The organism is Streptomyces sp. NPDC058741, assembly GCF_042746715.1.
Lineage (GTDB): Bacteria > Actinomycetota > Actinomycetes > Streptomycetales > Streptomycetaceae > Streptomyces.
The window spans coordinates 1-48038 of the sequence record NZ_JBHYQH010000049.1 but is presented as its reverse complement, the minus strand read 5'-3'; the positions used below and the strand labels follow the sequence as shown (position 1 = coordinate 48038).

At 70.8% G+C, this 48038-nt stretch carries 36 protein-coding genes and 2 pseudogenes; 18 read left to right on the top strand and 20 right to left on the bottom strand.

The window, feature by feature from the left end; all coding sequences use genetic code 11:
- A partial coding sequence (locus ACFW6P_RS28230; protein WP_386425288.1) for a helicase associated domain-containing protein occupies positions 1 to 101 on the top strand: 101 nt, incomplete at its 5' end.
- Positions 102 to 277: 176 nt separating this feature from the next.
- Here the strand turns inward: ACFW6P_RS28230 and ACFW6P_RS28225 are convergent.
- From ACFW6P_RS28225 to ACFW6P_RS28195, 7 genes are all read right to left on the bottom strand, one after another.
- Positions 278 to 1567, bottom strand: a complete 1290-nt coding sequence (locus tag ACFW6P_RS28225) for an IS256 family transposase (RefSeq protein ID WP_386425286.1) — start codon at positions 1565 to 1567, stop codon at positions 278 to 280.
- Between the two features lie 626 nt (positions 1568 to 2193).
- Positions 2194 to 2742: a hypothetical protein gene (locus ACFW6P_RS28220; RefSeq protein ID WP_386359531.1), complete on the bottom strand. Its 549-nt coding sequence runs from the start codon at positions 2740 to 2742 to the stop codon at positions 2194 to 2196.
- A 439-nt stretch (positions 2743 to 3181) separates the two neighbouring features.
- Positions 3182 to 3505: a LuxR C-terminal-related transcriptional regulator gene (locus tag ACFW6P_RS28215; RefSeq protein WP_386359530.1), complete on the bottom strand. Its 324-nt coding sequence runs from the start codon at positions 3503 to 3505 to the stop codon at positions 3182 to 3184.
- Between the two features lie 22 nt (positions 3506 to 3527).
- Positions 3528 to 4511 (bottom strand): hydroxyacid dehydrogenase, encoded by a 984-nt coding sequence (locus ACFW6P_RS28210; protein WP_386425281.1) that lies wholly within the window; start codon positions 4509 to 4511, stop codon positions 3528 to 3530.
- Positions 4512 to 4650: 139 nt separating this feature from the next.
- Positions 4651 to 5490, bottom strand: coding sequence for a carbohydrate ABC transporter permease (locus ACFW6P_RS28205; RefSeq protein ID WP_386425279.1), 840 nt, complete (start codon positions 5488 to 5490; stop codon positions 4651 to 4653).
- A gap of 10 nt (positions 5491 to 5500) precedes the next feature.
- Positions 5501 to 6511 carry a carbohydrate ABC transporter permease gene (locus tag ACFW6P_RS28200; protein ID WP_386425276.1) on the bottom strand — a complete coding sequence of 337 codons (1011 nt, stop codon included), beginning with the start codon at positions 6509 to 6511 and terminating at the stop codon, positions 5501 to 5503.
- Entirely contained in the window at positions 6508 to 7995 is a 1488-nt protein-coding gene (locus ACFW6P_RS28195; RefSeq protein WP_386425273.1) for an ABC transporter substrate-binding protein, read from the bottom strand. The genes ACFW6P_RS28200 and ACFW6P_RS28195 overlap by 4 nt, the downstream gene beginning before the upstream one ends.
- Positions 7996 to 8407: 412 nt before the next feature.
- Here ACFW6P_RS28195 and ACFW6P_RS28190 point away from each other — a divergent pair, with 412 nt between their 5' ends.
- Together ACFW6P_RS28190 and ACFW6P_RS28185 are read left to right on the top strand one after the other, a co-directional pair.
- Positions 8408 to 9460 (top strand): LacI family DNA-binding transcriptional regulator, encoded by a 1053-nt coding sequence (locus ACFW6P_RS28190; protein WP_386359525.1) that lies wholly within the window; start codon positions 8408 to 8410, stop codon positions 9458 to 9460.
- Positions 9457 to 11412 carry a DUF2264 domain-containing protein gene (locus tag ACFW6P_RS28185; RefSeq protein ID WP_386359524.1) on the top strand — a complete coding sequence of 652 codons (1956 nt, stop codon included), beginning with the start codon at positions 9457 to 9459 and terminating at the stop codon, positions 11410 to 11412. Before ACFW6P_RS28190 ends, ACFW6P_RS28185 begins: the two co-directional genes overlap by 4 nt.
- Positions 11413 to 12319: 907 nt before the next feature.
- Here the strand turns inward: ACFW6P_RS28185 and ACFW6P_RS28180 are convergent.
- From ACFW6P_RS28180 to ACFW6P_RS28165, 4 genes are all read right to left on the bottom strand, one after another.
- A complete protein-coding gene (locus tag ACFW6P_RS28180) occupies positions 12320 to 13117 on the bottom strand; it encodes a DUF427 domain-containing protein (protein ID WP_386359523.1) in 798 nt (265 codons plus the stop codon).
- Positions 13118 to 13330: 213 nt separating this feature from the next.
- Positions 13331 to 13546, bottom strand: a complete 216-nt coding sequence (locus tag ACFW6P_RS28175; RefSeq protein WP_386359522.1) for an alpha-hydroxy-acid oxidizing protein — start codon at positions 13544 to 13546, stop codon at positions 13331 to 13333.
- A gap of 38 nt (positions 13547 to 13584) precedes the next feature.
- A complete protein-coding gene (locus ACFW6P_RS28170) occupies positions 13585 to 14550 on the bottom strand; it encodes an SDR family NAD(P)-dependent oxidoreductase (protein WP_386359521.1) in 966 nt (321 codons plus the stop codon).
- Positions 14551 to 14901: 351 nt separating this feature from the next.
- Positions 14902 to 16209, bottom strand: a complete 1308-nt coding sequence (locus ACFW6P_RS28165; protein ID WP_386425270.1) for a glycoside hydrolase family 32 protein — start codon at positions 16207 to 16209, stop codon at positions 14902 to 14904.
- 105 nt (positions 16210 to 16314) lie between these two features.
- Here ACFW6P_RS28165 and ACFW6P_RS28160 point away from each other — a divergent pair, with 105 nt between their 5' ends.
- The 5 genes from ACFW6P_RS28160 (at position 16315) to ACFW6P_RS28140 (ending at position 21247) form a co-directional block, all read left to right on the top strand.
- Positions 16315 to 17373 (top strand): LacI family DNA-binding transcriptional regulator, encoded by a 1059-nt coding sequence (locus tag ACFW6P_RS28160; protein WP_386359519.1) that lies wholly within the window; start codon positions 16315 to 16317, stop codon positions 17371 to 17373.
- Positions 17374 to 17587: 214 nt separating this feature from the next.
- Positions 17588 to 18883, top strand: a complete 1296-nt coding sequence (locus ACFW6P_RS28155) for an ABC transporter substrate-binding protein (RefSeq protein ID WP_386359518.1) — start codon at positions 17588 to 17590, stop codon at positions 18881 to 18883.
- Positions 18884 to 18980: 97 nt separating this feature from the next.
- Complete coding sequence (locus ACFW6P_RS28150) at positions 18981 to 19961, top strand: carbohydrate ABC transporter permease (protein WP_386359517.1); 981 nt, start codon at positions 18981 to 18983, stop codon at positions 19959 to 19961.
- Positions 19958 to 20890 carry a carbohydrate ABC transporter permease gene (locus ACFW6P_RS28145; protein ID WP_386359516.1) on the top strand — a complete coding sequence of 311 codons (933 nt, stop codon included), beginning with the start codon at positions 19958 to 19960 and terminating at the stop codon, positions 20888 to 20890. The genes ACFW6P_RS28150 and ACFW6P_RS28145 overlap by 4 nt, the downstream gene beginning before the upstream one ends.
- A gap of 93 nt (positions 20891 to 20983) precedes the next feature.
- Positions 20984 to 21247 (top strand): hypothetical protein, encoded by a 264-nt coding sequence (locus ACFW6P_RS28140; RefSeq protein WP_386425267.1) that lies wholly within the window; start codon positions 20984 to 20986, stop codon positions 21245 to 21247.
- Between the two features lie 581 nt (positions 21248 to 21828).
- Here ACFW6P_RS28140 and ACFW6P_RS28135 read toward each other — a convergent pair.
- Positions 21829 to 22449, bottom strand: a complete 621-nt coding sequence (locus ACFW6P_RS28135; protein WP_386425264.1) for a haloacid dehalogenase — start codon at positions 22447 to 22449, stop codon at positions 21829 to 21831.
- A gap of 139 nt (positions 22450 to 22588) precedes the next feature.
- On the opposite strand from ACFW6P_RS28135, the pseudogene ACFW6P_RS28130 reads away from it, so the two are divergent.
- A pseudogene (locus ACFW6P_RS28130) lies at positions 22589 to 23691 on the top strand (methionine adenosyltransferase); the annotation flags it as partial.
- Between the two features lie 75 nt (positions 23692 to 23766).
- Here ACFW6P_RS28130 and ACFW6P_RS28125 read toward each other — a convergent pair.
- Entirely contained in the window at positions 23767 to 25131 is a 1365-nt protein-coding gene (locus ACFW6P_RS28125; RefSeq protein WP_386425262.1) for an acyltransferase, read from the bottom strand.
- Positions 25132 to 25420: 289 nt separating this feature from the next.
- On the opposite strand from ACFW6P_RS28125, the gene rfbH reads away from it, so the two are divergent.
- The gene (gene rfbH / locus ACFW6P_RS28120) at positions 25421 to 26722 is read left to right on the top strand and encodes a lipopolysaccharide biosynthesis protein RfbH (protein WP_386425259.1); all 1302 of its coding nucleotides are present in this window, start codon (positions 25421 to 25423) and stop codon (positions 26720 to 26722) included.
- 79 nt (positions 26723 to 26801) lie between these two features.
- On the opposite strand, the gene ACFW6P_RS28115 is transcribed toward rfbH, so the two are convergent.
- Positions 26802 to 28025: a macrolide family glycosyltransferase gene (locus ACFW6P_RS28115; protein ID WP_386425256.1), complete on the bottom strand. Its 1224-nt coding sequence runs from the start codon at positions 28023 to 28025 to the stop codon at positions 26802 to 26804.
- A 49-nt stretch (positions 28026 to 28074) separates the two neighbouring features.
- Positions 28075 to 28683 carry a dTDP-4-dehydrorhamnose 3,5-epimerase family protein gene (locus tag ACFW6P_RS28110; protein ID WP_386359575.1) on the bottom strand — a complete coding sequence of 203 codons (609 nt, stop codon included), beginning with the start codon at positions 28681 to 28683 and terminating at the stop codon, positions 28075 to 28077.
- A 184-nt stretch (positions 28684 to 28867) separates the two neighbouring features.
- Here ACFW6P_RS28110 and ACFW6P_RS28105 point away from each other — a divergent pair, with 184 nt between their 5' ends.
- Positions 28868 to 29872, top strand: a complete 1005-nt coding sequence (locus ACFW6P_RS28105; protein WP_386359576.1) for an NAD-dependent epimerase/dehydratase family protein — start codon at positions 28868 to 28870, stop codon at positions 29870 to 29872.
- Between the two features lie 16 nt (positions 29873 to 29888).
- Here ACFW6P_RS28105 and ACFW6P_RS28100 read toward each other — a convergent pair whose 3' ends face one another.
- From ACFW6P_RS28100 to ACFW6P_RS28085, 4 genes are all read right to left on the bottom strand, one after another.
- The gene (locus ACFW6P_RS28100) at positions 29889 to 30680 is read right to left on the bottom strand and encodes a BTAD domain-containing putative transcriptional regulator (RefSeq protein WP_386359577.1); all 792 of its coding nucleotides are present in this window, start codon (positions 30678 to 30680) and stop codon (positions 29889 to 29891) included.
- Positions 30674 to 31678, bottom strand: a complete 1005-nt coding sequence (rfbB, locus tag ACFW6P_RS28095) for a dTDP-glucose 4,6-dehydratase (protein ID WP_386359578.1) — start codon at positions 31676 to 31678, stop codon at positions 30674 to 30676. Before rfbB ends, ACFW6P_RS28100 begins: the two co-directional genes overlap by 7 nt.
- A 93-nt stretch (positions 31679 to 31771) precedes the next feature.
- Positions 31772 to 33019, bottom strand: coding sequence for an activator-dependent family glycosyltransferase (locus tag ACFW6P_RS28090; RefSeq protein ID WP_386359579.1), 1248 nt, complete (start codon positions 33017 to 33019; stop codon positions 31772 to 31774).
- 45 nt (positions 33020 to 33064) lie between these two features.
- Positions 33065 to 33274 (bottom strand): ferredoxin, encoded by a 210-nt coding sequence (locus tag ACFW6P_RS28085; RefSeq protein ID WP_386359580.1) that lies wholly within the window; start codon positions 33272 to 33274, stop codon positions 33065 to 33067.
- Positions 33275 to 33592: 318 nt separating this feature from the next.
- On the opposite strand from ACFW6P_RS28085, the gene ACFW6P_RS28080 reads away from it, so the two are divergent.
- From ACFW6P_RS28080 to ACFW6P_RS28050, 7 genes and pseudogenes are all read left to right on the top strand, one after another.
- A complete protein-coding gene (locus tag ACFW6P_RS28080; RefSeq protein WP_386359581.1) occupies positions 33593 to 34816 on the top strand; it encodes a cytochrome P450 in 1224 nt (407 codons plus the stop codon).
- Between the two features lie 53 nt (positions 34817 to 34869).
- The gene (locus ACFW6P_RS28075; protein ID WP_386359582.1) at positions 34870 to 36090 is read left to right on the top strand and encodes a cytochrome P450; all 1221 of its coding nucleotides are present in this window, start codon (positions 34870 to 34872) and stop codon (positions 36088 to 36090) included.
- Positions 36091 to 36097: 7 nt separating this feature from the next.
- A pseudogene (locus ACFW6P_RS28070) lies at positions 36098 to 37060 on the top strand (acyltransferase); the annotation flags it as partial.
- A 64-nt stretch (positions 37061 to 37124) separates the two neighbouring features.
- Positions 37125 to 37445: a hypothetical protein gene (locus tag ACFW6P_RS28065; protein ID WP_386425284.1), complete on the top strand. Its 321-nt coding sequence runs from the start codon at positions 37125 to 37127 to the stop codon at positions 37443 to 37445.
- 273 nt (positions 37446 to 37718) lie between these two features.
- On the top strand, positions 37719 to 40622 hold the full coding sequence (locus ACFW6P_RS28060; protein ID WP_386359583.1) for an ATP-binding protein: 2904 nt from the start codon (positions 37719 to 37721) through the stop codon (positions 40620 to 40622).
- A 503-nt stretch (positions 40623 to 41125) separates the two neighbouring features.
- Positions 41126 to 44026 (top strand): AAA family ATPase, encoded by a 2901-nt coding sequence (locus ACFW6P_RS28055; protein ID WP_386425253.1) that lies wholly within the window; start codon positions 41126 to 41128, stop codon positions 44024 to 44026.
- Positions 44027 to 44525: 499 nt separating this feature from the next.
- Positions 44526 to 45092: a LuxR C-terminal-related transcriptional regulator gene (locus ACFW6P_RS28050; RefSeq protein WP_386359585.1), complete on the top strand. Its 567-nt coding sequence runs from the start codon at positions 44526 to 44528 to the stop codon at positions 45090 to 45092.
- Between the two features lie 207 nt (positions 45093 to 45299).
- On the opposite strand, the gene ACFW6P_RS28045 is transcribed toward ACFW6P_RS28050, so the two are convergent.
- Positions 45300 to 48038: SDR family NAD(P)-dependent oxidoreductase (locus ACFW6P_RS28045; RefSeq protein WP_386425250.1), on the bottom strand; the 2739-nt coding region annotated here is incomplete at its 5' end.

Sequence of the window (48038 nt, the reverse complement as noted above, 5' to 3'; positions counted from 1 at the left end):
TCCGGCTCGGGGCATGGATCAACAACCAACGCAGCCGGACCGCAACGCTGTCCCCACAGCGGATCGAGCAACTCTCCACCATCGGCATGCGATGGACATGACGGGATGCCGAGCTTGGCTGCCCAAGCGCAGCGGCTGGCCGCCCGGCGGGGTGAAGCGTACGTACAGCGTACGAAACGCGTGCAAGTTTGCCCCGAGTGTATGGCCAAGACTTCGCGACGTCTTCGTCGCCCGCTCAACGGGTGTGTCAACTTAACGGCTGATCTTGGTTGTTGAGTTATCGCTGGTTGGTGGGGGTCAGGCGGCCATCGAAGGCGATCTGGAAGGCGTTCAGGGGTGCCTTCCAGCGCATCGTCCAGCGGCGCCGGCCCTTGCCCGTCGGGTCCAGGCTCATCAGCGCCATGTAGACGCACTTCAACGCGGCGGCCTCTGTGGGGAAGTGGCCGCGGGCCCGAACCGCCTTGCGGATCCGGGCGTTCACACTCTCAATCGCTTTCGTGCTGCAGATGACCTTGCGGATTTCGACGTCGAAGGACAAGAAGGGCACCATCTCGGCCCAGGCGTCGGACCACAGCTTGATCACGGCCGGATACTTGGTGCCCCACTTCTCGGAGAACTCCAAGAAGCGTTCGGTCGCGGCGGCCTCGCTGGGAGCGGTGTAGACGGGCTTGAGATCCTTGGCGACGTTGTCCCAGTCCTGGCGGGCACAGTACCGGATGCTGTTGCGAATCAAGTGAACGATGCACGTTTGGACGACAGTGCGGGGCCAGACCGTCTCGACCGCGTCCGGCAGACCCTTCAGCCCGTCGCAGACGAGCATCAGGACATCTTCAATTCCGCGATTCTTCAGCTCGGTGAAGACCTGCAGCCAGTGCTTGGCGCCCTCACCACCGTCACCGGCCCAGATCCCGAGAATGTCCCGGGTGCCATCGACCGTGACGGCCATCGCAACGTAGATGGGCCGGTTGGCGACCTTGCCATCGCGAATCTTGACGTTGATGGCGTCCACGAAGACAACCGGGTAAACGCGGTCCAGCGGGCGGGCCTGCCATTCCGCCATGCCCTCCATCACCTTGTCCGTGATCGTGGTGATGGTCTGCTTGGACACCTCCGCCCCGTACACCTCGGCCAGATGAGCCGATATCTCCCCGTGCGTGAGGCCCTTCGCGGACAGGGACAGCACCATCTCGTCCACGCCGGTCAGTCGACGCTGCCGCTTCTTGACGATCTGCGGTTCGAAGGTGCCGGCGGTGTCGCGGGGCACCTTCACCTCGACCGGGCCGACGTCGGTCAGCACAGTCTTGGCCCGGGTGCCGTTACGGCTGTTGCCGCTGTTCCTGCCGGCCGCGTCGTGCTTGTCGTAGCCGACGTGATCGGTGATCTCGCCTTCCAGGGCGGACTCCAGCACGCGCTTGGTCAGCTGCTGCAGCAGCCCGCCCTCACCAGTCAGCTGCAGGCCGCTCGCGCGGGCTCGGTCGACCAGCTGCCCGATCAACTGGTCATCCAGCAGGTCCGTCGGCAACTCGGCCGGCCGGACCTCTTCAACCGCCTCAGCAGAGACAGTCACGTCGCTCATCAGGTGCTACTTCCATGATCGGGAGTTACACCGAAGACCGTACAGACCCGCTGCCCAAGCGCAGCGGCTGGCCGCCCGGCGGGGTGAAGCGTACGTACAGCGTACGAAACGCGTGCAAGTTTGCCCCGAGTGTATGGCCAAGACTTCGCGACGTCTTCGTCGCCCGGCTCAACCGCACCGCTTCGACGACTGACGTCGTGATGGGCGCCCAGCCGGCGTCGTAGACCTGGCCGGTGAGGGCGTCGACTCGGTGGGTTTCGATGTGAGCTGGTGGCTGGGCATCGTCGGTCTGTCCGGCGCGGGGTTATGTCACGGGGTCCGCTGGCACGTCGTCACGCCACCGGTTGGCGGTGAAGGCGCCCCTGGCCCCTCTGCACAGTGACCGCATCAGGTCCGCTGTCGCTCGATGTTCCACACCCGTGCTGTGTTGTCGCTGCCCCAGCTGACCATCGTGCTGTCGCCGGTACTGGATTCTCCGTAAGCCGCGCCTGACCGTCCGCATGAGGTGGTCCGCATCGGCGAAGGCTACCTTCGCAACGTGCTGGCCTGCTCATGTCGCCGGTGACGCGGGCGGTGCCTCCGAGTTGGGGGCGCCGCCTCGCGCTACGTGACGGGGATCAGAAGCGGGGATGGGTGTCGGCGGTTCCGACGACCAGGCCGGTGGCGAAAACCTTGGTCTTGAGGGTGGAGTTGAGGGCCCCGGCTGCTTCGGGGGTGAGCTTGAGCGTGACGTTGGTGGCGTCGGCGCTGTGCTTGTTGACCTTGACGCGGGCGGTGGACAGGTCGAGCTTGAAGACGGGAACGCGGGTCGTGGTGCCGGCGACGTTGCCGGTCAGCTGGCCCTTGGTGAGGTCGATGGTGAAGTTCTTCACCTCGAGTGAGCGACCGTTGAAGACGTTGGTGAACTTCAGGCCGCCTTTGTGCTTGATGTTTCCGCCGAGGGGGCTGGTGGTCAGGGAGCCGCCGGTGACCGGGTAGGTGGCCTTCAGGGTGGGCTGACCGCTGACGGTGGTGAGGCTGGGCTTGCCCGGACGGGTGACAATGGGGGCGATGCCGTTGGACAGCAGCGCCTTGGCGATCGCCGGAGCCACCGTCACCGCGGTGCGACCGCTCTTGAGGTGCACCTCGTGGGGAGCGGCTGAAGCGGTGGGAGCTGCGATCGCCAAAGCGGCAACAGTAGAGGCAGCGGCAAGAATCTTACGTGTCATAGCAGTTCACTCCTGATTGCGGTGGTGCGTGTGGCCCATGACAAGGATGAGTTCTGGCACTTGTGCTGAAGTGGATGCAGCTGTGGCCGCAGCAAGTCATGACCGCACGAGGTCTTCGCTCCGGGATGCGTGGACTGCTGCTGGATGCAGGAACCAGAGCCCAGCGCATCGCCGGATCGTCCGTCAGTTGGCCGGCAGAAGGGGTACGGAGCGCCGGGCTCGATGCCGTGATCGCAGGCCCGCAAGGCACTGCTTGATGCCAGAGCTGGGTGTGCGGCGAGTTCGACCTTCCGGGTGAGAGCCTGGAGGAGTTACTCGCGCGGGATCCAGGCGCTGCTGCGGTCATGGCCCGGCTCGCCGAGCCGCTGAAGGCCATGCGACGCCACCGTGGACCGGCTTACGGCAAGGTGGCCGTGGTCGACGAAGGAGGAACCTCGCGCGGCACGTCGTGCGAGGGGGTGGTTCTCGGCGAGTTTCGCCAGAGTCGCGGACATGTGGGTCTTGACGTCTCGCGGCCGACGAACAGTTCCTGGGCGATCTCGTCGTTCGTCAGACGCTGGGCGGCGAGCACCAGGACCTCTCGCTCCCTGCTGGTGAGCGAGTCGAGCAAACGGACGGTGCGACGATCGTGTTGGGCGGTCGCCGCCGGTGCCTGGCCCCGGAGAGTGCTCGCGATGCGCCGGTAGCGGCGGCGCAGTCCGACACGCCTCGCAGGATTCACGCGACCCGGCACGGCTTCCGTGTCATGCCGAGTGGGCGAGGTCCTCGAACCGCACTGTGCCGAGGAGTGGCAGACCGGCGACGAGCCGTTCGGTCTCGTCGGCCGCGAACTCGCCCAGAAGCCGGCGTTCACGTCCGCATGCGCCGGCGAGGTGCGGGGTCAGCAGAACGTTGGGCAGCGAGCGCAGGGGGTGGTCGGCCGGCAGCGGTTCGGGGTCCGTGACGTCCAGAACGGCGCTGAGCGAGCCGGTCGCGCACACGTCGGCGAGGGCGTCGTGGTCCACGAGAGAGCCCCGGGCCGTGTTGATGAGGACGGCTTCCGGGGGGAGCAGGTTCAACTGCCTGCGGTCGAACATATGGTGGGTCGACGGAAGTTCGGGCGCGTGGATGGTCACGATGTCCGACCGTCGGCAGAGTGTGTCCAGGCCGACGAGTTCCACGCCGAGTCCGCGCGCGGTCTCGGCGTCGGCGTACGGGTCGGCGAGCAGTACGCGCGCGCCGAGGGCGTGGAGTGCGCCGATGACGAGCCTGCCGATCCGGGAGGCTCCGACGACACCTACCTTGCGTCCGCGAAGGCCGATGCCGTCGGGTGCGGTCAGATCGCGGCCGCGCAGGGTGTCCAGACGGGCGAACGGCAGTACGCCCTTCGCCGCGAGGACGGTGACGGCGGTGGTGTACTCGGCGACCGGGGCGGCGTTGGCCTGGGCCGCGGAGGAAACGACGATCCCGCGTTCGAAGACGTCCCGCGTGACGAACGCCTTGACCGAGCCCGCCGCGTGGATGACCGCCCGGAGGCGGGGCGCGCGGGCGAGCAGGGTTGCGTCGATCCGGGGGCCGCCCCAGCTGGTGATCAGAACGTTGGTGTCGCTGACGTCGACCTCCTCGAGTCGGCGCACGGGTCCGCTCAGCGTGACGCTGTTGCGGAGTCGGGTCATGGTCGAGGGTGGGAATACGGCATCGACGTGTTCCGTGTCGAGCGCCAGGACGGCGCGCAGGGCGGTGGACAAGCGCTGTGCTCCTTGTGCGCTGGGGTCGGTGTGGCCGTCGGCCGGGTGCGGCTGGGGTCTGCGTTCTCCATGGCCGCGTCGTGGAGTGATCGACGTGCTCGGGACGCGGCGGCGGCGCTGACCGCCGTGGATGCGGTGCTCACGCCTTCACCGCGCCGGCCAGGCCGTTGATGAAGAAGCGTTGCAGTGCGACGAAGACGACCATGATGGGCAGCATGGTGATGACCGAGCCCGCGCACACGAGGGTCCATGCGGTGGTGTTCTCTCCGAGGAAGGAGAACATGCCCACCGACAGGGTGTGCAGGTCGGGCCTGGACAGGGTGAGGACGAGCGGGACGAAGAAGCTATTCCATGCGTTGATGCAGGTGAACAGGCCCACGGTCGCCAGCATGGGGCCCGACAGCGGGAGCATGATGCGCCAGAAGACCTGGTGGAAGCTGGCGCCGTCCACCCGTGCCGCATCCTCCAGCCCGCGGTCGATGGTGGTGAAGTATCCCATGAAGAGGAAGGTGCCGTACACCATGCCCCCGGCCGACTGCACGATGACCATCGCCCAGAGGGTGTTGAGCAGATGGAGGTTCTGCAGGAGGTCGAAGACGGGGATGATCGTGTAGCCGTGGGGCAGGAAGAGGGTGATGCCGATCAGGGCCATCAGCGCCTTCTTGCCCGGGAATTCGGTGCGGGCGAGCACATAGCCGGCCATGGACGTGGCGAGCAGGGTCACGATGACGGTGGCAGTCGCGAAGAAGACCGTGTTGAGGAAGAACGTGCTGAATTCCGCTCCTGTCCACGCATCGCGGTAGTTGGACCAGTGGACCTGTGCGGGCAGCGGGTTGAGACCGCCGGAGAAGAAGTCGTCGGTGCCTTTCAGTGAGCCCCCGAGGGCCCACAGGAACGGGTAGATCCACAGGACACCGCCTGCCAGGAGGGCCAGGTAGAGCAGGCCGCGTCTGCCGGCCCGGAGAGAGAGTGCAGCCATGGTGGTCCCTTCACCTCGTGGCGCCCGCGCGCTGCCGTCCCAGTCTTCTCAGGGCCAGCACCTGCAGGGTGGCGAAGACGATGAGGAGCAGGCCGTACAGGAACGAGGCCGCGGAGGCCAGGCCCACGTCGGGCTGCGCGGCACCGCCGCCGGAGCCGCCGCCGAAGGCCAGATGGTAGATGTACGTGTTGACGACCTCGGTCGCGAAGTACGGGCCTCCGCCGGTGAGGACTTGGACGAGGTCGAAGACCTGGAAACTGCCGATGAACGCCAGCACGACGATGATGACGCCCACTTGGCGCAGCATCGGGATCGTGATGCGGAAAAAGCACTGCACGGGGCCGGCACCGTCGATCTTGGCCGCCTCGTAGAGCTCCTGCGGAATGGTCTGCAGGCCGGCCAGGAAGTACACCAGGTTGTAGCCGAGGGTGTGCCAGATCCCGATGGCGATGATGACCGCCAGCGCCGTGTGCGGGTCGCCGAGCCAGTCGATGCGGCCGTTGGTCATCCCGGTCTTGGCGAGCAGGCTGCCCGCGGATTCACCGAAGTTGGAGAGCATCAGCTGCATGACGACGCCGATGACCGCGGCCGAGGTGACGACGGGGATGAAGTAGACGGTACGGAAGAACACCGCGAAGCGCAGCTTCGGGTTGTTGAGCACGAGGGCGAGGGCGAGGGCGAGCACCAGTTGCACTGGGACGAGCACGAAGGCGTAGATGAAGGTGTGCCGTACGGCTCCCCAGAAGATGCCGTCCTTGAGGATGCGGCGGAAGTTGTCGAGGCCCACGTACTCGTCCGGGTGACCGATGCCGTTCCAGCGGTAGAAGGTGTACCCGAGCGAGGCGAGAATGGGGTAGATGACGAAGCCGGCCAGCAGTACGAGCATGGGGACGAGGTAGAGGTACGACCAGCGTGCCGTCTTCAGACGTCGCCCCAGGCCGGGTGGGCCCGCGAGTGGGCGGGTATGGGAGGGATCATGCCGGGGCCGGGCCGCGAGGAGGGACATGGCTGTGGGACTCACGCTTTCTTCGTGGTGTAGGGCAGTGCGGGGTTCCAGTCCGGGAAGGCGTAGTCGGACACGCTGACCTTCGCGCCTGACCTGGCGACGGCGGCGACGGCGTCGGAGAGGATGTGGTGTTTCTTGTCCGCGAGGCTGCTGAGTGCTCCCTGCACGTCCTTGATCTGGCCGGTGTAGATGCCGGTGACCACGTCACCGATGTCCGGCTTCGGTGTGCTGGGTGCGACCGTGGCGAGATACGGGTTGCGGACGACCGGCACCGGGCCGGGCAGCACGGAGCGGGTCATCCCCACGAAGGTTGCGAAGGGCTTGTAGTCGATGCCGTCGGGACTGTTGTTCTCGGGGTAGACGGAGACGCCGTTGTGTGCCTGGACCCAGCGGCGGCCGGCGGCCGGGGCGGTCAGGGCGTCGAACCACTGCCAGGCCAGGTCGGGCTTGTCGGTCTTGGCGGAGACGGCGGCGAAGGCGGCCGTACCGACCGGATCCTTGTAGTAGTAGGCCTTCGGCTCGGCCTGGGGCGAGGGAAGGGTGACCAGGCTGTAGTCGTTGAACTTGTGCTGCTGCCACTCGGGCTGGTTCCAGACCCCGCCGACGGTCATTCCGAACTTGCCCCGTTCGAAGAAGGCGCGCGCCGCTTCGTCCGAGAGGCTGATGGCGTTGGGGTGGAAGAGGCCGCGTTTCTTCCATTCGACCAGCAGTTCGAGGAAGTCGGTGTAGGCGCGGTCGGTGGCGTACGTCCACTTGCCGGTGCGGTAGTCCATGCCCGTGGCGGCGCCGATCTGTGCACCGCCGGGTGCGCCGGCTCCCCGCACGAAGAGGTCGAGCCACCAGGCGAGGATGCCGAAGCCGTCCGCGCTGCCGAAACCGAGGCCGTAGGACTTGCCGCCGCTCTTCTTCGTGATGGTCTCGGCGGCGCTGGTGACCTCGTCCCAGGTGTTCGGCACCTTGACGGTGCCGTCCGGGTTGGTCAGCCCGGCGGATCTGAAGACGCCGTTGTGGATGTAGAGCTGGTACTGCGGAGCGGAGCCCTTCAGGGGGGCGGAGTACACCTTTCCGCCGAAGACGTTCGCGCCCTCCAGGAAGGTTCCTTCGGGAAAGCGTGACTGCCACTGTGCGGTCGCCCACTTGTCGAGGGGCAGCAGCCATCCCTTGGCCACCTGTTCGGCGATGGTGGGGGCCTGTGGAACCATGAAGACGTCGGGCGTGTCGCCACCGCGGTTGGCGAGGCCGACGAGGTCTGCGTACTTGGCGGACTGCTGGGTGTTCTTCTCGACCGTGACGCCGGGGTGGGTCTTCTGGTAGCGCGCGAACTCGCCGTCGACCCACGGAGCCTGTGTCACGTACCAGTCCCAGTAGGTGAGGGTGTTCGAGGAGGAGCCGGAGTCGGAGGAGCCGCAAGCGGTCAGCCCGCCGCCCAGGACCATGGCGCCGGCGCCCGCGGCGGCACCGTACAGCAGGTGTCGCCTGGAAAGGGGGGAGTTCGTCATCGTCACGTTCCTTCCACGTAGGGAAGAGGAGCTCCAGGGGGAGGCGTGGAGCAGGCGAGGTGGAGAGCGGTGGGCTCCTGAGGAGTTCCCGGACACCGAGAACACGAGATGTAACGTTCACTGAACCGTTTACAGTAACGGGGACGTTAAGGGTCGACGCCAGGGCCGTCAAGAGGGTGCGCGAGACCTTTCGTCCGGCCGGGTGCCGACCGGGATGGTCGCATCCGAAGCCATTGGCAGTAAGGCGCCCGCACCTCTGGAATCGATGGAACGCGGTGTGTAACGTTTACATTCAACGGTTCTTGAGGACTGTTCCGCCGTCTTTCACCCAGGACCGTTCCGCCGTCATAGACAGGGAGGCGAGCCCATGGCTCGTGGCCGCAACTCCGGAGGCCGCGCGACCATTCGCGACGTGGCCGAGCGCGCGAGCGTGTCCGTCGCAACGGTCTCGCGCATTCTCAGCGGCTCCTACACCGCACCACCGGAGACGCACGAGCGGGTCATGCAGGCCGTCCATGACCTGGACTACGTCGTCAACTCCAGCGCCCGTTCACTCAGTACCCCTTCCGGGCTGGTGGCGATGATCGTCAACGACATCACGTCCCCGTTCTTCATGAACATCGCCTCCGGAGTCGAGGAACAGGCGGTCGCCGACGGGCGGGTCTGCCTGGTCTCCTCGACCCAGGGCGTGCCCGGGCGGGAACTGTCGATGATCAACCTGATGCGTCAGCGCGGCGTGGACGCGGTGCTCCTCGTCGGCGGCATGGCGGAGGACCAGGAGCATCTGGCCGAGCTGGCCGCCGCGGCCCAGCGGATGGAGCGTGCCGGGTCGCGTCTGGTGCTCTGCGGCCGGCCGTGGAACGGCCCGCAGGCGCCGCTCGACGTGGTGGAGTGCGACATGGAGAACGGCGCCTTCGCCGCCACCAGTCATCTGCTGTCCGCGGGGCACACCCGCGTGGCGCACCTGGCCGGCCCCCACGAGTTCAGCATCGCCGGCCAGCGCCTGGCGGGCTACCGGAGGGCTCTGGACGCGTACGGGATCACGCCCGACCCGGCCCTGGTGGCCGAGAGCGACATGACCCGCGAGTCCGGCTACGAAGCCGCCCGGCACCTGCTCACCGACACCGACGCCACGGCCGTCTTCTGCGCCAACGACCTGAGCGCGGCCGGTGCCATCGCCGCCGCCCGCGATCTGGGCCGCTCGGTGCCGGACGACCTCTCCGTCGTGGGCTTCGACGACATCCCGCTGGCCGAGGACCTCTACCCGACGCTGACCACCGTGCACGTGCCGCAGCAGGAACTGGGCCGCTCCGCGACCCGCCTCGCTCTGCACCGGCGGGCCACCGACCCTCCGCGGCGCCACGTCGTCCTCGGCTCGCACATCGTCGTGCGCGACTCCGTCGCGCCACCGGCCGCGCTGAACGGGACCGGAAAAGCCCTCAAGGTGAAGGAGACCGCACGGTGACACCCGAGGACCGACTGCTGTCGCCGTACACGGGATGGACGCGCGCGCACTGGGAGACCCTGGCCGACAGACAGCTCACCGCCGTACGTGCCCACGCCACCGAGCGGCACGCCCTGATCGGACTGCCGGGCCCCGCCAGCCGCCAGGGCAGGCACAGCGACGGTCTGGAAGGGTTCGCCCGCACTTTCCTGCTGGCCGGTTTCCGCCTCGCGCGCTCCGGCGACACCGACCCGGCGGGACACGCCGAGTGGTATGCCAAAGGCCTGGTCGCGGGCACCGACCCGCGCTCCCCCGAGCGCTGGCCGCGCCTGACCGAGTGCGGTCAGGCGAAGGTCGAGTGCGCCTCCGTCGCCATCGCGCTGCACGAGACACGGCCGTGGATCTGGGACCGGCTCGACGACCCGGCACGGCAGCGGATCGTCGAGTGGATGACCGACATGCACGGTACCGAGGTCCCGGACAACAACTGGGTGTGGTTCCGCGCCGTCACCTCCGCCTTCCTCCGGTCGGTCGGCGCCCCGTGGTGCCCGGCGGACATCGAGCACGCGGTGGCCCGGACCGAGGAGTGGTACGCGGGGGACGGCTGGTATGCCGACGGCGGCGGGCGCGAAGGGTTGGGCCTGCGCCACTTCGACCACTATTCCGGCTGGGCCATGCAGTACTACCCGCTGTGGTACTGCCGGATCTCCGGCCCCGCGGCAGCACCGGGGCTGCTGTCCCGCTACCGCGACCGGCTGCGCCGCTACCTCGACGACGTCCAGTACCTGGTGGGTGACGGCGGGCGGCCGTTGCTGCAGGGCCGTTCGCTGACCTACCGCTACGCCGCACTGTGCGCGTTGTGGACGGGCGCCGTCTTCGACGCCACGCCCCTTCCCCCCGGACGCACCCGGCGGCTGGCCAGCGGCATGCTGCGGCACTTCACGGACGCCGGCGCCTTCGACGCGCGGGGACTGCAGCCGCTGGGCTGGCACGGGGAGTTCCCCTCCCTGCGCCAGCCGTACTCCGGACCGGGTTCGCCGTACTGGTCGAGCAAGGGTTTCGCCGGTCTGGTACTGCCGGCCCAGCACCCGGTGTGGACCGAGAGGGAGCAGCGACTCCCCTGCGAGCTCGGGGACTTCGAACGGCGGCTGCCCGCGCCCGGCTGGCTGGTGCGCGGCACGGCGGCGGACGGCGTGGTCCGGGTCGTCAATCACGGCAGCGACCACGCCACGCACCCCACGGCGGAGTCGGACGACCCCGCCTACGCACGCCTGGCGTACGCCACCCACGCCTTCCCCGACAGCACCGACGACGCACTCACGGATCCCGTCGACTCCCACCTCGCGCTGCTGGACGCCGGGGGCCGCCCCTCCCACCGCCGGCCGCTGACCCGCCTGCACCTGGACGAGCGCACCGCCGTCTCGCGTCACCGGGCGCACTGGCCGCTCGGGCCGGTACCCGCGCCGTACGCCCACGACCTCCAACCGGAATTCCGCCTGGGCCCCTGGATCACCAGCGCGTCCGTGCTGCACGGCCCCCTGGAGCTGCGCCTCGCCCGCGTCGACGGGCCCTTCGAGGAGCCGCTGCGACTGCGGCTGGGGGGCTACTGCCTCGCGTCGGACACCCCGCCCGCCACGGACGGCCACCCCTCACCCGGTGTCCGGGTGAGCCGTCCCGACGGGCTGATGAGCAGCGTCGTCGGTGTCCGAGGCTTCGACCGGGCGGGCGTCACGTCCGCGCAGGGCGGCAACGCGCTCGGGCGGCACTCCGCGGCCCCCTGGCTCGCCACGTCGGCACCGGTCGAAGCGGGCGCGGTGTACGGGGCGCTGGTGTGTCTGTCGGGCGAGCTCCACGGCCAGGACGCGGCGACACGGTTGCGGCTGATGGTGACCCACGAGGCCGACGGCACCGCCGACGTCCGAGTCGACTGGGGGGACGGCACGCAGGACACCGTCCGGCTCCCACCCCTCTGACCCCGGGGTGCCTGCGGGGCCGCCGCGGTCTCCCACGCTCCGGCAGCGGTCTTCCTCGTCTCGGCTGGCTCGCGCTCCCTTCGCCCGGCATCGAGGAGAACTGTCACACCGTCGTTCCCTGGGGTGCGGACGGCTCTTCTCGGCAGGAGTCGTAAGTCCTTGGTCAAGCGAAACGAGAGCCCCTCATCACCGGGCCCGTCGATGCCCCCGGACCGTGTGACACCCCCGGATCATGAACGGCAAGGTGGGAAGTCGTGCCGGACCCGAAGGCCGAGGTGCCGTTGGGGAGCCACGAATGAGGTAAACCGGCGGGAACCAGGGCGGTTGCGGGACACGGACGTCCGGTGTCCGCGTCCCGCGACCACGGCTCAGGTGCCGTTGATCGGCCGCGTCGCCCGATCGGGGCTGAACTGCCCTGCGCGCACGGTGGAGGCGATGGCCGCACTTCCCGTCAAAGACACCCGGCTGCTTGACCCACTGCAGCAGGTCGGCACGCGGCCGGTCGGTGGGGGCACGCCGGGCTTCCGGCCGGCCGGGTTGCAGCACGCGCCGTTGGAGCGGTTGCCGTTTCGGCTGGTGTCGATCACGAAGTGCGCGCCACCGCCGCCGAGCGCCGAGCGCCGAGTTGATCTTGTTGCCGTACGACACCGAACCGGAGGTCGTACGGAAGTCGGACACGCTGAGCGAGAAACCGCGGATGCCGCCGACACCGGCGTCGCGCAGCCGGCTCGCCATGGTCGCCGGGTCCACCCGTCCGCTGTGGCCCGCGTCCAGGTAGGCCCGGGTGCTGGGCGCCTTCTGCTGGAAGGTGTCCGCCGCTTGGGCTTCAGGTCCGGGCGCAGGGCTCGGGCTGCGAGGAGGCGGGGCGTCAGGCCGTGGCGGCGACGGCTCTCGCCGTTGTCGCCTCTCACCACAGGTGGGTGCCCGGGGCGCCCTTGAACGGGCCCTGCACCTCCGCGGTGATCCAGCCGCCGTAGAAGTCGCCTTCCTGTGCCGTGGCCTCCTCTCCGTCGACGGTGCAGCGGTCCATGCGGCTCGGGTAGAAGGCGAAGAAGCCGGCGAGGGACGCGTAGTCGGGCTTGGGACGGGGATAGCTCCATGCGGCGCGAGCGCGTACGTCGTCTCCCACGATGACGTCCCAGTAGCGAGCCGATCCCTTCCATTCGCACCAGGTCCGGCCCGCGGCCGCCGGGATGAGAAGCTCCGTTCGGACGTCCTGCGGAGGGATGTAGAACACGGGGGGATGGCTGGTCTCCAGTACCCGGACGGCTCTGCGGGTCTGGGCCAGCGTCTGGCCCGCGCACTCGACCCGCACGTGACGGTCGTCCTCCCGCAGGACAGGGGGCCGCGGGTAGTTCCAGACCGACTCGGGTGTCCGCGGGGCGGAACGCGGGACCGGCTCTTCGAGCGGGTCCAGATACACCTCGTGCTCGTAGCACCAGGCCCATTGCCGGTCGCGTGCCAGGGCGCGTGCCACGGGGTGTGTGCTGGAGTCGAAGTGGGCTGTGGCGTGAGCGCCCGGTGAGCTGTCGCTGCAGCCCACATGGCCACAGGTGAGGCACAGCAGCAGGTCTGCCGGTACGCGTCCGCGCACCGCGCAGGACGCGCACGTCCTGCTCAGCGGCGGTGGGTCGGCCGTCCAGGTGTGGGAGCAGGGCTTGCCCGAGGGGCGTCCGCCGTCGCGCCGGGGCGTCCATCTCGTCATCGCTGATCACCGGCCTGTGCAGTCGACATCACGCTTCTCGGCAGCGCTGCTGCCCGGCCCATGCCCGTGTCGGTCACACTCTCTCCTCCGCGGTCGTTGTCTCCCTGATGTCGTTTCGCTCCGACACCGCACAGGAGATGCAGGCCACCGGGCGCTTTGTCCCCAGGGGGGACTCTCCACACCCGAGGTCTGCGGCACTGGCCGTGGGCGGTCTCAGGGGCCGCCCTGAAGCAGGTCCGCGTCGATGTCCTCCAGCCGTGCGCAGCCGGCCAGGGCCATGGCGGTCGACAGCTGTGCGCGGTAGGAGTCCAGCAGGGCGGTCACCCCCGCGGCGCCGCCGAGTGCCAGGGCCCACACCACCGGGCGTCCCAGGAGGACGGCCCTTGCGCCCAGGACCAGGGCGACCAGGACGTCGGTGCCGGTGCGCACACCCCCGTCGACGGCCGCAAGCCGCAGTCGGCTGGGGCTCAGACCGCGAAGGCGTTCACCCCCGTCAGCTCCGCCGAAAGCTCCCACAGACGACGCGCCTGCTCCGGGTCGGTGGCCCAGGACTTGACGCCGGTCCTGCCGCTGTCGGCGCCGGCGGCTTCGGCGATGTCGCAGTCCTCCAGGTAGACGCCGCCGAGCCCGTGCAGCTGGGGTGAGGTGACCGCCCAGACCTGCGTGGCCGCGCCCTGCTCGGCGCTCTTGAACCCCGCCGGGTCAAGTGGCCTGCCCTCCTGGTCGATCCAGCCGAGTTCGACCATCTCCTCCTTGGGGAGGTGACGCTGGAGGGGTGTGAGGATGCCACCGGGGTGGAGGGAGAAAGCTCGTACCCCGTGGTCCCGGCCCAGTCGATCGAGATGGACCGCGAACAGCACGTTGGCCGTCTTCGCCTGCCCGTAGGCCTGCCACTTGTCGTAGCCGCGCCGCCAGTGGACGTCGTCCCAGCGGATAGCCGAGAGGTGGTGCCCGCGGGAGGAGACGGAGACGACGCGGGCGCCGCCCGGTGCGATCGCTGGCCACAGCCGGTTCACCAGGGCGTAGTGCCCGAGATGGTTCGTCGCGAACTGGGCTTCCCAGCCCGGCCCGACGCGCGTTTCCGGGCACGCCATGATCCCGGCATTGTTGATCACGAAGTCGATGGTGCGGCCGGAGTCCAGGAAGCCGTCGGCGAAGCCGCGGACGCTGCCGAGGTCGCTCAGGTCGAGGGTGCTCACCTCGACGTTCTCCATCCCGGCGAGCGCCTCCTGGGCGGCGGAGGGGCGACGGGCGGGGACGACGACCTGGGCCCCCACCCTGGTCAGCGCGCGCGTGGTCTCCAGACCGAGGCCCGAGTAGCCGCCGGTGACGATCGCGAGTTTCCCGGTCAGGTCGATGCCGTTGACGACGTCGGCGGCGGTGCTCGCGGCGCCGAATTCCGAACCGATCCTGTGCTGCGGAGTAGTGGTCATACCGGGAACGCTACGAATTGGAGTGCTCTCGAAGTCAAACGGGCGCACTCGGACGGCCCGCTCTTCGTCGCGCCTGGCTCCCTTCCACTCGTCGGCACGAGGAATCGCGTGGGGGTGCCGAAGTGGGCGAAGTCGACGGCGGTGTTGGCGGGTCCGCCGTCGGGCAGGACCCGCAGGTGAGGTCGCCGGGCCGGGTGAGACGGTGTCGACGGAGGGGTCAGCGACGCACTCGACCAGGACCGTGATGGTGTCGGTGACCATACAGACGTGCTTTCCCTCAGTGGAATGAACTCCGTCGGACAGGGACCGCCCCTCTGCGGCGCGCCCCCGTCCGTCCGGCACCTGGCGCCGTCATCCGGTGTCGGAACCGGCAGCCGGGCCGGTCAGGCGATCCGGGCGCGTGAGTTCCCAGACCTCGGCCCGGCCGGCCGCCGTGTCGGCGTCGCCCCTTAGACGCAGTTCGGTGACCTCGGTGATGCGCAGGTCGGACCAGGTTCCCGCCACGCCGTCGCGGAAGACTTCGACGATGCCGGCGTCCCAGAACAGCCGCAGGGGTCCGTCCAGGCCGGTGAACGCTCCGAGATCGACCGTCATCTCCGATCCGTCCGGGGAACGCAGGGCGACAGCCCACACGCGGTCGGCGGCCTCGGTGTCGAGCACCAGTTCCCCTGCGGTCCTCTCCTGGCCGAGGACGCTCTCACCGATCACCGGGACAACCGTGGCGTTCCGCCGAAGCCGTATCAGTTCGACGGCAGGAGCGCAGTGCAGGCGCCCGTCGCGCACAGAGACCTCGCGCGGCAGGGTCATGAACCCCACCGCCGGGCCGTCGAGCCCGGCGGGGTCCTGGTGGGTGCGGACCCAGCCGAACTGGATCCGCCGACCGTCCGCAGCCCAGTACGACTGCGGCGCGTAGAAGCAGTGGCCGACATCCGCGACGCCGGTCCTGTCCACCAGAAAGCCCTCATCCGTGGCGGTGCCGGTCATCCACCAGACCTCGGGCCCTTCCTCGCCGTTCTCATGGATGACCGAGACCAGCAAGGCCCCCGTGTCCTGGGAGGTGAAGTAGTCCGGGCACTCCCACACCCGGCCGGGCACCTCGGCGGCGGCCCGGTCCACGAAGACTCCGTCGTAGTCCCACGCACGCAGGTCGGCCGAGGACAGCGCGAACAGCGAGCCCCCGTGTTCACCGCGGGCGCCCGCGACGAGCTGCCGCCACCGGCCGCCCTCGCGCCAGACGCTGTGGTCGCGGAATTCGGTGATGTCGGCGGCGGGCGGCGCGGGGACGAGGGGGTTGGCGCCGTCCTTGACGAATGCCGACAGCGCGTCGTCGGTGGCGCGTGCGAGGCAGGGAAGCTGGGCGTCGTCGAGTACGCCCGTGTACAGGATCGAGACGCCGTCGTCGTGTTCTACGGCGCAGCCCGAGAAACAGGCGGTCGCGTCGTAGGGCGCGGTTCCGGCCGGGCCGGGGACGAGCGCGACCTCGTGTTCGGTCCAGGTGAGCAGGTCCGGGGAGCTGGCGTGGCCCCAGTGCTGGTTGGTGAACTCGGTGCCGTCCGGGTTGTACTGGTAGAAGAGGTGGTGCCGCCCCTTCCAGTGGATCAGTCCGTTGGGGTCGTTCATCCAACCCTTAGCGGGCGCGTAGTGGAGCCATGCGGGCATGCCGGAGATTCCTCTCATTCACAGTCTGAATGCGGTGAGGGACACGCGGGCTGATCGATGCGGTGACCGGTTCTCAGCCGGGTGGGTGTCTCGTACTCTTTCGGCGTGTCAACCCATGAAGATCACCGACCGAAGCCGGCCCGGGCACGCCGGACCGACGTCGCCCGCCTGGCCGGTGTCTCGCCCGCGACCGTCTCGTTCGTGCTCAACCGGACGGCCGGGCAGACGATCAGCGACGAGACCCGCCAGCGGGTCCTGCAGGCGGTCGCCGAACTCGACTACCGGCCCAACCGGGCCGGGCAGGTGCTGCGTCAGGGGCGCAGTGCGACCATCGGCTTCGTGAGCCACGACGTGGACTTCGGCGTGTTCGCGGCCTCCGCCATCAAGGGAGCGCACGAGGCGTCCGTACGGCACGGCAACCTGCTGCTCGTGGTGAACACCGGCGGATCGAACCGCCAGGCGGACCAGCTGGTCGGCGAGCTGCTCGACCGGCAGGCCGACGCCCTGATCTTCGCGGCGGCCGGCACCCGGTCCGTGGTCATCCCGAAGCACGCCGAGCGGGTCCCGACGGTTCTGCTGAACTGCTTCACGCCGGACGATCCGGTTCCGACGATCCTGCCGGACGAGGAGCGCGGCGGCAGGGAGGCGACCCAGGCGCTCCTCGACCTCGGACACCGTGACATCGCCTACCTCACCGGCACGCCCAGCGCCTGGGCCACGAAGGCCAGGCTGCGCGGCTTCCGTGGTGCACTGCGTGCGGCGGGGCTGGACCCGAAGAACCGCGCCGTGCTGTCCGGCAACTACCAGGCCGACTCCGGCCACGAGCTGGCCCGCACTCTGCTGCGGCGCAGCCGCCGGCCGACCGCGATCATGTGCGGCAACGACCGCATGGCCGTCGGCGCACTGCTCGCGCTGCTGGAGGCGGGCCTCCGTGTGCCCGAGGACGTGTCGGTCATGGGCTACGACGACCAGTTCCAGCTCGCCGCGGAGATCCACCCGGCGCTGAGCACCGTACGGCTGCCGTACGACGCGATGGGCCGGCTCGCCGCCGAGCAGCTGGCCGCGGGCGGCCCGGCCGTGCGGGCGGGGCGTACCCTCGTCCACTGCCCGCTGGTGGTGCGCGACTCCACGGCGTCTCTGGCCGGGGAGCCCGGGGGGCCCTGAGGGCGACCAGCCCCGCCGCGACGCCAGGACCTCCATGAACAACTCCCTCGTAACGAGTTCTTGACGTGAGAAGCAGGCGCGGACTAGCTTGCGGCCACTAACCGGAATTAGTAACGCGTCATGGTGGCCCGACGCAAGGACCGCTCAGGCAGGCGGGATCACCTCAGGCAGAGACGTCGACTCCGACGCCGGCTCGCCGCCCAAGGAGGAACACATGCCCACACGGAAGCTGATGCTCGGCGTGAATGCGCTCGGCGCCCTCTCGCTGCTGGCCACCGGCTGCTCGTCCGGTTCCGGCGGCAGCGCGGGCGGCACGAAGACCGTCACGGTCTGGACGAGCGTGGACCAGCCCATCATCGACGGCCTCAAGGCCAAGCTCGCCCCCGAGGCCGAGGCGCAGGGCATCACCGTCCAGTGGCGCAGGGTCGACAACATCAGCCAGCTGCTGGTGCAGAAGGTGCAGGCGAACGACGCCCCCGACATCGCGCTCATGCCGCAGCCCGGCATCATCAAGGACCTCGCGGCCAAAGGCAAGGTCACCCCGCTGGACGACGTCCTCGACGTCCCGGCACTGGAGAAGAGCATGACGGCCGGCACCATGGACGTCGCCAAGGTCGACGGCAAGACCTATGGCGTGATGGTCAGCATGAACGTCAAGGGCCTGGTCTTCTACCCGAGGAAGGCGTTCGAGTCCGCCGGCTACACCGCACCGAAGACCATCGACGAACTCAACGCCCTCACCGCGAAGATCAAGGCCGACGGCAAGACGCCCTGGTGTCTGGGCATCGAGTCCGGCACGGCGACCGGCTGGCCGGTCACGGACTGGTTCGAGAACCTGGTCCTGAAGTACGGCGGCATCGACAAGTACAACGAGTGGATCTCCCACAAGATCAAGTTCGACTCGCCCCTGGTCCGCCAGGCCGCGGCCGAGTTCGAGAAGATCGCCTTCACCGAGGGCAACGTCCTGGGCGGCCGCAAGTCGATCGCCAGCAACGCCTTCGGGACCGCGGGCAATGCGATGTTCAACAGCAAGCCGGGCTGCTACATGTACCAGCAGGGCAGCTTCATCACCGGCTTCTTCCCCAAGAACGTCCAGAAGAACCTGGACAGCGAGGTCGGCGTCTTCGGCCTGCCCCCGGTCGCCGCGGGCGGCGACAACCCCGTCGAGGGCGGCGGTGACATCGCCTCCCTCTACAAGGACAGTCCGGCCGCCCGCAAGGTCATGAAGCTGCTCGCGGCCACCGATCTCGGCACCACCGCGGCGGGCAACGGCTCGTCCTTCATCTCCCCGCACAAGGACTTCCCGCTCAGCGCCTACCCGCTGAAGACCACCCAGTCGATCGCCAAGATCGCCTATGACTCCACCGGCTTCGCCTTCGACGGCTCCGACGCCATGCCGACCGCCGTCGGCACCGGCACCTTCTGGAAGGACACCACCGCCTGGGTCGCGGGCGAGCAGTCACTGGACACCACACTGAAGAACATCGACGCAAGCTGGCCCGACAGCTGACCACACGCGGCACAACAGCCGGGACGGGGCACCTGCCTGCGTCCCGGCCGGCGCCGGACACAACCCGCACCACCAGCGTTCGAGGAAGGGAACAGTCGTGGTCAGCCAAGTACTCTCGACGGCGCTCACGGTGCTGGCGGGCGTAGCCGCCGCACTGGCCGTCTACTGGGTGCTCAACAAGCTCGCCGAAGCCCTGCCGGGCCGCTGGGAGGACCGGATCAAGCCGTACCTCTACATTGCGCCTGCCGTCGCGGCCATCGGGGTCTACCTGGTCTATCCCACGGCCGTCACCATCGTCGACAGCCTCAGGAACAGCGACGGCACCCGGTTCGTCGGCTTCGACAACTTCGTCCAGTTGCTCAAGACCCCCGCCTTCCGCCAGACCCTGCTCAACTCGCTGCTGTGGATCGCCCTCGTCCCCGCCGCCTGCATCGTCGTGGGTCTGCTCGTCGCCGCGCTCGCCGACCGCCTCACCTCCAGAGCGGAGAAAGCGGCCAAGACCATCATCTTCATGCCCATGGCCATCAGCGCCGTCGGCTCGGCCACCGTGTGGCGCTTCATGTACGCCACCCAGCCCCCCGGCACACCGCAGACGGGCCTGCTCAACGGCATCGTCACCGCCTTCGGCCGCGACCCGGTCCCCTGGCTGCAGCAGAGCACCCTGCACGCCAACAGCCTGCTGCTCATGGTCATGCTGCTCTGGGGTCAGGCCGGGTTCTCCATGGTGCTGCTGTCCGCGGCCATCAAGGGAGTGCCCGCCGACACCCTGGAGGCTGCCCGGCTGGACGGCGCGAAGGAGATGCGGATCTTCTGGCGGATCATCATCCCGCAGATCAAGGGAACGCTCATCACGGTCTTCGTCACCGTCCTCATCGGTGTCATGAAGGTCTTCGACGTGATCTACGTGATGACCAACGGCTCCTTCAACACCAACGTCGTCGGCCTGGAGTTCTTCAACCAGCTGTACACGAACTACAACTACGGCTACGCGTCGGCGGTCGTCGTCATGCTGCTCGTCGCCATCGTGCCGATCATGATCTACCAGATTCGCCAGTTCAGGGCGGAGGAGTCGGCATGACCACCCACACGACCAGCAAGATCATCCCGGCCTCAGCGCGCGGCACGCTCCCGTTCAGCAGGGGATCCCGGGTGCCTTCGGGTAGGCCCGGCCGGCGCGGCCCGCTGCCGGTCAGACTGAGCGTGCTGTTCGTCTGCGCCCTGTGGATCGTGCCCGCCCTCGGTGTGGTCCTCACCTCCTTCCGCAGCGTCGACGACGCGAACTCCAGCGGCTGGTGGACTCTGTTCGCCCACCCCGGCGGCTTCACCGACCTGACCCTGGGCAACTACTCCCGGGCCATCGAGCAGGCCGACCTCGGCACCGCCTTCCTCAACAGCGTGGCCATCACCCTCCCGGCGGTCTTCCTGCCCCTCCTCGTCGCCGCGTTCGCCGCCTACGCCTTCACCTTCATGACCTTCAAGGGACGCGACAGCCTCTTCATCGTCATCGTCGCGCTGCTCGTGATGCCGAACTACGTCGCCTTCGTCCCCATCATCAAGCTCTACGCCTCCGTGCACCTCAACGGCACCTTCCCCGGCGCCTGGCTCGCGCACATCGGTTTCGGCATGTCGATGGCCATCTACCTCCTGCGCAACTACATGGCCACCCTGCCCAAGGACGTCATCGAGTCCGCCAAGATCGACGGGGCCAGCCACTTCCAGACCTTCTACCGCCTCATCCTGCCCATGTCGGCGCCCGCACTGGCATCTTTCGCGATCTTCCAGTTCCTCTGGGTGTGGAACGACCTCCTCGTCGCCCTGATCTTCGTCGGCCCCGGTGACAAGCAGCCCGTCACCGTAGCCACCAACAGTCTGCTCGGACAGCAGGGCACCGGCTGGGAACTCGTCACCGCCGGCGGCCTGTTCTCCATGCTCGTCCCGATCCTGGTCTTCCTAAGCCTCCAGCGGTACTTCGTCCGCGGCCTCACCAGCGGAGCCGTCAAGGGCTGACGCGGGCCGTCTTACGTCCCCGACCTCGCCGCGACGACAGCCGCCGAGCCGCGGCCACCTCTCTCCCCCACGCACAGCAGGGAACCCACCCACGTGAGCAGCCCAGACGACTCCTGGTGGCGCTCCGCGGTCATCTACCACGTCTACATCCGCAGCTTCGCCGACGGCGACATCGTCCCGAACCACACCTCCGACCAGAACGCTCGGTTCCATCAGGCGTTGGCCGCGGCTCCCGGCCCGGAACGAGACCGGTTCATGGTCCGTGAGGGGAGAGGGGAGGACGGCAGCGAACCGCCCGACGACCGGCACGCGGCCTTCGGCGGCCCCACCCGGACCCGCGCACCGGAGGGCCAGTGATACCTCCACCTCTTCGCCCCCGCACAGCCCGACCTCAACCGGGACAACGCACAGGTCCGCACCTGGGAACGCTCCGCCCACACCGTCCGAGGCCGCGACGGCTGCCGCGTCCCCCTCCCCTGGACCGGCGACACGCCACCCTTCGACTTCAGCGCAACCCTCTCCTCCACCCCCTGGCTCCCCCAGCCCGCCGGCTGGAAGTTCTACACCGCGGAGGCCGACCGCCCCTCCGTGCTCCAGCTCTACGGCTGCGCCCTGCGCGTACGCCTGCGCCGCACCGAAGCCGGCCCGCGTCAGGAATCGTGTCCTGAGCTGGTTCTTCTCGTTGTTCCGGCATGGAGGGAACTACTGAAGTCCAGCGCTGGGCTGCCGAACTGGAGTCGGTCTTCGCGCTGGTTGCGGGCCGGTAGGGGCGGGCGGACCTGTGGTGGCGGATGCGGGACTACGTCCGTGGTCTGCTGGAGCCGGTGGGTCGGAAGAACGGGTGGCAGCTGGCCGAGTACGCAGGACATCGCGACCCCGGACATGAACCTGCCCGGGAATGACCAAGGGCAGTTCGTGACGGGGCGCCGCCCGAGACGTCAGTGCCGGGCCGCGGCGAGGTTCCGCAACGCCGGGATCACCGCGCGCAGGTCGTCGCCCCGGACCGCCGTGGTGGCGTGGTCACCGGTGTGGGGCGGTGCGTTGAAGGCGATGCCCAGGCCTACGGAGTCGAACAGGGGGCCGTCGGCCGGACAGGCGCCCACGGCGGCGCAGTCCCGCAGGGCGACGCCGAGTTCGTCCGCCCGACGGCGGGCGAACTCGCTCTCGTCCGTGAGCACGGGTGAGTCGCCGACCCTGCCCGTGAAGCGGCCGTGCGACGTCTCCAGGGAGCAGCCGAAGTAGGAGTGGACGCCGAACCGGTCGGCGAGATGTGCGCCGACCGGGGACCAGGTGAGGCTGGAGATGACCGGCACCAGGCCGTTGCCCCAGCACCAGTGGGTGGTCTCCGCGACACCCGGAAGCAGGGGAAGAGCAGTGAGCTGGGTGTGCAGGTCCCCTTCGGCGACACCCTTCCAGCGCGCCGCGTCGGTCTCCCCCGAGGTGTGCGGGCTCGACGGCCCGCTCAGACCGAGGCGCTCCTCGAGCAGGCGGGACAGACTGCCTCCCCGGACCAGAACGCAGTCCAACGAGAAGAACACGGCGGCGGTGTGACCAAACATGGGTCTTTGACTATGCCACCCGTGAGGGGGCTCACACCAGAGATGTGTGGATTCTTTCACGACTGGTCGCACCGGGCCCGCTCGCTCCAGGGATCTCCTGGTCGGGGGGACGCCGGCATGGGGGGGGGGGGGGACCGTCATCGCGCTCACCGCACCGTCCCCTCCCACCTGGAGAGTCACGACCCGTCGCCCGTTCACCTCGGAGTCCGTGGCCGAGGGTCACCCCGACAAGATCGCTGACCGGATCAGCGACTCGGCGCGTTGCTCCGCGAGGACCCGGCCTCCCGGGTCGCCCTCGAGACCTGATCACCGCTGGCCCGGTGCAGGTGGCCGGCGAAGTCACCACCAAGGCGTACACGGCATCGCGACGTTGGTGCGCGACATCACCCTGGAGATCGGCTACGACTCCTCGAAGAAGGGCGATCGGCGCGCAGTCCCCGGACATCGCCCGGGGGGGGTGAGCACCGGCGGCGCGGGTGACCAGGGTCTGATGTTCGGCTACGCGACGGGAGAGACGCCGACGCTGACGCCGCTGCCGGTGCTCCTCGCCCACCGTCTGTCCAAGCGCCTGTCGGACGGGCGCAGGAACAAGGCGATCCCTGCGTCCGGACGGCAGGACCCAGGTCACCATCGAGTACGACGGGGACACGGCGGTCCGTCTGGACACCGTGGTGGTCTCCTCCCAGCACGCCTCCGACATCGACCTGGAGTCACCGCCGGCGCGCGACATCCGGGAGTTCGGGGTCGAGCCGGAGCTCAGGGTGCTGCTGGACCACGGCATCAAGCCGGACACGGAGAACCACCGGTCGCCGGTGAACCCCACCGGAACTTCGACACACCTACGGCGGCACGGCCCGCCACGACGGCGGCGCACTCTCCGGCAAGGCCCCCTCCACGGTGGACCGCCCGGTGGCGTCCACGATGCGCTGGGTCGCCAAGAACGTGGTGGCGGCGGGGCCCGCCGGGCGCTGCGAGGTACAGGTGGCCTACGCGAGCGGCAAGGCCGAGCCGGTGGGCCTGTTCGTGGCGGCCTTCGGTACCGCCAGGGTCGGCACCGAGAGGATCGGGCGAGCCATCGACGGGGGCTTCGACCTGCGCCCGGCCGCCGTCATCCGCGAACGGGACCTGCTGCGCCCGACCTGCGCCCGGACCGCCGCCTACGGCCATTTCGACCGTGAGCTGCCCGATTCCACCTGGGAGCGCACCGACCGCTTCCCCGCCCTGCGCGAGGCCGCCGGGACTGAAGGCACGGACCGCGCCGAGGGGCCTGCCGGGACCGCCGGTCACGGCAGGCCCCTCGCGCTCCACCCCGGACGGTCAGAGTCGGCCCGGACGCGCGGCGGGGTCGCGCAGACGCCCGGCCCACTGAGGGCCGCACAGGGCGTCGGCGGCGTCTCGGGGGACGCTCAGGTGGACGTCGCGGCTGTGGTCGTCGTCCGGGGTCGGCGTCACGAGGACGGTCCACGGGACGGGACTTGCCGGGAACTCGAACCAGAACGGCCGCCCGGCGCCGAACTCGACGGCGTAGACGGGGAGCCGGCTGGCGTTGTTGAGGGCGACGGTGTCCTCGAAGGCGTCCAGGGCCATGCGGCTGAACACCCGACCGGAACGGCCCGCCGAGCGCTGGGCCTGCAGGAAGGCGGCCTCCCGGCGGATCCGGTCGGGGGTGACGCGGTCCAGGGCTGCGCGCACGGCCGCGACCGTGTGGGCCAGGGGTTCCTCCCGCAGTTCCCGGGCCGGGAGCGTGGCCGTGGTGTTGGAGACGGCGTTGCCCCAGTAGCCGTCTGGGAGGCGGTCCTTGAGCGCCGCGCGCAGCGCGACCACGATCCCCAGACGCTCCTGCGCACCGGCTTCCCGGGCACGCAGCGCGCCGAGCACGCGCCACAGGTGCGCGCCGAGGGCGTCGCCGCTCGACGCGGGCGGCCGGCCGGCGTCCTGTCCCGCACGCGCCGCCTCACGCAGGGCGAGGACCTCGTCGGCGGTGAAGCGGACGGTGATCGTGCGCATGGTCCGCGCGCCGGCGTTGACCTTCCAGATGAACCCGATCTTCCGGCGCCTCGTGAGCACGGTGTACTGAGGGTCGTCCGGCGCCGGACGCACGCCGGCGGCGAGCCGCTCGAGGGGAGTGCGGTCGTACGGTACGGGCCGGAGCTCCCGGCCCGCGTGCGCGGCGGACCACTGGAGCAGGAAGTCCAGGTATGCGCCGCCGTCGACCACGGCATGGTTGACGCAGACCCCGAGCACGGAGCCACCGCCGCGCATGTGGGTGACCTTGACGGAGAGCAGCGGGGTGTCGTGGCCGACGACACGGAAGGCGTTGACGGAGTGGAGGTAGCGGCGCAGGTCCTGCCGGGCCGGACGGTCCGGTCCGTAGTCGGGCATGGCCCGGTCCGAGTGGACGACGGAGAAGACCGCGCCGGCGTCGTCGCAGGCGACGCTGAGTCCGCCGTCCGGGTCACGTTCGAGGCGTCCGGTGAGCAGCGGATAGTGGGCGAGCGTGCGGCGCAGGGAGTCTTCGAGGGCGTCGGCGTCGAGCGTCCGCCGGTAGAAGAAGGTGCGCTGCGTGGCGAAGGTGCCGTTCACCAGGTCGTGCACACTGAGCCGGACACGCTCGCCGGACGGCCCTCCGCCGCGCAGGAGCGCGGTGCGCACGGGGTTGCCCGGGGGGCGGCCGATCGTCATAGGCGTCTCCAGAGGCGTACGGAGGCCCGCGTCGGGCCATGACCCCAGCCTGCCGGGCCGGGGTTCGTGAATTCCCTAGAGTCGCGGGCGGCGGCGCGGCCCGGCGGCGCGCCGACGGCGGTCATTGTTTGGTCAATCCCTAGATTCGGCCGGTGTCTGTGGCCCGCGCCCCCGGCCGCGTGCTGCTCTGGGGTTCCCCGATCGAACGATACGGGCGTGGGGACCCGCTTCGACTGCGAGCCGGCCGTACGTCTCGTCCCCACCGGCACACATCAGGAGGCCATCAGCCGTGGGGAACGACAAGTCCGAGATCCTCGACCTGGTCCGCGCGTACCACCGTTCCAGCACCCCACCGACGTTCGTTCCCGGTGTCACACCGGTACAGGCCTCGGGTGCTGTGCTCAGCGAGGACGACCGGGTGGCCCTGGTGGAGGCCGCGCTGGACATGCGCATCGCCGCCGGGGTCAGCTCCCGCCGGCTGGAACGTTCGCTGGCCCGGTACTTCGGCCTGCGCAAGGCGCACCTGACCAATTCCGGATCGTCCGCGAACCTGCTGGCGCTGGCCAGCCTCACCTCTCCGCAGCTCGGCGAGGACCGGCTGAAACCGGGCGACGAGGTGATCACCGTCGCAGCCGGCTTTCCCACGACGGTCAACCCCATCCTGCAGAACGGCCTGACGCCGGTCTTCACCGACATCGAGCTGGGCACCTACAACGCCTCACTGGAGCGGGTGGAGCAGGCGATCGGCCCGCGGACCCGGGCCATCATGATGGCGCACGCGCTGGGCAACCCCTTCCAGGTGCGGGAGATCGCCCAACTGGCTGAGGACCGGGGCCTGTTCCTCATCGAGGACAACTGCGACGCCCTGGGCAGCACCTACGGCGGACAGTTGACCGGCACCTTCGGCGACCTGGCGACGGAGAGCTTCTATCCCGCCCACCACATCACGACCGGTGAGGGCGGCTGCGTCCTCACGGACAACCTGATCCTGGCGCGGATCGTGGAGTCGATGCGCGACTGGGGCCGCGACTGCTGGTGCGAACCGGGTGAGGACAACCGGTGTTTCAAGCGGTTCGAGCAGCAGATGGGTTCACTGCCCGAGGGCTACGACCACAAGTACATCTTCTCCCACGTGGGCTACAACCTGAAGTCGACCGACGTCTCGGCGGCGCTCGGGCTCACGCAACTGGAGCGGATCGAGGAGTTCGGCCGGGCCCGCCGTCACAACTGGGACCTGCTGCGCAAGGGCCTGGACGGGCTGCCGCACCTGCTGCTCCCGGAGGCGACGCCGGGCAGCGATCCCAGCTGGTTCGGCTTCGCCATCACCGTCGATCCGCACGCACCGTTCGCGCCGGGGGCCCTCATCGACCACCTGGAGTCCAGCAGGGTCGCCACCCGCCGCTTCTTCGCGGGTAACCTGACACGGCACCCGGCTTACGAGGGACGGGAGTTCCGGGTGAGCGGGCCGCTCACCAACAGCGACATCACGACCGAGCGGACGTTCTGGATCGGGGTGTACCCGGGCCTGACCGACGAGATGATCGACCACAGCATCAACACCGTGATCGAGTACGTGACGCTGCCGCACTGACGTCGCGCACGCCGACGGGGTGGGCCCGGCACCACGTGGTGCCGCGCCCACCCCGTCGGCGTGCGCGTGCGTGGGGCGCTCAGCCCGCCGCGGGCACCGCGGGGGACCGTGCGGCCCACGCCTCCAGCAGGTCGGCGGCGCGGGGGGCACCGCCCGCGTCCCGCACGGCGTCGCGCATGCGCGACAGGGCGGCCGGTGCCGCGGGGTCGGCGAGGAGTCCGGCCACCGTTTCCGCGAGATCCCGGGCGGTCAGGCCGGCGCGCGGAAGGGTGCGCCCCACCCCGCACTCCTCCAGGCGCCGTGCGCTCAGCTCCAGTTCGTACGCGTGAGGCAGGGCGACCACCGGTGTTCCACAGGCCAGCGACTCCATGAGGCTGCCCATGCCCGCGTGACACACGAACACGTCGGCGTGCGGCAGCACGGCGGGGTGCGGCAGCCAGGAGTGGGCCTCGACATGCGCGGGCAGCGGCCCCAGGAGGGCGGGGTCGGTGTCCCGGCCGAGCGTCATCACGACGTGCCACCCGTCCGCGGGGAACGCCTCGGCGCACAGCCGGAAGAGGTCACCGCGGTCCCCCGACTCCGTGCCCAGCGAGACCAGGGCGACGCGGCGTCCGTCGGAGGGCGGCGACCACAGGCCCGGGCCGGGTTCGGTGAAGGTGGGGCCCACGAAGGCGAACCGGTCGTCGAAGCCGTCCCCCTCGATCTGGAAGACACGCGGCAGGAAGACGAGGTTGCGCTCGTCCCACTCGGTGCCGTAGCGGCCCATCTCCTCCAGTCCGATGCCGTGCGCGCCCATGAAGTCGACGAGCACCCGGGCGCCCTCCGCCATCAGCGGATGCCCGGCCTCCCAGAGCTGGGCGCGCAGGGAGAAGGTCTCGTTGGCCGCGTGGCTCGGGCAGACCTGCACCGGCACGGCGTCCAGGACACGGGCGACGACCCGGCCGGCGGCGACGGTCTCGAAGTCGTACAGCAGCACGTCGGGCGGGTCGGCGGCGAGGGCGTCGCGGGCGGCGGGGAAGACGGTGCGGACCGTGTCCACGAGGAGGTCGTAACCGTCGCGGGCGAGCCGGTCGGGGTTCGGGTCGGCGGCGCGGTAGAAGTCGCCGCGCGCGGAGGTGTAGGTGACGGCGCGGGCGCCGCAGTCCTCGACGAGCGGGGCGAACCGTCCGTCGACGACGTAGGTGACGCGGTGGCCGCGGGCGACGAGTTCGCGGGTCACCCCCAGGGTGGGGGCGATATGGCCGAAGTCCGCGAAGAGCAGCAGGGCGTAGTGGCGGGCGGGTGCGGGTGCGTCGGGCGGCATCGGCTCTCCGATGGGTGCGTGCCGCCCGGAGGGCCGGGCGGCCGGTGGGTCAGCGGGCGTCCTCGCGCAGTGCCTCGTAGTGCGCCAGGCAGTCCTCGTAGGTCGCCAGGAGTCCGGTGTCCCGGGCCTCGGCCACGGAGATGGCCGAGGAGTCCTTCCGCGACATGAGGGGTGCCTCCGACAGACTCCAGGGCAGGGCGAGATCCGGGTCGAAGGGGTCGATGTCCACCTGTGTGCCGGGCACGAACTCGGTGGAGCACAGGTACGACACGCAGGTGTCGTCGGTGAGGGCGAGGAAGCCGTGCACCAGTCCCTCGGCGACGAACAGCGTGTCCCCCGACTCGGCGGACAGCCGGTTCGCCTCGTGCACTCCCCAGGTCGGGGAGCCGACCCTCAGGTCCACCACGATGTCGAGGACCGCGCCGCGCACCACGCACACCACTTTCGCCTGTCCCGGCGGCAGCAGCGTGCCGTGCAGTCCGCGCAGGGTGCTGCGGCGCGACACCGAGTAGTTCACCTGAGCCACAGGCACCGGGCGGCCGAGCTCCTCGGCCAGCCTGTCGTGCCGGAACGACTCGTAGAAGCTGCCGCGCTCGTCTCGGAGTTGGTGCGGGGTGATGTGGTAGGCGTCCGGCACAGCCGTCTCTCGAACCTTCATGGTGGCCCCACGGTAGGCCGTCGGCATCGAGGACCGGTCGAGATCCGTCGGTGGCCGGCTCCACTTGGCCGGTCCTGGACCGGTCCTCGAAGGGCGGCTGCTTCAGTGGAGACGTCACACCCGCGTGCCGCGGGGCAGCACAGGGCGAACGGGCGCGCCGGACGGGCCCGGGAGGAGAGAGGCGATGGCGGAGGTCGGTGAGCCGGGACTGCCCGTCGCCGGGGACCGGAGGTCCGGCCGTGTGGTGGTTCTCGGGGCGACCGGATTCGTCGGCCGCCACGTGGGTTCCGCCCTGGAGCGGGCCGGTTACGAGATCCACGCCGTGGCCCGTCATCCGCGCGGGACGCCCGCCTGCTGGCGTTTCCATCCGATGGACCTGGTCGACACGAGCCCCCGGGCGCTGGCCGCACTTCTCGACGCGGAACGTCCCGTGGCCGTGGTGAACGCCGCGGGCGAGGTGTGGTCCCGCACGGCGGAACGGATGCACCGCGACAACCGGCTGCTCGTGGACCGTCTGCTCTCGGCGCTATCCGCGGCGGAACACCGTCCGCGGCTGGTGCAGCTGGGGTCCGTGCACGAGTACGCGCCGCAGCCGCGCGGGGTGTGGCTGACCGAGTGCTCGCCGGAGGTACCGGCCACGGAGTACGGGCGCACCAAGCTCCACGGCACCCGGGCGGTGCTGCGGGCCGCGGAGGCGGGTGCCGTGGACGCCGTGGTGCTGCGGCTGTCCAACGTGACCGGCGCCGGCGCCCCGCGGGGCAGTCTGCTCGGCCAGGTGGCCGCGCAGCTGCTCGACCGGCCGGCGCGTGGACGGACCGCGGAGGTGCGGGTGTCGCCGCTGCGCAGCAGCCGGGACTTCGTCCACTCACGGGACGTGGCGCGGGCCGTCGTGGCGGCGCTGGGCGTCCCGGACGCCCGGGGGCGCGTGGTGAACGTCGCGAGCGGTTCCTGGCAGCCGGTCCGGGACATGGTCGATCTGTTGATCTCGGTCAGCGGGCGTCCCGCCCGGCTGGTGGAGCTGCCCGAGGCGGGCCCGCGTGCGCTGCCGGACGCCGACTGGATGGCCGTGGACGTGTCGGCCGCCCGCACGGTCCTCGGCTGGGAGCCGCGGCGCACCCCGCGCGACATGGTGGAGGACCTGTGGCGGGCCGCGTCCGGGCACCCCGGCGACCCGGCCGCCGGCGGGTGAGCCGGGGCCGACGGCATCAGCCGGGCAGGAGGTCCAGGTCGGCCGTGCTGACCCGGTCGGTGAGTACGTGCTGGCGCAGCCGCTGCAGGCCGGGAGAGGGATCCAGGCCCAGTTCGTCGCGCAGCTGTCTGCTCAGGCGCTGGTAGACCTCCAGTGCCTCGCTGCGTCTGCCGCACCGTTCCAGGGCGATGATCAGCGTGCCCTGGAACCACTCGTGCAGCGGGTGCGCGCAGGCGAGCTCCTTCAGTTCACCGACGAGTTCGCGGTGCCGGCCCAGGCGGAAGCCGGCGGTGATGCGCAGTTCCTCGGCCTGCAGGTGGAGTTCCTCCAGCCGCTGGGCGTGGCCGTGCAGCGCCGGGCCGTGCGTGACGTCCGTGAACGGTGGTCCGTGCCACAGCAGCAGGGCGCGGTCGAGGAGTGCGACGGCACCGGCCGGATCGCCGTCGGCGAGTGCCGACCGTGCCCGGCCGGTGAGCCGGGTGAACTCCTCCGCGTCGCACTCCCCCGGCGCCACCCGCAGCAGGTAGCCGTGCGGACGGGTGGCGAGCGGGCCGTCCCCGCCCGTGCCGGGGTCCTCACCGCCGTGCAGCGCCTTGCGCAGCTGGTACGCGTAGGTCTGCACGGTGCCGGTGGCGCTGCGCGGCGGACGCCCGGGCCAGAGTTCGGCCGTGAGCGCGTCCAGCGGGACGACGCTGTTACGGCGGGCGAGCAGGACGGCCAGGACCTGGCGGACCTTCGGCGCGGTGGGGGTGACGTCGCGGCCGCCGTCCGACACCCGCAGCGGGCCCAGGATGCGCCAGTTCAGCACGGCGCGGTCCCGTCCGTCCGTTCCGGGCGGAGCGCCTGCCCCCAGACCTGGGGGTTGTCCCGGTACCAGGCGACCGTCTCGGCAAGGCCCTCGGTGAAGTTCTTCTGCGGCTTGTAGCCGAGTTCGACGTGTGCCTTGCGCCAGTCCACCGAGTAGCGGCGGTCGTGGCCCTTGCGGTCGGTGACGTACTCCACGCTGTCCCAGCCGGCGCCGCACGCCTCGAGGAGCAGCGCGGTGAGGCCGCGGTTGTCGAGTTCGGTGCCGCCGCCGATGTTGTAGACCTCTCCGGACCGGCCACCGGTGCGGACCAGTTCGACGGCGCGGACGTGGTCGTCGACGTGGAGCCAGTCGCGCACGTTCAGGCCGTCGCCGTAGAGGGGGACCGTGCGGCCCTCGAGGAGACGGGTGACGAACAGCGGGATGATCTTCTCGGGGAACTGGTGGTGCCCGTAGTTGTTGGAGCACCGGGTGACGCGGACGTCCAGCCCGTGGGAGCGGTGGTAGGCCAGGGCGACGAGGTCGCTGGACGCCTTGGACGCGGCGTACGGCGAGTTGGGGCGCAGGGGCTGCTCCTCGGAGCAGGAGCCCTCGGGGATGGAGCCGTAGACCTCGTCGGTGGAGATGTGCACGAACCGGTCGATGCCGTGGCGCAGCGCGGCGTCCAGAAGGGTCTGGGTGCCCAGGACGTTGGTGCGGACGAACTCGGTGGCGCTGGCCAGGGAGCGGTCGACGTGCGACTCGGCGGCGAAGTGCACGACCTGGTCGTGCTCGGCCATCAGCCGGCCGACGGTGTCGCTGTCGCAGATGTCGCCGACGACGAGCCGGTAGCGGCCGGATCCCGCCACCGGCTCGAGGTTGGCCGGGTTGGCCGCGTAGGTGAAGGCGTCGAGGACCGTGACGGTGACGTCGTCGGGACCGAGGGGGCCGAGCAGGGTGCGGACGTAGTGGGAGCCGATGAAGCCGGCCCCGCCGGTCACCAGGATGCGCGTCTTGCTCATGGGGGTGCGGCGCGTCACCGGGCGTACCGAGCGGGCGCCGTCCTCCTTCCTCAGGGCGTGCGGACGCGGGGGCGGCGTCCGCGGTGGGCTGGTTCAGCGGGCCGCGGTGAGACGTTCGAGTTCGGGGACGACGGCGTGCGGGGTGGGCATGGCTGCGGACTCGTCGCGCAGCCGGCGGGCCGCGTCGATGAAGGAGGGGTCCTCCAGGAGGCGCCGGGTGAGGTCCGTGACCCGGTCCGGGTCGGCCTCCGAGTGGTGCAGGAAGAGGCCCGCGCCGCTGTCCTGAAGGGCCCGGCCGCGCAGTTCCTGGTCGGCGACGAGGGTGGAAAGGGCGAGCTGCGGCACGGCGTTGACCAGGGCGGTGGAGAAGGTGCCCCAGCCGCCGTGGTGGACCACGGCGGAGCAGGTGGGCAGCAGGGTGCTGAGCGCCACTCCGCTGACCGCCCGGACGTTGGCGGGCAGGTCGTCGAGCTCCTCGGCCTGTTCGGGCGTGAGCGCGGCGACGATGTCGGCGTCGAGCCGGGACAGGGCGTGCAGCAGGCCGGCGACGTCCACGTAGTCGCCGCCGTAGGCCTCGGTGTTGGTGCGGCCGAGGGTGACGCAGACCCGGGGCTGCTTGGGCTGTTCGCGGAGCCAGTCCCACTGCACCGCGGCGCCGTTGTAGGGCACGTACCGCATGGACAGCTGGGTCAGGCCGACGGCCGGGCGCAGGCTCTCCGGGAGTGTGTCGAGGGTGAACTGTCCGTGGAGCAGCTCCTCGTCGCAGTGCACGCCGTAGGCGGCGCCCCGTTCGTCGATCCAGTCGGCGAGCGGGTCCGCACGCCGGTCCCCGGGGATGTCCCGGGCGAGTTCGACGAACGTGCGGCGGGCCTGTCCGTAGACGTCGGCGCACCACAGCAGGCGTGCGTGCGCGGCCCCGCAGGCACGGGCGGCGATGCCGCCCGCGTAGGCGATCGGATCGCGGACGACCAGGTCGGGACGCCAGTCGCGGGCGAGCGCCACGAGGTCGTCGAGGATCGGGTCGTTGTAGCGGGCGAAGCCGTGGGGGACGCTGATCGAGTACCGCTCGACAAGGCTCGCGTGGTCGACGTCGCCGTAGCCGAGGCGGCTCCAGTTGGCGACGTCGGCGTCCTGGGAATCGCGAGCCACGGCCATGTCGCGGTGCAGGTCGTGGTCGGTGCCGACGGGGGCGGCGACGAGTCCGGCGCCGGTGACGGCACCGGTCAGGGACGGCGCGTTGGCCATCAGCACCTCGTGCCCGGCGGCCGTCAGGGCCCAGGCCAGCGGCACCATCGTGAAGACGTGGGACTTCTCCGGCAGGCCGGCGAACAGGACGCGCATGGGTTTCTCTCCTCGTCGGGTCCGTGGGGGTGGACCAGGGGGCGCTCAGGCCGTTCCCGGCCGGTCCTCCACCACCGAAATGGCGCTCAGCGGACAGGACTCGGCCGCCTCCCGTACGGCGGGGGCCTGGGCGGTGCCGGGCCGGTCGACCAGCAGCAGGGCCATTCCGTCGTCGCCCTGGTCGAAGACCTCGGGGGCGATGAGCGCGCACTGGCCGGCGCCGATGCACTTGTCATGGTCGATCGCGATGTCCACGCGAGTGCCTCCTGTGCGCTCGTCGCTTGCGTGGGTTGCCGGAGCGAGCCCATCTTGCGGTACCCGCGCCGGGGACGGGCCGCACGGCGACCGCTGACTGGGGTTTCCTCCAGAACTTCAACCCGCCGCGGCGGAACGCGAGGGCCCGCACAGGTGCCGGCGCGGCCGGAACGCGGTGAATCCCTAGACTGCGCGGCCCGCGCTGGCCCGGCGCGGCGTCCCCGTGCTGGAGTGACCGGGCGATCGGGCAGCCGGCCGGTGAACGGAGAACGCCGACTGCCGAAGCCGTCGTACGACACCTGCGAAAGGGGAACCTGGGTGGCACAGCACAGCACCCCGGACACACTCGACCCGGCGCCCGGGGCCGGTTCCCCGCCCGAACGCCCGCCGACCGTGGAGCCGGACGGCGGTGCCACGCTGCTGGCCTGGGCGGCCCGGATGCGCGACGAGCAGCCGGCGTGGCGCGACGGCAACGGCCATGTGCACGTGTTCCGGCACGCGGACGTGCAGCGGATCCTCGCCGATCCCGCGACGTTCTCCTCGGACACGGTGGGCAGGCTGTCGGGCGGGGAGAAGCAGGCCCCGCGCGGCACACTGCTGCTCCTGGACCCGCCTCTGCACGGCAAGATGCGCCGGCTGGTGAGCAAGGCGTTCACGCCGGGTCTGATCGCCGGCCTGGAACCGTGGATCACCGAGCTGACCGGGCGGTTGCTCGACGCGGCTCCCGAGGACGCCTTCGACCTGGTGGACACGCTGGCCAATCCGCTGCCGGTGACGGTCATCGCCCGGATGCTGGGTGTCCCCACGGAGGACCGCGGCCGTTTCCAGGGCTGGGCGGACCAGTTGCTGTCCACGGATCCCGAGGACCCCGAGAGCGTGCGCCGGATGGAGGAGACGGCGGTCACCATCTCCGTCTATCTCCAGGGTTTCATCGAGGCCCGGCGCAGGGAACCGCTCGCCGACCTGCTGGGCACCCTGGTCGGTGCCGAGGTCGACGGCGAACGGCTGGAGGACGAGGACATCGCGAGCTTCGCGACCCTGCTGCTGCTCGCCGGGCACATCACCACCTCGGTCCTCGTGGGCAACGCGTTGCTCTGCCTGGACGAGGAACCCGGACTGTCGGCGAAGCTGCGCGCGGACCGCTCGCTGATCCCCGCGGTACTCGAGGAGACGCTGCGGCTGCGTCCGCCCTTCACCCGCATCGAGCGGGTCACCACCACCGGCACGACCGTCGCGGGAACAGAGATCGCCCCCGGCACGCTGGTCCATCTGTGGCTGCTGTCGGCCAACCGGGACGAGCGGGTCTTCGAGGACGCCGACGCGTTCCGCCCGGGCCGCCCCAACTCCCGCCAGATCGCTTTCGGACACGGCATCCACTACTGCATCGGTGCCCCACTGGCCCGGCTGGAGGGCCGGATCGCGCTGGAGGCCCTGCTCGACCGGTACGACCGCATCGGCGTCGACCGCGCGGTGCGGCTCCGCTGGCACGGCACGAACGTCTTCGGCGCACGCCACCTGCCGCTGCTGGTGCACCGCGCGTGAGGCCGGGCCGCACCCCCTGACCGCCCCTCCCCCACTGCCGACGGAGTGACTTCATGAAGCCCAGGCCCGGCCCGCCCGTGATCCCCTCGGAACGCGGCGCGTGCCCGTTCGATCCGCCCGCCGAGTACTCCCGGCTGCGCGCCGAGGAGCCGGTCAGTCCCGTGACCTTCCAGGTGGCTCCCAAGGACACCGCGGGCTGGCTGGTGACCCGGCACGACCTGGTCCGGCAGATTCTCGCCGACGACCGCTTCAGCCACCGCAACGAACTGCTGGCGCACGTGGTCGCGCCGCCGTTCCCCATGACCGAGTACGCGCCGCAGCCCTCGCCGCCCGGGTCGTTCGCGAAGACGGACGCCCCCGAGCACACCAAGTACCGGCGGCTGCTGGCGGGTCACTTCACGCTGCGCCGCATCCAGGGGTACGAACCGCATCTGGCGCGGATCGTCGACGGGGCGCTGGAGGAGATGGCCGCCAAGGGCTCTCCCGCCGACCTGGTGAGCGACTTCGCGGAGAAGGTCAGCCTGCGCTCGGTGTGCTCGCTGATGGACGTCTCCCCCGAGTTGATGGACGGCGTCCAGGAGCACTTCGGCGCGCTGATGACGCTCACCTACACGCTGGAGGAGTTCATCCATCACATGGAGTCGATGGACGCGCTCATCCGGCCGATGGTGCGGGAGCGGATGGCCGAGCGCGGCGGGGACTTCTTCGGGCGGCTCGCGGCGACCGGCGAACTGACCGAGGACGAACTGGTCAACCTGGCGGTCCTCACCCTCGGCGGCTCGCTCGACACCACCCCGAACATGCTGGCCCTGAGCACCTTCGCGCTGCTGGAGCACCCGGACCAGCTCGCCCTGCTGCAGGCGCGCCCCGAGCTGTACGAGGCCGGCGCGGTGGACGAACTCCTGCGGTACCTGACGATCTCGCAGATGGGGTCGAGCCGGTGCGCGCTGGAGGACGTCGAGATCGGCGGCACCACCATCAGGGCCGGACAGACGGTCGTGCTGTCGCTGCCCGCCGCCAACCGCGACCCGGAGGTCTTCGACGACCCCGACCGGCTGGACGTGACCCGCGTTCCGCGCAAGCACCTCGCACTGGGCTTCGGCGCCCACCAGTGCCTGGGCCAGCACCTGGCGCGCGCGAGCATGCGCATCGGACTGCGCGGCCTGTTCGAGCGCTTCCCGGGGCTGCGGCTGGCGACGCCGGCCGAGGAGGTCCCCCTGCGGGACCGGGCCGTGCACTACGGCGTGGACCGGCTGCCCGTCGCCTGGGACTGAGGCCGCCGTGGCGAGGAGGAGCACCGCCCCACGTACGGGGAGGAACGACGCGCCCCCCTTCCGCACGGTCGCCTGCAGCGGCGTGGAGCGGGTGCACACCGTCCGCGCCGGGTGGGCGGACGGCCGCCGGGTGCGGCTCGCCGGCTACGACCTGCTGACCGGTCCGTGGTACACGCCGCTGACGTTCTCCTACCGCGGCACGCTCGACGGCGCGGCGCCGCGCGACTCCCCGGCCCGCACCCTGCGCCGGTATCCCCTGCTGCCCGGGCGCCTCGAACGGGATGCGGACGGCGGGCTGAGGGTGGTGTGCACGGACGCGGGGGTGCGGTCCGCCGAGGCGTCCTGCCCTGACCTCATGCGCGACTACGGTCACTCCCCGCGCGCCCTGCCGGTCATCGGAGAGCTGCTGCGCGAGGTGAGCGCCTTCGGCGTCATGAGCCGGGACACCCCGCCGCTGAAGATCCGGCTGACCAGGATGGGCGGCGGCGGGTCCGTCCTGGGGGTGCTCGTCCACCACACCCTCGTGGACGGCGGCAGCAGCGTCGCCTTCCTGGAGAGCTGGCCGCGCGAGCACCTCGGAGTGCCGTGTGAGGGGCCCGCCCACGACCGCGGCGTGCCGGACCGCCTTCGCAGACCGTCCGCAGACCCGGCGACGCACCGGACGCGGGCGTTCGTCGCAACCGGCCGGATCCGGCATCTGACGACCACGCTTCGGGCCGGGATCAACAAGCTCGCCACCGTCACCGCGCGCTTCGAGGCGGCGGAACGCGCCGCGCTGAGGGCCGCGGCACAGCAGACCCCGGAGGAGCCCGGTGCCTGGGTGTCGACGAACGACGCGCTGACCGCCCATCTGTGGCAGGTGCTCGGCGAGGTGAGGGCGCGCCCAGCCGACGCCACGGAGTGGCTCGGTCTGATCGTGGGCGTGCGGCGCCGGCTGGGCGACCTGCTGCCGGAGTCGTATTGGGGGGAACTGTGTCAGCAACAGCTGGACGTCGCTGACGGCCGCAGGGCTGCGCGAGTCACCGCTGGGCCTGGTGGCGCGGGACGTCCGGCGCTGCCTGGAGAGCAACACCGAGGACAGGATCCGGGACGAGATGGCCTTCCTCGGCTCCTACCGGCGCAAGGCGGTGTCCCGGCACGTGATGTCGGTGCGGGCGCCCGACGTGTCGAGGACGTCCGTGTCGGTCAACAACTGGTCGCAGTCCCCGCTGTACCGGATCGACCTGGGCGCGGGACGGCCCTTCTGGTACGAGTTCGCCGACCCTCCGGTGCCCAGGTGCACATCGCTCCCACACCCGAGGAGGACGGGAGCCGGGACGTGTACCTGTGCCTGCCCGAGCCCGACGCCGCCCTGATGGGCACTCGCCTCTGGCGGGAGCGGCTGCACTTGTACCGTGGATCACACACCCGGCCGTGGCCCGTCGCGGCCGGGGCCGCGGACGCCCGGGGACGAAGTCGCCGCTTTGGAGCAGGAGTGATCGCGGACTTCCCAGTCGGCTCCGGGTAAGCCAGGATGACACGTGCGGAAGAGGTGCAGGGTTGGGTCACCGGTCACCACAGAACCTCCCCTGGGACCGCGCACACACGTCCCGGGACACCACCGGTGCTCCGGGAGGGAGGACAGGGTGATGACCGCAGCGCACGGGAGTGGCAGTCCCCGGGAACGGCGGCCCGACGGACCTGACCCGGAGCTGGTGGAACGCGAGCGCGAACTGGCCCTCATCGCCCGGCTGACCCGGAGCACCGCGGCGGGCGATCCCGCCCTGGTCGTGTTCGAGGGTCCCGACGGCATCGGCAAGACGGCCCTGCTGAACACGCTGCTGCGGCAGGCCCGTGACCTGGGCCTGCGCGTCGTCCACACGCGTGCCGGGCAGGCGGGGCACCGCCTCTCGCTGAGCACCACGCACGCACTGTTGGCCGGCCTGACCGCGGACGGCGCGGCCCGGCTCCCCCTGACCGCGTGGCCGAGCCCGCCCCCGGCGCCCGCGTCCCGGGCCCCGCAGCTGTACTGCTACGACGTCGACACCACGGGTGTCTCGTTCGCCGTCCTGGCAGAACTGCACGAGGTCGTCCGGTCCGCCGCCATGACCGGTCCGCTGGTGATCGCCGTCGACGACGCGGAGGAGGCCGATCCGGCGTCCCTGCGGTTCCTCGCCCATACCGCGCGCCGCATGACGGGTCTGCCGGTGCTGCTGGCGCTGACCCGGCGCAGCGGCACCCATGTGCCGTCCCTGAGCGAGGTGGCGGCCCTTCCGTTGTGCCACGTGCTGCGGCCACGGCCGCTCACCGGAGCCGGCATCGGCCTGCTGACCCGGCGGCTCGCCGGGGTGGAGACGGACGCCGCCTTCCAGGAGTGCTGCCTGGCCGCCACCAACGGCAATCCCCTGATGGTGACGCGACTGCTCACGACGTTGCGTGAGGAGGAACTCCCCCTCACGGCCGCCCGGTTCGGGTCCATGGGCGAGGACGAGGTCCCCGCCTTCCGCCCGCGTGCGTTGCGGCTTCTGCACCGGCAGCCGGCAGCCACCGTGCAGGCGGCCCGCGCGCTGGCCGTGCTCGGCGACGGCGCGGCACCGGAGACCTGCGCGCGACTGGCCCACCTGGACAGCACCGCCTTCGTCGGCTCGGTGCTGGTCCTCATCTCCCTCGGGTTCGTCACCTCGAACGGCGACGGCACCTGGTCCTTCGCCCACGACCTGCTGCGCAACGCCGTGCTCGGCGACATGTCGGAGGACGATTTCGCCTCCGCGCACCGGCGGGCCGCACGGCTGCTGCACGACAGCGGCGCGAGCGCCGCGGACGTGGCCGAGCACCTGCGCCACGCCGGCACGGCGCCTGAGGCGTGGGAGCGGGCGGTGTTGCGGGAGGCAGCCCGCGAGGCCATGTTGCGCGCCGCACCGGAGCGGGCCGTGGAACTGCTGCGCCCGTGTGTGCCCGAGGGAACGGAGGACGCGTGCGATCCGGCTCTCCTCGTCGAACTGGGGGTGGCGGAGAGACGGGTCGACCCCGGGGCGAGCGTCCGTCACCTGACGGCGGCGATACGGCGGGCGTCCCGGCCCGAAACGCGGTTGACGGCGCTCGGTGCGCTGACCGAGGCCCTGACGCGTCAGGGGCAGGTGACCCGGGCGCTGACGATGCTGTCCCGGTACCGCTCGGACGTGACCGCGACCGCTTCTGCCTCCGTGTCCGCGTCCGACGCGGCCAGCCCGGAGCTGATGGAGGCTCAGATGCTGCTCGCGGCCACGGTGAACCGGGCCGCCTACACGGAAGTGCTCGGGACGGTGGCCTTCGACCTCTCCCTGCCCGGCGAGAGCGCCGGTGAGCGCGCCCTGCTCGCGGCCCGCGCCGCCATCTCCGTCTGCCGCCTGGACCGCGTCGGCGAATGCGTGGCCGCTGCCCGCACCGTCGTGCGCCGTGCCTCGGCGACCACCGACTCCGTGGCCTGCCGCTCAGCCGGAGGGCTGACGCTCCTGTACGCCGATCTGCCGCACGAGGCGGAGCAGGTCTACCGTACGTTGCTGGAGGAGACGGACCCGCTGACCGACCCGGCCCATCCGAACCTGCTCGCGCACAGCGCGGAGGCGCACCAGAGGCTCGGGGGCCTCGACGAGGCGCTGCGGGCCACCGCCGCCGTCCTGAGGAACATCGAGGTCGCGCGGGCCGGCGCGCACCAGGCTCTGCCGCTCGCGGTGCGGCTGCACGCCTTGCTCGACTGGGGTGACCTGGCGGAAGCCTCACGACTGGCAGCACAGATACCCGATCCGGTCCCGGACGACGCCTGGCAGTGGAACGAGGTGCTCTGCGCCCGCGGCCGGCTGCACCTGGCGAAGGGGGATCCCCGGCGCGCCCTCGCGCACCTGGAGCAGTGCGGTCGCCGGGAGGCGGGGTGGCAGCGCGTCAGTCCGGCCGTCTCGCCGTGGTGGTACTGGACCGGCCTGACCCGTCTCGCGCTCGGTGACCGCGGCGCGGCTCTCGCGCTGGCCGAGGAGGCCGTCGGCCGTGCCCGTGCCGCGGGACTGCCGTGCGCCCTGGGGTCGGGACTCGAACTGTGGGCGGAGGCCGTCGGTGACGACGAGCGGCAGCCTCTGCTGGAGGAGGCCGAGCAGGTGCTGGCGGGCACCCGGGCGGCGCTGCTGCGTGCGCGGGTGCGGGTCGCGCGTGGGCAGATGCTCCACCGCCTCGGATACAACAAGGCGGCCCGCGAGGTCCTGCGCCAGGGCTGGGAGGAGGCGTACGCCGTCGGCTCCCGGTCCCTGCACGACCTCGCCCACCGGGCCCTGCTCGCCACGGGCGCACGGCCCCGCCGTCCCGTCTCCCGCGGCTTGGGAGCGCTCACACACAGCGAGGCCCAGGTGGCCCGCCTGGCGGCGGACGGCAGGTCCAACGCGTGGATCGCGGAACGGCTCTTCGTCACACAGCGGACGGTCGAGGTCCACCTGACCTCGGTGTACCGCAAGCTGGGGTTGTCGGGGCGGCGGGAGTTGCGGGACGTCCTGGAGCCGGCGGACGCGGGCGCCGCGACACACCGGTGAGGTGCCGTCAATGTCCTCGACACCGGATAGCGTCGAAGACGCACGTCAAGTCGAACGTGCCGACGGTAATATAACGGTCGATGAAAGTTGACAAAAAGTTGAACATCGGAGAAGCGGCACCGGAATCATTCCCGTGATGCGCCCTTCACGGAATGGAAGCGCAGTTGTTCCCACTCGAGGGACCCCGGTGCGGCCTTTCCACCTCTCCTGCGACGGCGCCTCCCACCTGGCACGCTGTGCCACTTCGTATCCGGGCCCCGACAGCCGGGACCGGACGCCGGCCTGCGTTCGTCCCGTTCCCCCCGGGAACGGGACGACAACGCCGCGCATTAAACGGCACGGTCGGCCCGCTGGCACACAATGCCGCCTTTCCCTCCTCCTATGCCTTCCCTTGCTCGCCCACCCTTCACTGTGGTCTGCTGACGCTCAAGAATTCAAGGAACTTGATGGGTCCTGCGGGAGTTCATCCGGCATGAGCGACTCCGGGGGGGAGTACCACCATCGTGTTATGGGAACGCGAATCGGCACTGGCGCAGGCCACCGCCGCGCTGCGCCACGCCGCAGCCGGGCAGGGTTCGTCGCTGGTCGTCCGCGGGCCCATGGGCGTGGGCCGCTCGGCGTTCCTCGACTCCCTGGCCACGCTGGCGCGCGAGGAGGGACATCTGCTGCTGAGGGCGCAGGCCTCCGCGGCCGAGGAGCGGTTTCGGCTGGGGGTCGTCCGGCAGTTGGTGGACTCCCTGCGTGCGATCGCCCCGCCCGAGGAATTCGCGCGCTGGCTGGGGAAGGCCGAGGGCTCGCTCCCCTGCGGTACCCGGGCCCCGGTCCCGCCGGACGCCCCGGCCGCCGCCACCCGCCCTCCGTGGTCCGCACTCACCTGGCAGCAGGCGCCCCGCTGGCTGACGGCGCTCCTGGGCTCCATCACCGAGGACCGGACCGTCGTCCTCATGGTGGACGATCTGCAGTGGACGGACACCGAGTCGCTGCGGGCACTCGCGCTGCCCCTCGCACAGCGCGCACGGTGGCCGGTGCTCTTCGTGTTCTCCGTGCTGCCGGGAGACGTGCGGGGCAACCGTCAGCACGTGCGTGACCTCCTCGCCCCCTCCCCGAGCACGGCGGGACCCTTCGATGCGGGCTCGCAGGCGGAGGCCGGTCCCCCGCAGCACCGGACGGTGGAGCTGACGGTGCTGGGCCCCGACAGCGTCCGCCGTCTGGTGGAGCACTCTTTCCGGGAGACGGCGGACGCGGCGTTCCTGGACACCGTGTGGACGCGCTGCGGGGGCAACCCGCTGCTGCTGCGGACACTGCTGGACGAAGCGCACTACCTGCGCCTGCGCCCCACCGCGGCGCACGCCGCCGTGGCCGCTACGCTGCGTCCCGAGCGGGTACGGCAGCGTCTCGAAGCGTTCTTCCGGGCGCAGCCGGACCAGGTGCGCCGGGCCGCCTACGCTTTGACCGTGCTCGGCACGGCCGGGGACGCCGCGTTCGTGGCACACCTCGCCGAACTCGACGACGCCGGGCTGTCGGAGTCGATCGACGTGCTGCGCCGTGCCGGCCTCGTCGACCCGCGTGCATGCCGGCTCACCTCCGGGACGGTGCTGCGGGACCTGCTCGAGGAGAACATGCCCGCAGAGGAACGCACCGCCATGCGCGGGGTCGCGGCTGAACTGCTGCACCGCACCGGGCACCCGGCGGAACTCGCCGCGGAGCAGTTGATGGGCGCGATCAGTCTGCACGGTCCGGAGGCGGTACGGATCCTGCGGACCGCGGCGGACAGCGCCCTGCGCCGCGGTTCCCCCCGGGACGCGGCACGTTACCTGCGGCGGGCCCTGCTGGACTCCTCGCTCTCCGGACGCGACAGGGCCCTGCTGCTGATCGATCTCGCCACCGCCGAGCGCAGCTTCGCGACCGCCGCCTCGCTGCGGCACGTGGTGGAAGCCGTACCGCTGCTCGACTCCGTGCGGGAGCGGGCCGAGGCGATCGCGCGGCTGGGTCCGCTGCAGATGGACCCGCCCGCCTTCCGCATCGACACCATCCGGGCCGCCGTCGCCGAGGAGCTCGGCCGCTCGGGCACAGACGACTGGGTGGAACGCGAACTGGCGTTGCGGCTGGAGGCACGCGAGCACATCCTGTCGGCGCAGGACCCCGCGCACATCCAGCGCGCGCTGCGCCGCTTCCGCGAATTGGGGCCGTCACCCCGGCTGGCCACCACGGGGGAGCGGGAGCTGGTCACCTCGCTGATGCACATCGCGTTCGTCGCCAACGCCGCCCCCGCGGGGCAGCTCACGCGACTGTGCACCCGGCTCCTGGAACGGGAGCCGCCCACTCCCGAGCACGTCCACACCACCGTGCCACTGGTGGTGAACATCCTCTCCGGGGCCGAGCAGGTCGAGGGCGCGGCCAACTGGCTCCGTGAGGCGAACAGGCTCGCCCAGCGCCGTGGCGGTGACGTGGAACAGGCGGTCATCCGCTGCGAGCAGGCTCTCGTCGCGCTCGCCGACGGGCAGCGGGCCTACGCCCAGGAGAAGATCATCCAGGCCGACGCCCTCGCGGGTCCGGAGACCAGCGGCCTGCCGACCGTGTGCGCGGCCGTTCTCGCGATCGTCGCCATGAACACCGGCCGGCCGGAGCTCGCGGAGCAGATCCTCACCCAGCACCGGCTGCACGCCGAGAACCAGCACCTGGCGGCGCTGCTGCACGTCGCGCGAGGCTCACTCGCGGCCCGGCGCGACGAGCCGCGGACCGCGCTCGACCACTACCGGACGGCGGGCCGGCACACCGAGCGCATCGGCTGGCTCAACCCGGTCGTCCTGCCGTGGTCCTCGTGCGTCGCGCTCATGCACCACCGCCTCGGCGAGCACGAGGAGGCGATGGCCGCGGCCCAGCTGGAGGTCGGCCGATCCCGCACCTGGGGCTCGGACAGCAAACTGGGCCGCTCCCTGATCGTCCTGGGCAGGGTCACCCCCGGGCGGCGGGGCTGCGAGGTGCTCGAAGAGGCCGTCGCCCTGCTGGAGAAGGGCGGCAACACGTACGACCTGTGTCAGGCCCTGTACGCACTGGCCACCCGTCAGGAAACGAGCCGCACCAGGAGAACTTCCGCCTCCGCACGCCTCCAGCACCTGGTCGAGGAACACGACTCCCCCGAGCTGGCCGAGAAGGTACGCCGCAGACTGATCAGAAAGGCGGGGAATCACGGCAGGTCCGGCAACCGGCTCACTCCGTCGGAGCGCAAGGTGGCGCGGCTCGCCGCGACCGGCCTCAGCAACTCGGAAATATCCGGTCAACTGGGCACTTCGTCGCGCATTGTGGAGAAGCACCTCACCAACTCGTACCGGAAACTCGGAATTGCCGGGCGTCGGGAACTGGTCACCGCACTGGAGAAGCTCGACGGAGAACAGCTGTCCTGACCAGGCGATGAACGGCGCCCCACGGCGGCCAAGGGGGGAGCCGAACGGGGCACCGCAGTGAGTTGCTGTCCGCTGACGTGCCCGCGCAGCGGTCTCTCGGCAACATCTTGTTGCGCCTTCCCGAACTTTCCCCCCTCACACCACCGAACCATCGAACCACAGTGTTTTGGAGCCACGCAAAAGTTTGCTTGACCCGTCTGCGAGCACATTCCTAGGCTCACCGCAGGTGCTCAGAGGCGGTCATGACGGGTCATCGACCAATGACCCCCAGCAGGCCCGACCATCCAGCAATTACGGCCGTCCCTGGGCAAGCATTCCCCCACAGTTGAATCCAGAAAGACGGTGCGTCGCAGTGACCACGCGAATAGCAGGCCCCTGGCACAACAGAGACAGGACGGCGGCTCCGCACACTTCCTCGGCCCCTCAACGGACACAGCATGACGGCCTGCCACCCCTGGAGGCCAATCGCCGCCTGTACACGGCGCACATAGACACCGACATGCACATCGTGGCGGCGGAGCCCGATTTCTCCGTGCCGTTCGGCCTCACCTCCTCCGACGTCTGCGGACGGAATCTCTACGAACTCCTGCACCCGAGCTCTCCCTCGGTGCTGAGTCGGCACTTCAATCGGCTCTCGGAGGGGCGCTGCACACGCTTCGCCTCCCGCATGGTCGGCCTGGGGGACGAGGGCCGGGCCTTCTCGGGAGAGCTGACGGGCATCGCCGTCCAGAACACCACCGGGCTTGTTTCCGGCATCGTGGTGCAGGTGCGGCCGGACGACGCGGTGGCCGGAACGGACGCCGCCGAGGGCGTCGTCAACCCCAAGGACCGGCTGCTCAGCAAGCTCGACGCGCAGGTCCTCGAAGGGGTCGCCAGCGGCGCCTCGACGGTGCAGCTGGCCTCTCGGCTCTACCTCAGCCGGCAGGGCGTCGAGTACCACGTCGGTCTCATGCTGCGGAAGCTCAAGGCTCCCAACCGCGCGGCCCTTGTGGCACGTGCCCACTCCATGGGCATGCTGTCGGTCGGCCAGTGGCCGCCGCGGGTGCTGCCGGATTTCATCAAGTAGGAGCGTCACTCCCCCGGGGCGCCCCTTCTCCACCAGCGGACACAGCCACCTCGCGGCCGACGCCGCGGAGTGCGCCGCGAGGGCCGGGCGGCCGTACCGTCCCTATCGGTACGGCCGCCCGGCCATGTGGCTGCGGCACCCCGACACCACATCCGCTCCCGCCCTCGCGGCCGGGCGTGCGGGGCCGGGGGGCAGCGGCATCCTCACCTACTGTCCCAGCTCCCGGCTGATGAGATCGAACAGTTCCTCGTCACTGGCCCCTTCCAGCCGGTCGCCGAGCGACAGTTCGTCGTCCGACCCGGCGAGACCGCTCCCGTCGGCGACGCCGGCACCGCCGGCCGCCTCGATCTCGTCGAGGAGCGCCCTGAGCCGGGCACCGAGCAGGGTGCGGACGTCCTGGTCGGGGCCGGCGTCCATGATGCGGGCGACACTGCTCTCCAGATCGGCGAGCCTGGCCGCCATCGACCCGCCCCTACCGGAGAGTTCGGCGTCCAGGTGCCGCGCCAGGGCGGCCGGGGTGGGATGGTCGAAGACCAGTGTCGTGGGCAGCGACAGGCCGGTGTCCTTGACCAGGGCGTTGCGCAGCTCCACGGCGGTGAGCGAGTCGAATCCCATGTCCCGGAAGGCCCGGTCCGCGCCGACGCCACTGGTGTCGGCGTGCCCGAGGGCCTTGGCGGCGATCCGCCGCACATGGCCGAGGAGCGCTTCGGCGCGTGCCTGCGGCGCCAGAGCGGCCACCTGCTCGACCAGAGCGGGCACTCCCCCCGCGGAACCCGCCCGCACCGCGCCTGACTCCTCTCGCACCCCCTCCGCCTGGGGCAGGCCGGTCAGGAGGGGTGCGGCACGCCGGCTGGTGAACGCCGGGACGAAACGCTCCCAGGCCACATCGGCCACGACCACCGAAGCGTCGCCCCCGGCCAGCGCCGACTCCAGCCCCATCAGAGCGCGCACCGGATCCATCACGCGCAGCCCGCGACGCTCCAGTTCCGTGGCTCCCGCGTCTGAGACCATCCCGCCGCCCGACCAGGGCCCCCAGGCCACCGACACGCCCACCGCCCCACGGGCACGGCGCGCCTCCACCACCGCATCGGCCCACGCGTTCGCGGCAGCGTACGCCGCCTGGCCGCCGCTCCCCCACACAGCGGCGATCGACGAGAACACGACGAAGACGCTGAGATCCGCCTCCCGTGTCAGCTCTTCCAGATGTGCCGTCCCGAGAGCCTTCGCCGCCATGACCTGCTCCAGCCGCACGGGCGTCATCGCGTCGACGGGCCCGACGTCCGGTACGCCCGCCATGTGAGCGATGCCGTCGACCGGGTGTGCCCGGAGCAGCGCGGCCACCTGGGCACGGTCGGCTACGTCACACGCGACGACCTCGACGCGTTCCGCGCCCGCCGCCTCCAGCAGAGCGATCGTACCGCCCACGCCCTCGACGTCCGTACCGCCGCGGCTCGCGAGCACGACTTCCTTCGTCCCCCGCCAGGTGAACCACTCGGCGACACGCGCACCCAGCGCACCGGTGCCGCCCGTGACCAGCAGGCGCCGAGGAACCCGGATGTCGTCCTCACCGGACGGGACCGGCACGGGGGTGGCCGAAGGCGCCGGACGCAGTCGGCGGGCATGCACGGCAGCGCCCCGCACTGCCACCTGGTCCTCATCACCATGCGCCAACACCGCGACGAGTGAGGCGAGTTCGTCACCGCCGGGTTGCGAGGCGAGGTCGACGAGTCCGCCCCAGCGTTCCGGATGTTCCAGCGCCGCCACCCGGCCGAACCCCCAGACGGCGGCCTGCGCCGGGTCACGGGGCGCACGGCCGGGTCCGAAACCGGCCCGGGTGAGCACCCACAGCGGCACCGGCGCCCCGATATCGCCGAGGGCCTGGACGAGCACCATCGTGTCGGCCACACCGGCATGCGGCTCGGAGGCGGGCGACGCCTCTCCGGTATCGCGCTCGGACAGGCACAGACACGACAGCACACCGGCCGGCCGGGCACCGGCGAAGGCGGATTCCAGCGCGCGGGCGAGTCCCGCCCTGTCCCGGGCATCGCAGGTGACCCGCTCCAGACCGGGAACGAACCGCTCGAGCCCGGTGAGGAGAGCATCGCCGGGTGCCTGGAGCAGCAACCAGCGCCCGTTCAGAGAGCGTTGAGTCGGCACCTCCACAGGCTCCCACTCGACGCGGTAGCGCCAGCCGTCCACTTCGGCGCGCTCCACGTGTGCGCGGCGCATGTCGGTCAACGCGGGGAGGACTGCGCTCAGCGCGTCCGCCGGCACTCCGAGCGTGTCCGCCAGCTCCGGCGCTCCCCGCTCGACGACCGACCAGAACGACGCGTCGCTCCGGGCGTCGGATCCGGTGGCTGATGCCACCGTGTGCGCGCTGATCACGGGCCAGAAACGCGTGCGCTGGAAGGCGTACGTCGGCAGGTCCACCTGCCGGGTGCGGGCACTGCCGCCCCCGAGGGCGACCGTCCAGTCGATCTCCGCTCCGTCGACGTGGAGCAGTGCCAGCGCGCGGAGCGCGGACGTGTGTTCCGGGGTGTCCTTGCGGAGGAGCGGGGTGAGGAGGGACCCGCTTCCGTCCGGGAGACAGTTCTGGGTGAGGGCGGTGAGGGTGCCGTCGGGGCCGATCTCCAGGAACCGGGTCACCCCCTGCGCGGTGAGGGTGTCGACGCCGTCGGCGAAGCGGACGGCCTGCCGGACATGACGCACCCAGTAGCCGGCGGACGCCAACTCGCCCTCGGCGGCCACCTGTCCGGTCACGTTCGACACGACGGGGATGGCTGGGGGTGCGTAGGTGATGCGCTCGGCGACCTCGCGGAACGCCTCGAGCATGGGATCCATCAGCGGCGAATGGAACGCGTGCGAGACCCGCAGACGGCTGGTACGACGGCCCCGCTCCCTCAGCACGGAGGCGACCTGCTCGACTCCGGCCTCAACTCCTGAGAT

Coding starts and splice junctions, on each gene's coding strand:
- ACFW6P_RS28115 (WP_386425256.1), bottom strand. CDS start 28,025: ATGCCGCCCGACGCACCCGCACCCGCCCGCCACTACGCCCTGCTGCTC.
- ACFW6P_RS28105 (WP_386359576.1), top strand. CDS start 28,868: ATGGCGGAGGTCGGTGAGCCGGGACTGCCCGTCGCCGGGGACCGGAGG.
- ACFW6P_RS28180 (WP_386359523.1), bottom strand. CDS start 13,117: ATGACGAGATGGACGCCCCGGCGCGACGGCGGACGCCCCTCGGGCAAG.
- ACFW6P_RS28165 (WP_386425270.1), bottom strand. CDS start 16,209: ATGCCCGCATGGCTCCACTACGCGCCCGCTAAGGGTTGGATGAACGAC.
- ACFW6P_RS28075 (WP_386359582.1), top strand. CDS start 34,870: ATGAAGCCCAGGCCCGGCCCGCCCGTGATCCCCTCGGAACGCGGCGCG.
- ACFW6P_RS28170 (WP_386359521.1), bottom strand. CDS start 14,550: ATGACCACTACTCCGCAGCACAGGATCGGTTCGGAATTCGGCGCCGCG.
- ACFW6P_RS28050 (WP_386359585.1), top strand. CDS start 44,526: ATGCACATCGTGGCGGCGGAGCCCGATTTCTCCGTGCCGTTCGGCCTC.
- ACFW6P_RS28060 (WP_386359583.1), top strand. CDS start 37,719: ATGACCGCAGCGCACGGGAGTGGCAGTCCCCGGGAACGGCGGCCCGAC.
- ACFW6P_RS28135 (WP_386425264.1), bottom strand. CDS start 22,449: ATGTTTGGTCACACCGCCGCCGTGTTCTTCTCGTTGGACTGCGTTCTG.
- ACFW6P_RS28205 (WP_386425279.1), bottom strand. CDS start 5,490: ATGGCTGCACTCTCTCTCCGGGCCGGCAGACGCGGCCTGCTCTACCTG.
- rfbB (WP_386359578.1), bottom strand. CDS start 31,678: ATGAGCAAGACGCGCATCCTGGTGACCGGCGGGGCCGGCTTCATCGGC.
- ACFW6P_RS28125 (WP_386425262.1), bottom strand. CDS start 25,131: ATGACGATCGGCCGCCCCCCGGGCAACCCCGTGCGCACCGCGCTCCTG.
- ACFW6P_RS28090 (WP_386359579.1), bottom strand. CDS start 33,019: ATGCGCGTCCTGTTCGCCGGCCTGCCGGAGAAGTCCCACGTCTTCACG.
- ACFW6P_RS28155 (WP_386359518.1), top strand. CDS start 17,588: ATGCCCACACGGAAGCTGATGCTCGGCGTGAATGCGCTCGGCGCCCTC.
- ACFW6P_RS28195 (WP_386425273.1), bottom strand. CDS start 7,995: ATGACGAACTCCCCCCTTTCCAGGCGACACCTGCTGTACGGTGCCGCC.
- ACFW6P_RS28110 (WP_386359575.1), bottom strand. CDS start 28,683: ATGAAGGTTCGAGAGACGGCTGTGCCGGACGCCTACCACATCACCCCG.
- ACFW6P_RS28145 (WP_386359516.1), top strand. CDS start 19,958: ATGACCACCCACACGACCAGCAAGATCATCCCGGCCTCAGCGCGCGGC.